48 protein-coding genes (1 of these 48 cut by a window edge) are annotated in these 57671 nt (G+C 71.7%); 31 read left to right on the top strand and 17 right to left on the bottom strand.

Going from position 1 to position 57671, the window contains the following annotated elements; translation table 11 throughout:
• From AB0J46_RS13675 to AB0J46_RS13660, 4 genes are all read right to left on the bottom strand, one after another.
• Nucleotides 1–46: the 5' end (the start) of an MBL fold metallo-hydrolase gene (locus AB0J46_RS13675; RefSeq protein ID WP_364330686.1), read on the bottom strand. Its footprint begins 980 nt before the window's first position; the window shows 46 of its 1026 coding nt (coding positions 1–46); its start codon is at nt 44–46; the stop codon falls past the left edge of the window.
• Between the two features lie 38 nt (nt 47–84).
• Nucleotides 85–1200: a steroid 3-ketoacyl-CoA thiolase gene (locus AB0J46_RS13670; RefSeq protein ID WP_364330683.1), complete on the bottom strand. Its 1116-nt coding sequence runs from the start codon at nt 1198–1200 to the stop codon at nt 85–87.
• 43 nt (nt 1201–1243) lie between these two features.
• Nucleotides 1244–2248, bottom strand: coding sequence for a sigma-70 family RNA polymerase sigma factor (locus AB0J46_RS13665; RefSeq protein WP_364330680.1), 1005 nt, complete (start codon nt 2246–2248; stop codon nt 1244–1246).
• A 67-nt stretch (nt 2249–2315) separates the two neighbouring features.
• The gene (locus tag AB0J46_RS13660) at nt 2316–2966 is read right to left on the bottom strand and encodes a TetR family transcriptional regulator (RefSeq protein WP_364330677.1); all 651 of its coding nucleotides are present in this window, start codon (nt 2964–2966) and stop codon (nt 2316–2318) included.
• A gap of 187 nt (nt 2967–3153) precedes the next feature.
• Between AB0J46_RS13660 and AB0J46_RS13655 the strand changes: the two genes are divergently transcribed.
• From AB0J46_RS13655 to AB0J46_RS13625, 7 genes are read left to right on the top strand one after another with little or no spacing between them, the layout of a single operon-like run.
• Nucleotides 3154–4758 carry an AMP-binding protein gene (locus AB0J46_RS13655; RefSeq protein ID WP_364330674.1) on the top strand — a complete coding sequence of 535 codons (1605 nt, stop codon included), beginning with the start codon at nt 3154–3156 and terminating at the stop codon, nt 4756–4758.
• Entirely contained in the window at nt 4758–5771 is a 1014-nt protein-coding gene (locus AB0J46_RS13650) for an acyl-CoA dehydrogenase family protein (protein WP_364330671.1), read from the top strand. The genes AB0J46_RS13655 and AB0J46_RS13650 overlap by 1 nt, the downstream gene beginning before the upstream one ends.
• Nucleotides 5771–6925 (top strand): acyl-CoA dehydrogenase family protein, encoded by a 1155-nt coding sequence (locus AB0J46_RS13645; protein WP_364330668.1) that lies wholly within the window; start codon nt 5771–5773, stop codon nt 6923–6925. Before AB0J46_RS13650 ends, AB0J46_RS13645 begins: the two co-directional genes overlap by 1 nt.
• Nucleotides 6922–7881: a bifunctional MaoC family dehydratase N-terminal/OB-fold nucleic acid binding domain-containing protein gene (locus tag AB0J46_RS13640; protein WP_364330665.1), complete on the top strand. Its 960-nt coding sequence runs from the start codon at nt 6922–6924 to the stop codon at nt 7879–7881. Before AB0J46_RS13645 ends, AB0J46_RS13640 begins: the two co-directional genes overlap by 4 nt.
• Nucleotides 7878–8273 carry a MaoC/PaaZ C-terminal domain-containing protein gene (locus tag AB0J46_RS13635; RefSeq protein ID WP_358288785.1) on the top strand — a complete coding sequence of 132 codons (396 nt, stop codon included), beginning with the start codon at nt 7878–7880 and terminating at the stop codon, nt 8271–8273. Before AB0J46_RS13640 ends, AB0J46_RS13635 begins: the two co-directional genes overlap by 4 nt.
• Nucleotides 8273–9439 carry a lipid-transfer protein gene (locus tag AB0J46_RS13630; protein ID WP_364330661.1) on the top strand — a complete coding sequence of 389 codons (1167 nt, stop codon included), beginning with the start codon at nt 8273–8275 and terminating at the stop codon, nt 9437–9439. Before AB0J46_RS13635 ends, AB0J46_RS13630 begins: the two co-directional genes overlap by 1 nt.
• 40 nt (nt 9440–9479) lie before the next feature.
• Complete coding sequence (locus AB0J46_RS13625; protein ID WP_364330658.1) at nt 9480–10205, top strand: DUF981 family protein; 726 nt, start codon at nt 9480–9482, stop codon at nt 10203–10205.
• A 4-nt stretch (nt 10206–10209) separates the two neighbouring features.
• Here the strand turns inward: AB0J46_RS13625 and AB0J46_RS13620 are convergent, their stop codons facing one another.
• On the bottom strand, nt 10210–11874 hold the full coding sequence (locus tag AB0J46_RS13620) for a sigma factor-like helix-turn-helix DNA-binding protein (protein ID WP_364330655.1): 1665 nt from the start codon (nt 11872–11874) through the stop codon (nt 10210–10212).
• 263 nt (nt 11875–12137) lie between these two features.
• Here AB0J46_RS13620 and AB0J46_RS13615 point away from each other — a divergent pair, with 263 nt between their 5' ends.
• Genes AB0J46_RS13615 through AB0J46_RS13590 form a run of 6 tightly spaced genes read left to right on the top strand, consistent with a single transcriptional unit; the run spans nt 12138 to nt 16582 of the window.
• A complete protein-coding gene (locus AB0J46_RS13615) occupies nt 12138–13190 on the top strand; it encodes an ABC transporter ATP-binding protein (RefSeq protein ID WP_364330652.1) in 1053 nt (350 codons plus the stop codon).
• Nucleotides 13183–13860, top strand: coding sequence for an ABC transporter permease (locus AB0J46_RS13610; protein WP_364330649.1), 678 nt, complete (start codon nt 13183–13185; stop codon nt 13858–13860). The genes AB0J46_RS13615 and AB0J46_RS13610 overlap by 8 nt, the downstream gene beginning before the upstream one ends.
• Complete coding sequence (locus AB0J46_RS13605; protein WP_352352265.1) at nt 13857–14549, top strand: ABC transporter permease subunit; 693 nt, start codon at nt 13857–13859, stop codon at nt 14547–14549. The genes AB0J46_RS13610 and AB0J46_RS13605 overlap by 4 nt, the downstream gene beginning before the upstream one ends.
• A 40-nt stretch (nt 14550–14589) precedes the next feature.
• Entirely contained in the window at nt 14590–15516 is a 927-nt protein-coding gene (locus AB0J46_RS13600) for an ABC transporter substrate-binding protein (protein ID WP_357973381.1), read from the top strand.
• A 37-nt stretch (nt 15517–15553) separates the two neighbouring features.
• Nucleotides 15554–16036, top strand: a complete 483-nt coding sequence (locus AB0J46_RS13595; RefSeq protein WP_364330645.1) for a flavin reductase family protein — start codon at nt 15554–15556, stop codon at nt 16034–16036.
• Complete coding sequence (locus AB0J46_RS13590; RefSeq protein WP_364330642.1) at nt 16037–16582, top strand: NAD(P)H-dependent oxidoreductase; 546 nt, start codon at nt 16037–16039, stop codon at nt 16580–16582. It begins immediately after the preceding gene.
• Here the strand turns inward: AB0J46_RS13590 and AB0J46_RS13585 are convergent.
• The 7 genes from AB0J46_RS13585 to AB0J46_RS13555 all read right to left on the bottom strand — a co-directional run bounded on the left by AB0J46_RS13585 (nt 16572) and on the right by AB0J46_RS13555 (nt 29387).
• Nucleotides 16572–17057: a hypothetical protein gene (locus AB0J46_RS13585; protein WP_364330639.1), complete on the bottom strand. Its 486-nt coding sequence runs from the start codon at nt 17055–17057 to the stop codon at nt 16572–16574. The genes AB0J46_RS13590 and AB0J46_RS13585 overlap by 11 nt on opposite strands.
• Before the next feature lie 19 nt (nt 17058–17076).
• Entirely contained in the window at nt 17077–18774 is a 1698-nt protein-coding gene (sppA, locus tag AB0J46_RS13580) for a signal peptide peptidase SppA (RefSeq protein ID WP_364330636.1), read from the bottom strand.
• A gap of 98 nt (nt 18775–18872) precedes the next feature.
• Nucleotides 18873–20222, bottom strand: a complete 1350-nt coding sequence (locus AB0J46_RS13575) for a S8 family serine peptidase (protein ID WP_364330956.1) — start codon at nt 20220–20222, stop codon at nt 18873–18875.
• A gap of 162 nt (nt 20223–20384) precedes the next feature.
• Nucleotides 20385–21764: a S8 family serine peptidase gene (locus AB0J46_RS13570; RefSeq protein WP_364330633.1), complete on the bottom strand. Its 1380-nt coding sequence runs from the start codon at nt 21762–21764 to the stop codon at nt 20385–20387.
• Nucleotides 21765–21927: 163 nt separating this feature from the next.
• Complete coding sequence (locus AB0J46_RS13565; RefSeq protein ID WP_364330630.1) at nt 21928–23817, bottom strand: S8 family serine peptidase; 1890 nt, start codon at nt 23815–23817, stop codon at nt 21928–21930.
• 97 nt (nt 23818–23914) lie between these two features.
• Nucleotides 23915–26110, bottom strand: coding sequence for a 1,4-alpha-glucan branching protein GlgB (glgB, locus tag AB0J46_RS13560; RefSeq protein WP_364330627.1), 2196 nt, complete (start codon nt 26108–26110; stop codon nt 23915–23917).
• A 169-nt stretch (nt 26111–26279) separates the two neighbouring features.
• Nucleotides 26280–29387: a BTAD domain-containing putative transcriptional regulator gene (locus AB0J46_RS13555; RefSeq protein ID WP_364330624.1), complete on the bottom strand. Its 3108-nt coding sequence runs from the start codon at nt 29385–29387 to the stop codon at nt 26280–26282.
• A gap of 74 nt (nt 29388–29461) precedes the next feature.
• Here AB0J46_RS13555 and AB0J46_RS13550 point away from each other — a divergent pair, with 74 nt between their 5' ends.
• Nucleotides 29462–30316, top strand: a complete 855-nt coding sequence (locus AB0J46_RS13550) for an NAD(P)-binding domain-containing protein (RefSeq protein WP_364330621.1) — start codon at nt 29462–29464, stop codon at nt 30314–30316.
• Nucleotides 30317–30348: 32 nt separating this feature from the next.
• Here AB0J46_RS13550 and AB0J46_RS13545 read toward each other — a convergent pair whose 3' ends face one another.
• The 3 genes from AB0J46_RS13545 to AB0J46_RS13535 all read right to left on the bottom strand — a co-directional run bounded on the left by AB0J46_RS13545 (nt 30349) and on the right by AB0J46_RS13535 (nt 35558).
• Nucleotides 30349–31680 carry an aminoglycoside phosphotransferase gene (locus tag AB0J46_RS13545; protein ID WP_364330618.1) on the bottom strand — a complete coding sequence of 444 codons (1332 nt, stop codon included), beginning with the start codon at nt 31678–31680 and terminating at the stop codon, nt 30349–30351.
• Nucleotides 31681–31683: 3 nt separating this feature from the next.
• A complete protein-coding gene (treS, locus tag AB0J46_RS13540; RefSeq protein WP_352322061.1) occupies nt 31684–33384 on the bottom strand; it encodes a maltose alpha-D-glucosyltransferase in 1701 nt (566 codons plus the stop codon).
• Nucleotides 33385–33455: 71 nt separating this feature from the next.
• Nucleotides 33456–35558, bottom strand: coding sequence for an alpha-1,4-glucan--maltose-1-phosphate maltosyltransferase (locus AB0J46_RS13535; RefSeq protein WP_364330614.1), 2103 nt, complete (start codon nt 35556–35558; stop codon nt 33456–33458).
• A 293-nt stretch (nt 35559–35851) separates the two neighbouring features.
• On the opposite strand from AB0J46_RS13535, the gene glgP reads away from it, so the two are divergent.
• Nucleotides 35852–38431 carry an alpha-glucan family phosphorylase gene (gene glgP / locus AB0J46_RS13530; RefSeq protein WP_364330611.1) on the top strand — a complete coding sequence of 860 codons (2580 nt, stop codon included), beginning with the start codon at nt 35852–35854 and terminating at the stop codon, nt 38429–38431.
• 50 nt (nt 38432–38481) lie between these two features.
• Entirely contained in the window at nt 38482–39378 is an 897-nt protein-coding gene (locus AB0J46_RS13525) for a MurR/RpiR family transcriptional regulator (RefSeq protein WP_364330608.1), read from the top strand.
• On the opposite strand, the gene AB0J46_RS13520 is transcribed toward AB0J46_RS13525, so the two are convergent.
• The gene (locus tag AB0J46_RS13520; RefSeq protein WP_364330605.1) at nt 39341–41251 is read right to left on the bottom strand and encodes a peptidoglycan recognition family protein; all 1911 of its coding nucleotides are present in this window, start codon (nt 41249–41251) and stop codon (nt 39341–39343) included. The genes AB0J46_RS13525 and AB0J46_RS13520 overlap by 38 nt on opposite strands.
• A 187-nt stretch (nt 41252–41438) precedes the next feature.
• Between AB0J46_RS13520 and AB0J46_RS13515 the strand changes: the two genes are divergently transcribed.
• The 3 genes from AB0J46_RS13515 to AB0J46_RS13505 all read left to right on the top strand — a co-directional run bounded on the left by AB0J46_RS13515 (nt 41439) and on the right by AB0J46_RS13505 (nt 43650).
• Entirely contained in the window at nt 41439–41642 is a 204-nt protein-coding gene (locus AB0J46_RS13515; protein ID WP_352322071.1) for a hypothetical protein, read from the top strand.
• 7 nt (nt 41643–41649) lie between these two features.
• A complete protein-coding gene (locus AB0J46_RS13510) occupies nt 41650–42342 on the top strand; it encodes a CBS domain-containing protein (RefSeq protein WP_358288738.1) in 693 nt (230 codons plus the stop codon).
• A gap of 249 nt (nt 42343–42591) precedes the next feature.
• A complete protein-coding gene (locus AB0J46_RS13505) occupies nt 42592–43650 on the top strand; it encodes a 3-deoxy-7-phosphoheptulonate synthase (RefSeq protein ID WP_364330600.1) in 1059 nt (352 codons plus the stop codon).
• A 57-nt stretch (nt 43651–43707) separates the two neighbouring features.
• On the opposite strand, the gene AB0J46_RS13500 is transcribed toward AB0J46_RS13505, so the two are convergent.
• On the bottom strand, nt 43708–43992 hold the full coding sequence (locus tag AB0J46_RS13500) for a Fe-S cluster assembly protein HesB (protein ID WP_352328823.1): 285 nt from the start codon (nt 43990–43992) through the stop codon (nt 43708–43710).
• Nucleotides 43993–44093: 101 nt separating this feature from the next.
• On the opposite strand from AB0J46_RS13500, the gene AB0J46_RS13495 reads away from it, so the two are divergent.
• The 12 genes from AB0J46_RS13495 to AB0J46_RS13440 all read left to right on the top strand — a co-directional run bounded on the left by AB0J46_RS13495 (nt 44094) and on the right by AB0J46_RS13440 (nt 57523).
• Entirely contained in the window at nt 44094–44750 is a 657-nt protein-coding gene (locus AB0J46_RS13495; protein ID WP_364330596.1) for an endonuclease, read from the top strand.
• Nucleotides 44751–44777: 27 nt separating this feature from the next.
• On the top strand, nt 44778–45551 hold the full coding sequence (locus tag AB0J46_RS13490) for an enoyl-CoA hydratase-related protein (RefSeq protein ID WP_358003064.1): 774 nt from the start codon (nt 44778–44780) through the stop codon (nt 45549–45551).
• Nucleotides 45552–45631: 80 nt separating this feature from the next.
• Nucleotides 45632–45979 carry a hypothetical protein gene (locus AB0J46_RS13485; RefSeq protein WP_352352245.1) on the top strand — a complete coding sequence of 116 codons (348 nt, stop codon included), beginning with the start codon at nt 45632–45634 and terminating at the stop codon, nt 45977–45979.
• Nucleotides 45970–47175 carry a DUF6395 domain-containing protein gene (locus AB0J46_RS13480; protein WP_364330592.1) on the top strand — a complete coding sequence of 402 codons (1206 nt, stop codon included), beginning with the start codon at nt 45970–45972 and terminating at the stop codon, nt 47173–47175. The genes AB0J46_RS13485 and AB0J46_RS13480 overlap by 10 nt, the downstream gene beginning before the upstream one ends.
• Before the next feature lie 43 nt (nt 47176–47218).
• On the top strand, nt 47219–48061 hold the full coding sequence (locus AB0J46_RS13475; protein WP_364330589.1) for a M55 family metallopeptidase: 843 nt from the start codon (nt 47219–47221) through the stop codon (nt 48059–48061).
• Nucleotides 48062–48091: 30 nt separating this feature from the next.
• On the top strand, nt 48092–49648 hold the full coding sequence (locus AB0J46_RS13470) for a flavin monoamine oxidase family protein (protein ID WP_364330586.1): 1557 nt from the start codon (nt 48092–48094) through the stop codon (nt 49646–49648).
• A gap of 64 nt (nt 49649–49712) precedes the next feature.
• Nucleotides 49713–50225 carry a YbaK/EbsC family protein gene (locus tag AB0J46_RS13465; protein WP_364330583.1) on the top strand — a complete coding sequence of 171 codons (513 nt, stop codon included), beginning with the start codon at nt 49713–49715 and terminating at the stop codon, nt 50223–50225.
• 126 nt (nt 50226–50351) lie between these two features.
• On the top strand, nt 50352–52469 hold the full coding sequence (locus AB0J46_RS13460) for a serine/threonine-protein kinase (protein WP_364330580.1): 2118 nt from the start codon (nt 50352–50354) through the stop codon (nt 52467–52469).
• 16 nt (nt 52470–52485) lie between these two features.
• Nucleotides 52486–54261, top strand: a complete 1776-nt coding sequence (locus AB0J46_RS13455) for a serine/threonine-protein kinase (protein ID WP_364330577.1) — start codon at nt 52486–52488, stop codon at nt 54259–54261.
• Nucleotides 54262–54296: 35 nt separating this feature from the next.
• Nucleotides 54297–55517 carry a serine/threonine-protein kinase gene (locus AB0J46_RS13450; protein WP_364330574.1) on the top strand — a complete coding sequence of 407 codons (1221 nt, stop codon included), beginning with the start codon at nt 54297–54299 and terminating at the stop codon, nt 55515–55517.
• A 253-nt stretch (nt 55518–55770) separates the two neighbouring features.
• Nucleotides 55771–56550, top strand: coding sequence for an electron transfer flavoprotein subunit beta/FixA family protein (locus AB0J46_RS13445; protein ID WP_352329623.1), 780 nt, complete (start codon nt 55771–55773; stop codon nt 56548–56550).
• 19 nt (nt 56551–56569) lie between these two features.
• Nucleotides 56570–57523, top strand: coding sequence for an electron transfer flavoprotein subunit alpha/FixB family protein (locus AB0J46_RS13440; RefSeq protein WP_364330571.1), 954 nt, complete (start codon nt 56570–56572; stop codon nt 57521–57523).
• Nucleotides 57524–57671: the final 148 nt, after the last annotated feature.

Raw genomic sequence — 57671 nt, 5'->3', positions numbered from 1 at the left:
CCTGCGGCCGCTGTTCCGAGTACGGCCTGCGCCTGGTCTTCCCCACCGGTTCCCCCGATCGAGCGCGTGCGTGTGAATGGTGGATCAGGTCAGGCGTTCGAGGATCGTCGCCGTGGCCAGAGCGCCGCCCGCGCACATGGTGACCAGCGCGGTGGTGGTGTCGGAGCGTTCGAGCTCGTGCAGGGCGGTGGTGATGAGCCGGGCGCCGGTGGCCCCGACGGGATGGCCGAGCGCGATGGCCCCGCCGTTGACGTTGACCCGGTCGAGGTCGGGCTCGTGCACCGCGGCCCACGAGAGCACCACGGACGCGAACGCCTCGTTCACCTCGAACCTGTCGATGTCGCCCATGGTCATCCCGGCCGCCGTCAGCACCTTCGCGGTCGCCTCCACGGGACCGTCGAGATGATAGTAGGGCTCGGCGCCGACGAGCGCCTGCGCAAGGATGCGCGCCCTGGGCCGCAGCCCCTGCCGGCGGGCCTCCTGCTCGCTCATCACCAGCACGGCGGCCGCGCCGTCGGAGATCTGCGACGACGTGCCGGCGGTGTGCAGGGCGCCCTCGGCGACCGGCTTGAGCCCGGCCAGGCTCTCGACCGTGGTCTCGCGTAACCCCTGGTCCCTGCGGACGGATCCGACGGGCACGATCTCCCGCTCGAACCGCCCGTCGGCCCACGCCTTGGCCGCCAGGCGCTGCGACCGCGCGCCGAACCAGTCGAGCCGCTCCCTGGTCAGCCCGCGCCGCCGGGCGATGCGTTCGGCCGCGGTGAACTGGTCGGGCAGGTCGATGCTCCAGTCGTCGGGACGCGGCCGCGCGGGGCGCACGTTGCTGCCGAGCGGCGCCCTGCTCATCATCTCGACCCCGCATCCGACGCCGGCCTCGATGACGCCCGCCCTGATCATCGCCGCCGCCAGGTGCACGGCCTGCTGCGAGGAGCCGCACTGGGCGTCGAGCGTGGTGACGCCCGTCTGGTAGGGGAGCCCGGCGTAGAGCCACGAGTGGCGGCCGACGTGGCCCCCCTGCTCGCCGGCCTGCGTGACGCACCCGGCGAACATCTGGCCGATCGTGGCCGGATCGACGCCGGCGCGCTGGACCAGGCCGTTCAGCGCCGCGGCCAGCACCTGCTGCGGCTTGAGCTCCGACAACCATCCCGCCCGCTTGCCGATGGGCGTGCGAACGGCCTCGACGATCACAGGTGTGCCCACAGTCGCCTCCAGAACGTTGCTCTGGCCGCGACTGTAACGCGTTCTACTTTCTGGTGGAAGCCTCGCTTCCGGCGGGGAACTCGGCACGCAGCCCGAAAGTGTCGAAAAGCCGCAGGTCAAAGAACATGGCGACGTGGTTGACGCCTTCTTCGTGCAACGCCAGCACCATGATGGCGAAGCGGCGGTAGACGTCGTGCTCGCGGAAGTAGACGGCGAACGCGGGCTGGCCGTTGGCGGCCACGGGGAGCAGCCTGAGGTCGTGCGGCCGGCTGGCGGGGCACTGCGTGGAGACGAGCTCGCCGATCGCGTCGGGGCCTTCGTACCAGCCCACGTAGGGGGGCATCTCCCAGATCGCGTCTTTGGTGAACAGCGAGACCAGCTCGTCGACGTCGTAGTTCTCGAAGGCGGCGACGTAGCGGTCGAGCAGGTGGCGCTGCTCGGCGGAGAGCGGCTCGACCTGGTCGTCGAGGCTCGGCGAGACCTCGCTGAGCTGCGCGCGGGCCCGCTGCAGGATGCTGTTGACGGCCGCCGTGGACAGGCCGACCGCCTCGGCGACCTCGGCCGCCCGCCATCTGAGCACGTCGCGCAGGATCAGCACGGCGCGCTGCCGGGGCGGCAGGTGCTGCAGCGCGGCGACGAGCGCGAGCCGGATGCTCTCGCGCGAGGTCACGATCGAGGCGGGGTCGCCGGCCGCCTCGACCCCGGCCAGCGTGTCGGGCACCGGCTCCAGCCAGGGCACCTCGCCGTCCTCGACCAGCGGCGCGGCCGCCTCGGTGCTCGGGGCGCCGAGACCGGTCGGCAGGGGGCGCCGGGTGCGGCTGTCGAGCGCGGTCAGGCAGGCGGTGGTGGCGATGCGGTAGAGCCACGTGCGCAGCGACGACCGCCCCTCGAACCCGTCGTAGCCCCGCCAGGCCCGCAGATAGGTCTCCTGCACGAGATCTTCGGCGTCGTGCACCGACCCCAGCATGCGGTAGCAGTGTGCGAACAGCTCGCGCCGCATCGGATCGGCCAGCCGGAGGAAGTCTTCGCTCGTCGGCTTGTCGCTCATGCCCCCTGTATAGCTTCCGCCACCGACAAAAAGCCGATTAGGGCATGACGGAGATGTCCGGAAGGGGTTAGATGTCGACCAGGAGGCGGTTCGCGGCGGTCTCGATGCGCCGCTGGATCTGGTCGTACGTGCGCCGCCCGCGCAACATCTCCAGCAGCTCCTGCACCCACACGCTGGCCAGCGAGCCCGCGAGGTCGAGCTGCTCCTCGCCGGCCTGGTCGATGGTCAGCCCGTCGGCGGACACCCGCAGCAGCAGCCCCGTCATGCGGTCGCCGAACGGTGTCTGGACCTCGGCCATGATCAACGACCGGATCAGCGCGTCGGCCAGCTCTGGCTCGCGCATCAGCCCCCGCGTGGCCCGCATGAGCACGTCGACGGCCCGGCTGGCCGGCGTGGACGCCCCGGGCGGCCGGCGCTCGATGCTGCTCTCCAGCAGGTCGATCTCCTCGCCCACGACCGCCACGACCAGGTCCATCTTGGACGGGAAGTAGCGGTAGAGCGTGCCCAGCGCCACGCCGGCGCGCTCGGCGACCGTGCGCATCTGCATCGCCTCGACGCCGCCGCGCGAGGCCAGCGCGGCGGCGGCCTGGACGATGCGCTTGCGGCGTTGGTGCTGGCTGCGGGTGCGGACGCTGCGACCGCCCGCCGCCGCGCGGCCCTCGGCGGCCCCCTCGGTGTCGCTGGGGGGCGCGGAGAATGACCCGGGCGAGGTACGCATAAGAACACGTTATCTGATTTCTCGGCAACGCGGCTTGTTACTCGCGAGTCACAAACAGGCCGTATCGGTGCATGTCTACGGCGTTACAGGACTATGTCGAAACATTGTGCGGAGGGCCGGTACTGGACAGATATTAGAATCTGTTCTAGTTTGCCATTCGGCTTACCTAGCGCTTGCTGGAGGCTCGATGATCGCGCAGACGCTGGCGGCCCTGCTCCTCGACCGGGCGCAGGACGACCGACCTGGGCTGATGTTCGAGGGCGCGGTGTGGTCGTGGCGCGAGCACGTCGCCCGCTGCCGGGCGGCGGGGGCCTGGCTGAGCGGGCGCGGCGCCGGTCTGCACGTGGGCGTGCTGGCGGAGAACGTCCCGGAGCTGCTTCTCGTGCTCGGCGGGGCGGCGCTCGACGGGCACGTGCTGGTCGCGCTGAACCCGACGCGCCCGGCCGACGAGCTGGTCCGCGACGCCCGCGCCACCGACGTGGACCTCCTGCTCTGGGACGCCCCCTTCGCGCCCCTCGCCGCGTCGGTCGCCGAGGCGCTTGGGGTGGAGAGCATGCCACTGTCCATGGTGTCGTCCCTGGGGGAGGGCGGCGGGCGGGCCGGTGAGGCGGCTCCTGGCGACCTGGTGATGCTGATCTTCACGTCGGGGACCTCGGGCCGGCCCAGGGCCGTCCGGATCACGCAGCGCAAGCTGGCACTGCCGGGGCTGAGCCTGGCCGCGCTGCTCACGCCCGAGGACGTCGTCTACTGCTCGATGCCGCTGTTCCACTCCGGCGCCCTGATGGCCGCCTACGCCCCGGCCGTGGCCTCGGGGGCGGCGCTGGCCGTGCGCAGGCGGTTCTCGGCCTCCGGCCTGCTGCCGGACGTGCGGCGGCACGGCTGCACCTACCTGCACTACGTCGGCAAGGCGCTCTCCTACGTCCTGGCCACCCCCGAACGCCCGGACGACGCCGACAACCCCCTCAGGATCGCCTTCGGCAACGAGGGCAGCGCGGTAGCGACCAGGCGGTTCGGCGAGCGGTTCGGCTGCCGGGTGATCGACGCCTTCGGCTCCACCGAGACGGCCATCTCCTTCAGCCCCGACCCCGGCGCCCCGCCCGGCAGCCTGGGCCGGCTGGGCGCGGGCGTGCAGATCCTCGACCCCGCCACCGGACGCCCGTGCCCGCCCGCCCGCATCGAGGGCGGCCGCCTGCTCAACCCGGACGAGGCCGTCGGCGAGCTGGTCAACACCGCCGGTCCCGGCCTGTTCGAGGGCTACTACAACGACCCGGACGCGGACGCCGAACGCGTCAGGAACGGCGCGTTCTGGTCCGGCGACCTGGCCTACGCCGACCCCGCCGGCCACGTCTTCTTCGCCGGACGCGGCACCGAACGCCTGCGCGTGGACGGCGAGAACCTGGCCGTCGCCCCCGTGGAGGCCGCCCTGCGGGAGTTCGGCGGCGTGGTGGAGGCGGCCGTCTACCCGGTGCCGGACGCGGCGGCCGGCGACCAGGTGATGGCGGCGCTGGTCATGGACGTCCCCTTCGACGCGGAGGCGTTCGCGGCGTTCCTGGCCGGGCGCACCGACCTGGGCCCCAAGTCCTTACCCCGCTATATCCGGATTTGTTCGGAACTTCCGCAGACCCCCTCCCACAAGGTCATCAAGCGGATCCTGGCCAAGGAGGCGTGGCGGACCGGCGACCCCGTCTGGTGGCGCTCCCCGTCCGGATTGCGCCCCCTGACCGGCGTGGACGTCAAGGCGATCGAGGACGAGTTCGTCGAGCACGGCAGGCACCACCTCTTGGAGAGCTGATGGATTTCAACCTGGACGAGACCCAGCAGGACCTGAAGAAGCTGACCGCCGAAGTGCTGGCCAAGCAAGGGGAGGGCGGCCCGGCGGCCAAGCAGGGAGAGGGCGGCCCGGCGGCCGAGGACGGGCTGTGGCAGGCCGGGCTCATGGGCGTGTGCGCGTCCGAGGAGGCGGGCGGCGCCGGGCTCGGCCCCGTCGAGATGGCCGTCGTGCTGCGCGAGGTGGGTGCGCGGGCGGTGGCCGTACCGGCGTTGCCCGTCCTGGTGAGCACGCTGGCCCTGGCCCGGCACGGCAGCCCCGACCAGCGACGGCGCGTCACGCGCGGCACCCTGGCCCGGCGCGAGCCCGGCCGGGCCCCGGCCGATCCGCCGACGACGGCCGCCCGCCGCGAGGGCGACGGCTGGTCGCTGACCGGGCGCAAGGTCGCGGTGCCCTACCCGGCGGACGACGTCCTGGTCACCGCGGACGAGGGGCTGTTCCTGGTGGCGTCGCCGCCCGCGAGCCCCGAGTTCGCCTCGACCGGCGAGCCGGCCGCCACGATCCTGCTGGACGGCACGCCCGCCGAGGCGGTGGCCGGGCCCGAGGCGGCCGCCGACGCCGGACGCCTGTTCACCGTGGCCGTCGCCGCGCAGGCGAGCGGCGTCCTGGCCGGGGCGCTCGACCTGACCACCGCCTACATCAGGACGAGACGGCAGTTCGGCCGGGCGCTGGCCGAGTTCCAGGCCGTGACCATGCAGATCGCCGACGTCTACATCGCCGGACGGGCCCTCGACGTGGCCATGTGGTCGGCGGCCTGGCGGCTGGCCGAGGGCCTGCCCGCCGACGAGGACGTGGCGCTGGCCGCGTTCCACGTCTGCGAGGCCGTCAAGGCGCTCTACACCTGCCAGCACCTGCACGGCGGCCTAGGGCTCGACGTCACCTACCCGCTGCACCGCCACTTCGCGCAGGCCAAGCACCTGTCCCACCTGCTCGGCGGCGCCGACGCCCAGCTCGACCTGATCGGAGCCCTCGTCTGATGCTGATCGACCTGACCCGGGAGCAGCGCGCGCTCCGCGACGAGCTGCGCGAGTACTTCCGCGGCTGCCTGACCGCCGAGGACCGCGCGAAGATCGCCGACGACCCGTTCGGCGAGGCGTACATGGAGCACTGCCGCCGGCTCGGCCGCGACGGCAAGCTCGGGCTGGGCTGGCCCAAGGAGTACGGCGGGGGCGGCTACGGCCCCCTGGAGCAGCAGATCTTCGCCAACGAGATCGCCCGCGCCGGGGTGCCGTACCCGATCATCACCGTGCAGACGGTGGGCCCGACGCTGATGCAGTACGGCACCCAGGAGCAGAAGGACCGGTTCCTGCCGCGCATCCTGGCCGGCGAGTGCCACTTCGCGATCGGCTACAGCGAGCCCGAGGCCGGCACCGACCTGGCCTCCCTGCGCACCACGGCGGTGCTGGACGGCGACCACTACGTCGTCAACGGCCAGAAGATCTTCACCAGCGGCGCGCACTACGCCCAGTACATCTGGCTGGCCGCCCGGACGAACCCCGAGGCCAAGAAGCACAAGGGCATCACGATGATGATCGCCGCCACCGACGACCCCGGCTTCTCCTGGACGCCGATCGTCACCATGGACGGCCGCCACCACACGAACTCCACCTACTACTCCGACGTGCGCGTCCCGGTGGACATGGTGGTGGGCGAGGTGGACCGAGGCTGGGACCTGATCGTCAACCAGCTCAACCACGAACGTGTCACCCTCGGCCCGGCCGGCAACCTCGGCCAGACCTACGACCGCTTCCTCGCCTGGGCCAGGCACGCCGGGCTGACCGACAATCCGGACGTACGCCGCGCCCTCGCCCGGGTGTGGGCTGCCTTCCGTACGAACGAGCTGCTCAACTGGCAGGTGGCGGCGAACATGGACCTCGGCTGGCTGGGCGCGCCCGACGCGTCGGCCACCAAGATCTACGGGTCCGAGCGCATGCAGGAGATCGGCCGGCTGGTCTGCGACGTCATGTCCCGATACGGCGACCCCTCCGACCCGGAGACGGCCGAGCTGGCCGAGCGCATGGACCACGGCGTCAAGGGCGCGGTGGTGCTGACGTTCGGCGGCGGGGTCAACGAGGTGCAGCGCGAGCTGATCGCGATGCTCGGCCTGAACCTGCCGAGGCCGCCGCGATGACCGACACGACCGCCGCGACGTCCGGCACGACAACTGACGCGATGACCACCGCGATGACCGACGCGGAGCTGCACGAGCTGGCCGGCAAGCAGATGGCGATGGGGGAGCTGCGCGGCGCCCCGGCCGCCGACCCGGTGAACGCGCCCATGATCCGCCACTGGCTGGCGGCCATGGGCGACGCCAACCCGCGCTACCTGGAGGAAGGCGTGGCGCCGCCCGCGATGGCCCAGGTCTGGACCATGCAGGGGCCGGGCTCGCAGGCCAAGGACCGCTCGCCGGTGGACGACCTGCTGGCCGCGCTCGACGCCGCGGGCTTCACCGGGGTCGTCGCGACCAACTGCGAGCAGACCTACCACCGGTACGCCAGGATCGGCGAGCTGCTGACCCCCGCCACCCGCTTCACGTCGCTGGCCGGGCCGAAGCGGACCGCACTGGGCGAGGGCTACTTCGCCACCTGGAACGTCACCTGGTACGGCGACGACGACCAGCCGGTCGCCGAGATGCTCTTCCGGGTGCTGAAGTTCCGCCCGAAGGCGCCCGCCCCGCGCGCGCGGGAGCCGTACCCGCTGCGGCCGGCGGTCAACGCGGACACCGCGTTCTTCTGGGAGGGGGCGCGGCACGGCGAGCTGCGCGTCCAGAGCTGCGCGGACTGCGGGGAGCTGCGCCATCCGCCCGGTCCGATGTGCCCGAACTGCCGCTCGGGGAACCGGTCGCACGTCGTGGTGAGCGGCCGCGGCACCCTCTACAGCTACGTCGTCCACCACCATCCGCCGGTGCCGGGGCGCGAGGTCCCGTTCGTGGTGGGCGTGGTGGAACTGCCGGAAGGAGTACGGATCGTGGGCAACGTCGTGGACTGCCCGGTCGAGAAGGTGGAGGTCGGGATGGCCCTGCGGGTGACGTACCGGTCGATGGACGACGAGCTCGTCCTGCCGATGTGGACGCCGGAGGAGCCGTGACCCCCGCCGCCGGAACGGCCCTGCCCGAGCTGGAGGTGGACCTGACGCCCACGACGGTGATCGCCACCGCCCTGGCCACCAGGGACTTCACCCCCGTGCACCACGACACCGCCAAGGCCCGCGCCCAGGGCTCGAAGGACATCTTCCTCAACATCCTCACCACCATGGGCCTGGTGGAACGTTACGTCACCGACTGGACGGGCCCGGAGGCGGTCATCACCAGCATCAACGTCAAACTGGGCGTCCCGGCGTACGCGGGGGACCGGCTGAGCTTCAGCGGCGTGATCGTCGAGCGCGACGGCGACCGGTACACCGCGCAGGTGCGCGGCAGGGTGAGCCTGGGCGACCACGCCACCGGCACCGTCACCTTCGTCCTGCCCGGGAGCGCGTGATGCCGGGCGGGCGGGCCGCGATCGCGGGCATCGGGGCCACCGAGTTCAGCAAGGACTCCGGCCGGTCGGAGCTGCGGCTGGCGGCCGAGGCCGTGCTCGCCGCCCTGGACGACGCCGGGGTGCCGCCGTCCGACGTGGACGGCATGGTCACCTACACCCAGGACGCCAACCAGGAGATCGCCGTCGCCCGGGAGACCGGCGTCGGCGACCTGACCTTCTTCTCCCGCGTCGAGTACGGCGGCGGCGCGGCCTGCGGCACGGTCGCGCACGCGGCGATGGCCGTGGCCACCGGCATGGCCAGGACGGTGGTCTGCTACCGGGCCTTCAACGAGCGCTCGGGCCGCCGCTTCGGCCAGCCGAACGCCCGGCTGACCGGGGAGCCCACCTCCCAGGGCCTGGAGATGAGCTGGCACGTGCCGTACGGGCTGATGACCCCGGCCGCGTGGGTCGCCATGTTCGCGCGGCGGTACATGCACGAGTTCGGGGCGACGTCGGAGGACTTCGGGCGGGTGGCGGTGGCCATGCGCCGGCACGCCGCCACCAACCCGGCCGCCTGGTTCCACGGGCGGCCGATCACGCTGGCGGAGCACCAGGCGTCCCGGTGGATCGTGGAGCCGCTGCACCTGCTCGACTGCTGCCAGGAGAGCGACGGCGCGGTGGCCCTGGTCGTGACGTCCGCCGAACGAGCCCAGGACCTGCGCAGGTCGCCCGCGGTGATCACGGCCGCGGCGCAGGGGGCGGGCGCGGGCCAGATGATGATGACGAGCTACTACCGGGACGACATGAGCGGCCTTCCGGAGATGTCCGTCGTCGGCCGGCAACTGTGGAAGATGTCCGGGCTGTCCCCGGCGGACATCCAGACGGCCATCCTGTACGACCACTTCACCCCGTTCGTCCTGGCCCAGCTTGAGGAGCTGGGCTTCTGCGGACGCGGCGAGGCCCCCGGCTATCTGCGGGACGGCGGCATCGAGCTGGACGGCCGCCTGCCCGTCAACCCGCACGGCGGCCAGCTGGGCGAGGCGTACATCCACGGCATGAACGGCATCGCCGAGGCCGTCCGGCAGATCAGGGGGACGGCCGCCAACCAGGTGGCCGGGGCACGGAACGTCCTGGTCACGGCGGGGACCGGCGTGCCGACGAGCGGGCTGATCCTGTCGGCGTCGTGACGATCAGTTAGTAAACGACACACAGGGTAATCATCCCTGTATGAGTGGATTCTGGGGGATCCTGGCACAGCCGGAGTTGAAGATCGACTGGGCCAGGATGCCCACCTACAACACGATCATGGCGGTCGCCGCCGGCGTCGGGTTGCTGCTCGTGGTCTCCTTCGGTCGCCGGCTGCTCAGGGGCGACCCGCTGGAGCACGTGGACGGCTGGGCGCTGGCGTTCGGCGCGGTCGGGGCCGTTCTGGCGGTCACCGGGCTGCACATGACGCTCACCTGGCCGCTGGCCGGGCAGGGATTCCCGTTCGACAACATCATCTTCGGGGAGCCCTCGCTGGCGTTCGGCGTGCTGCTGCTGGCCGCCGCACTCTACCTGTGGAAACGCTGGGGCCTGATCACCGTGGCGCCCGACCGGCGCAAGCTCGTGGCGCGCACGGCCGGGCCGATCTCGCTGTTCGTCTTCGGCATGGGGCTGGCCTGCTTCGGCATCGCGGCGGCGGGGTGGACGTACACGCTGTTCGCCGCGCCGCCGCAGGAGCCGATCTCGGGGGCCTTCGCCGGTCTGCCGCTGCTGGAGGCCACCTTCATCTCCGGCCTGTACGTGCTCGTCGGGGTGGGCGCGGTGCTGTTCCCGTTCGCGCTGCGGGCCAGGGGCGGCCCGGTCACGACCGTGACCGGGGTGTGCTGGGGGATCGCCGGGGCGGCGTTCCTGCTGTTCGGCGCGCTGAACTACTTCACCCACATCGGGCTGATCGTCAACACCATGTAGGCGCTCACGGGCCCATGAACATCGGCACGGAGAAGAACACGATCATCGCGATGGCCACGCAGATCAGGAACCCGATCAACTCCCAGGCCCAGTCGTAGTGCCGCTCCCGGCGCCGCTTGAGCGCCTTCTTCCTGGCCGCGGCCTTCTTCTTGCCCGCCGGCTGCTTGCGGGCGCCGGGCTTGGCGCCGCCTCTCCCCGGCGAGCGGGCCGGTTCGGCGCCGGGCTTGCGGCGGGACGGGCCCTGGAGGTCGCGCGCGGGATCCGGATAGCGCGCACGGTCGGCTTCCAGCTCGCGGGCGAGCTCGACGGCGAAGTCCGCCGCGCGGCTGCGCCCGGACGGCGCCGCATCGGACACGGCCGGCTCGGACACAGTCGGGTCGGACAGGGCGGAGGCGGACAGGGCGGAGGCGGCCGGGGCCGGGTCGGACAGGGCCGGGGCGTGGGGTGGCTCGGGGGCGGGCATGCGGTAGACCGGTTCGGCGGTGGCCCTGGACCTGGGGGTGAACAGCGGCGCCGCCTCCTTGACCGGCTGCTCGGCCGCCAGGGGACGCCGGGCATCGCGGGCCGGCTCCTGATGCGCCGGGACGTCCCTGATCGCGGGCATCTCCTGGGTGATGGGCTCGTCGTCCAGCACGTCCGCGGGGATGGGCGCGGCCAGGAAGAAGGGCCGCTCCCCGGGCGGGGGAACGGCTGCCCCCGCCAACCGGCCCTCGGCCGGAGCGGCGGGCGGCGCGGTGAAGTCACCCGTGCTGAACGGCCGTACGGACTCGGGCAGCGGCTGCGGGTCCTGCGCGGGCTGCGGGGGCTTGGGCAGGAACGGCCGTACGGCCGCCGCCCGCGCGGCCGGGTCCCGCAGCGGGCCCATCGAGTCCAGCGCCCCGAGCGGGTCGCGCAGCTTGGGCATCGGCGCGGTCGTCGCCTCGTGCACGGACGGCCGTCCGGCGGGCGGCGGCGTGAGCAGGTCCGCCGGGAAGATCCCGGTGCTGGTCGCCGGGTCGGCCTCGGCGAGCGGCAGCGGCCACTGCGGCGGCGCGGGCCAGAGCGGCTTGACGAACAGCGGCCCCGGCTCGGCCGGCACCGATCCGGCGAAGTGCACCCGCAGGATCGCGGGCGGCTCCGGCCAGGGCAGACGTCCCAGGACGTCCCGCAGCGGCGCGACCGCGAGCGCGCCGTACACGTCGGCGACCGGCGTCGGCGCCCGCCCGCCGGCCAGCGCGGTCAGGGCCATGTCCAGGACCTCGCGGAACCGGTGGCCCGCCCCGAAGGCGAGCTCGTCGGCGGTGTCGGGGGCGACGTCGAGCACCCAGGCCAGCTCGGCCCGGCTCAGCCCGCACACCGCGCACAGCACCAGCACCTCGCGCTGCTGCGGGCGAAGCTCGCGCAGCACGCGCTCGACCAGCGCCGAGGCCGGGTCGATGAGCGGGTCCACGACGGGCGGGGCATAGACGACGTCCCGCCGGCGGATCTGGCGGCGGGCGTAGGCGTACAGGGCGGCACGGGGCGGGGCGACGTCGGGGACGCCGGACAACACGGACGCCAGGACGTCGGACGCGGTGCCCGGATCGCCGAGCTGGTCGGCGCAGTACGCGAACAGCCCGGCGGCATGGCGGTCGTAGAGCTCTGCGATCAGTTCTGTGCGGGGGCGCTGACCGGTGAGCGGCTGGGACACGGGGCCGATCCTCTTGCTAAATGTGCGGACGCTGAGGTGAGGGGTACGCGTCTGGAGTTTGTGGAGGTAATCATGCCAACTCACCCAGGCCCGGCGCACCACTTGATCGGAAATTCCGGTAAATCTCCCTGGTCAGTGAAACGTTTAAGCCGTCCCCCGTGGGGACACAGGGGTGAGGGTCGCCGTAGTCTTGTGGGCCACCGAGATCATGCGGCGGTCGTGGCAGGGGGGCCGCGGCCCTGCCATCGAGCGAGAGGTCACGCGTGATCACATTCGACGCTGTCACCAAACGCTATCCAGACGGCACCACCGCCGTGGACGCCCTCTCCCTTGAGGCGCCCACCGGCGAGATCACCGTGCTGGTGGGCCCTTCGGGCTGCGGGAAGACGACGTCCCTCCGGATGATCAATCGCATGATCGACGCTTCCGAGGGACAGATCCTCCTCGACGGGGTGCCCGTGAGCGGCATCGACCCGCCCACGCTGCGCCGCGGCATCGGGTACGTCATCCAGCAGGCCGGCCTCTTCCCGCACCGGAAGATCGTCGACAACATCGCGACGGTCCCGTACCTGCTGGGCTGGGACAAGAACAAGGCCCGCGCGCGGGCGATGGAGCTGCTCGAACGCGTCGGCCTCGACCCGGTCTTCGCCGGCCGCTATCCCTTCCAGCTCTCCGGCGGGCAGCAGCAGCGCGTGGGCGTGGCCAGGGCGCTGGCCGCCGACCCGCCCGTGCTGCTCATGGACGAGCCGTTCAGCGCGGTCGACCCGATCGTCCGCACCAGCCTCCAGGACGAGCTGCTGCGGCTGCAGGCGGAGCTGAACAAGACCATCGTGTTCGTCACCCACGACATCGACGAGGCGATCAAGCTCGGCGACCGGGTGGCCGTGCTGCGCGTGGGCGGGCGGCTGGCCCAGCTCGCCGACCCCAAGACGCTGCTGTCGGAGCCGGCCGACGACTTCGTCCGCGAGTTCCTGGGCCACGACCGGGGGATCCGGCGGCTGCAGTTCATCTCCACGAAGGGGCTGCGGCTGCGTACCGACCTGACCGTGCGCGAACGGGCGGCCAGTGACGAGCCGTGGCTGCTGGTCGTGACCGACGACGACCGGCCCGTGGGCTGGTTCGCCGGGTCGCGGCCCGGGGAGCTGGAGCCGTACGGGACGTTCGTGCTCGGCCGCGACTCGATGCGCTCGGCCCTGGACGCGGCGCTGCTGTCGCCCTCCGGCTGCTCGGTCGCCGTGGACGAGGACGGCAGGGTCGTCGGCGTGGCCACCAGGGAGGCCCTGGACGAGGCGCTGGCGGAGGCCGCCGATGCGTGAGGGTCCGCCCAGCATCTGGGAGTGGATCGCGCGCAACTGGGACACCGGCCGCGCCGACAGCATCAGGAACCTGCTGACCGACCACCTGACCATGTCCGTGGTGCCGATCGTGGCCGCGCTGGTGCTGGCGTTGCCGCTCGGGCTGGCCTGCGTGCGCTGGCGCTGGCTCTACCAGCCCACCTCGGGCCTGATGAACGTCGTCTACGCGCTGCCGTCGCTGCCGGTGTTCATGCTGCTGATCTCGGTGACCGGGCTGTCGCAGACCACCGTGATCATCCCGCTGACCTTCTACGGCATGGCCGTGCTCATCCCGGCCGTGGTCGACGGGCTGAACTCGGTGCCCGACCACGTGCGCCAGTCGGCCGTCGCGATGGGGTTCACGCCCATGCGCCGCCTGCTGCAGGTCGAGCTGCCCATCGCCACGCCGGTGGTGCTGGCCGGGCTGCGCGTGGTCGCGGTCTCCAGCATCAGCCTGGTCAGCGTGGGTGCGCTGATCGGTCAGGGCGGGCTCGGCGGGCTGTTCACCCGGGCCTACCAGAACCCGTTCATGCCGCCGGTGGTGACCGGCATCGTGCTGATCGTCGCGCTGGCGCTGGTCGCCGACGGCCTGCTGGTCCTGGCCCAGCGCCTGCTCACCCCCTGGGTGCGCGCGCGGAAGGGGACGTCGTGAGCTGGTTGGGCTCGTTCTTCGGCTGGCTGGCCGACTTCTTCGGCACCGGGGCGAACTGGGCCGGCCCCGACGGCATCCCGGCGCGGCTGCTGGAGCACCTGGAGTTCTCGGCCCTGGCGCTGGTGCTGGCGATGCTGATCGCGGTGCCGCTGGGGCTGGCCATCGGCCACACCGGCAGGGGCGAGGTCGTGGTCGTCATCTCGGCGAACCTGGCCAGGGCACTGCCGACGCTCGGCCTGCTGGTGCTGTTCGTGCTGCTGCTCGGCACGTCCTCGATCTGGCCGGTGATCATCCCGCTGGTGCTGCTGTCGGTGCCGCCGATCCTGGTCAACACCTACGAGGGGATCAAGGGCGTCGATCCGGAGCTGCGCGACGCGGCGTACGGGATGGGGCTGCGCGGCGGGCAGGTGCTCGGCCGGGTGCTGGTCCCGGTGGCGCTGCCGCTGATCCTGCTCGGGCTCAGGCTGTCGGCGATCCAGGTGGTCTCCACCACGACGGTCGCGGCGTACACGGGGCTCGGCGGGCTCGGCCGGTTCGTGATCGACGGTTTCGCGACGAAGGATTATGCGAGCGTTGTGGGGGGTTCAGTACTGATTGTGCTGTTCGCGCTTGTCGTGCAGATCGTGTTCGCCCTCATCCAGAGGGTGACCGTTTCGCCGGGGGTGAGCCAGAGACTGAAGGTTCGATAGTCTCCGGTATTACCTGCCGCTTTAGAAGGGAAATTCACAGATGAGACGCATGATCGGCACCGCGGCGGTGCTCGTGTCGGCGACGCTGGCGCTGGCCGCCTGCGGTGGCGGGAGCGGCGGTGGGGGCAACCCGCTCGACACCACGAGCGCGGCGCCCAGCGGGTCGGCCGCGGCGGCCGGGGGCAAGGCCGTCATCGGCTCCTTCGACTTCGACGAGAGCGTGCTGCTCGCGTCGATCTACGCCCAGGCCCTTGAGGCCAAGGGTGTGCAGGTCGAGGAGAAGCCGCGCATCGGCAGCCGCGAGGCCGTCTACGACCAGGTCAAGAACGGGGGCCTGACCATCGTTCCGGAGTACAACGGCAACCTGCTGGCCTTCGTCGACCTGAAGAACACCGCCTCGACGACCGACGAGGTCAACGCGGCGCTGAAGGAGAAGCTCCCGGCCGAGCTCGAAGTGCTCGACTCCTCCCCGGCCGAGGACAAGGACAGCCTCTCGGTCACCAAGGACACCCAGACCAAGCAGTCGCTGAACACCATCGAGGACCTGGCCAAGGTCTCCAAGAACATGGTCGTCGGCGGCCCGCCCGAGTTCAAGAAGCGGTGGGAGGCGCGCTTCAAGGAGGTCTACGGGCTGGAGTTCAAGCAGTGGGAGCCGAAGGGCCCGGCCACGGCCGACGCCCTGAAGGACGGCTCGATCCAGGTCGGCAACGTGTTCACCACGGACCCCAAGATGCTGGCCAACAACCTGGTGCCGCTCCAGGACACCAAGAACATCTTCCCCGCCCAGAACGTCACGCCGCTGCTGTTCAAGTCCGGCGCGAACGACACGATCCGCACCACGCTCAACGGCATCTCGGCCAAGCTGAGCACCCAGTCCCTGCTCGACATGATGCAGAAGATCTCCGTCAACAAGGACGAGCCCGCCACGGTGGCCAAGGAATGGCTGACCTCCAACGGCCTCGCCTGACGCCCGCGGCGGGGGCCTCCGGCCGGAGGTCTCCGCTGTGAGCGAGTTCACGGAGGCGATGGCGCAACTGGCCGCGGGCGTCGCGGTGATCACCGTCCGGGACGGGCGTGACGACCTGGGCGTGACCGTGTCGGCGCTGATGTCGGTCTCGGCAGAGCCGCCGCTCGTGCTGATCAGCCTGGCCTCCCGCGGCTACCTCTGCGAGGTGCTGCTCCGGCAGGACCGGTGGGCGGCCTCGCTGCTGTCCTCCGGCCAGGCCGCGATCGCCAGCCGCTTCGCCACCGCCGGCCGTCCCAGCGCCCGCCTCCTGCTGGCGGGCACCCCCCACCACCGGGGGGCGCAGACCGAGGCGCTGGTGGTCGAGGGCGGTGTGGCGGCCCTGGAGGCCGAGACGACGCAGGTCGTCCCGGCCGGCGACCACACGCTCTTCGTCGCCCAGGTGCTCGCCGTCCCCTATGTCACCCCCGGGCTCCAGCCGCTGGTACGGCTGCGCGCCCGCTACCGGCCGATGGGATGCTGAATGCGCAGTTACCTCTTCCTCCTGGGCGGCAACCGCCGTGACGGCAACACCGAGACCCTGGCCAGGCATGCCGCCGCCGCGCTGCCGCCGGACGTCGGGCAACGCTGGCTGCACCTCGACGACCACCCGCTGCCGCCCTTCCGGGACATCCGCCACAGCGGCGACGGCGTCTACCCCGTCCCCGAGGGCGCGGAGAAGCTGCTCGCCGAGGCCACGCTCGACGCCACCGACCTGGTGATCGTCTCCCCGCTCTACTGGTACAGCGTCTCGGCCACCACCAAGCTCTACCTCGACCACTGGTCGGCCTGGATGCGCGTCCCCGGCTACGACTTCAAGGCCCGCATGGCGGGCAAGACCGTCTGGGCGGTCACCACGATCAGCGAGGAGGACGAGTCGGTGGCTGATCCGCTGATCGGCACGCTGCGCCTGTCGGCGGAGTACTTCGGGTCGTGGGGCGGCGCGCTCATCGGCTATGCCAACCGCCCCGGCGACATCCTGCGCGACACCGGCGCCCTGGAGCGGGCCGCGGCCTTCTTCAGCCCTTGACCGGGGCGAGCAGGTGCCGCTCGGCGTACCAGCCGAGCGTCGGGCCCCACACCGGGCTGAAGGCCAGCTCGATCCGGGTGACGGCGCCGGTGAGGTCGTAGCGGCGGACCGCGGAGGAGTGGTTCTTGCCCCAGCGCACGACCACGCCCTTGCCGTCGTGCGTCCACTGGAAGCCGCCCACGGTGATGAGCGCCTTCTCGATCCGGACGAACCGGGCCTCCAGCGAGGGCACGTCGATCAGCACGATCCCCGCCGAACGCGGCTCGCCGCCCGGCTCGAACACGTTGAGCAGCAGGCGGCGGCCGTCCGGCGACCAGGTGGGCCAGAGCGTCTGCAGGTACTGGCCCGCCTGCTCGGGGTCCTCCGGCACGGGCAGCTCGACCTCGCTCTCCTTGCCCGACCGGCGGTCCAGGAAGGTCACCTTCGGCGCGCCGCCCGCGTGGTGGGCCGTACTCCTCCGATCCCCGTGGATCACGGGAGCATGCAAGATCGAATTATCTGATGACGTACCAACCGGGCAAAGAGAGCGGACCGGCGGCGGGCAGGCCCAGCTCGGCCGACAGGCGGGCCAGCGGCCCCCAGGCGTCGAGCCGCATCCTGGCCAGGGCGGCGGACTTGTCCTCGCTGGACTCCGGGCCCCGCAGCCGCTCCAGCGGGTTGATCCTGGGGTAGGCGCGCACGGGGGCGTCGTCGGCGAGCCCGGCGCGCTCGCGGGCCAGGCCGAGGGCGTGCTCAAGGCCGCCCAGCTCGTCCACCAGGCCGTTGGCGTGGGCGTCCGCGCCGGTCCAGACCCGGCCTCTGGCCAGCTCATGGGCGCGCTCGCGGGTCAGGCCGCGGCTCTCGGCGACCTTGCCCACGAAGTCGTCGTAGATGCGGTCGAGCCACCCGTTCACCCGGTCCCACTGCTCGGGGGAGAAGCCGCGGGCGGTGGAGAACATGCCGGCGTTGACCCCGTCGGCGACCAGTTCAGTATTTATCCCGATTTTTTGGAGCAAGTCAGTCATGACGGGCTTGCCGCCATAAACGCCGATCGAGCCGGTCAGGGTGCCGGGCTGGGCCACGATCACGTCGGCGCCCATGGACACGAAGTATCCGCCGGACGCGGCCAGGTCGCCCATGGAGACGATCACCGGCTTCACCCGGCGGGTCAGCGTCACCTCCCGCCACACCGTGTCGGAGGCCACGTACGAGCCGCCCGGGCTGTCCACGCGGAAGACCACGGCCTTGACGTGCTCGTCCCGGCGGGCCGCGCGCAGCGCCGCGCTGATCGTGTCGGAGCCCATCGCGCCGCCCCCGCCGAGCGGGCTGCGTCCGCTGCGGCCGCTCCTGATCTGCCCGCTGCCGTGCACGAGCGCGATGCCGTCGGCCATGGGGTGCGGCAGCTTCCGCACCGCCGCGCTCCTGGCGTACCGGGAGACGAACAGCAGGTGGGCCTCGCCGCCCGTGGCCCGTCTGACCTCGTCGTACACCTCGTCGCGGTAGGCGAGGGCGTCCACCAGGCCGGTCGCCTGCGCCTCGGAGGCGGTGAAGGGGCCGCGGTCGATCAGTTCGCGCACCTTGGCGGGGTCGAGCCTGCGGCCCTCGGCGATGCCTTGAACGAGCTGCTCGGCGACCGACTCCACGATGCGGGTCATCGACTCGCGGTGGGGCTCGGTCATGTGGTCCTGGGTGAAGGTGTTGACCGCGGTCTTGTACTCGTGCCGCTGCCCGGCCTCGACCGCCACGCCCAGCTTGGTCAGCGTGCCCTTGAGGAAACGCTGCTCCATCGCCACCCCCGTGAGCCCGACGTCGCCGCTGGGCTGGAGGTAGACCCGCTCGAACGCGGTGGCCAGGTAGTAGGGCACCGTGCCGCCGCTGAACTCCCCGAACGTCTCGGCGTAGGCCACGGTCAGCTTGCCGGAGGCGCGGAAGCGGGTGACGGCCTCGCGCAGCTCCTGGACCATGGCCAGGCCCATGGGGTTGCCGCCGAGCTTGACCACCAGCGCCTTGACCCTGGAGTCCCGGCCGGCCCGCCGGAGGCCGGACAGCACGTCCGACAGACGGGTCTTGCGCATGGACAACACCGCGGCGACCGGGTCGGACGGCGGTCCTTCCGTGAGGCCCTCGGTGAGATCGAGCTCCAGGACCAGCGGGCCGGTGCGCCGCTGGCGAAGCTTGTCGACGGTTTCGAAGATCGCCCTGCCTGCGTCCATATAGCCACCCTAAGCGACACATTTCGTGTCGGGCCCGGAAGAGGTCCAGGCGGCCGCCCGGGTGGGGGCGTCCGCCTGGAACCTGGGCCTATGCCGGGTCAGCGGTGGTGGTGCAGGGCGGCGTAGACGTTGATGCGGGGGGTGGTGAGCTGGGTTCCCGCGCTGGCGTAAGTGATCGGCTTGCCGGTGCGCCGCAACGCGTCGAGGAGCTGGTCGGAGGTGGCGTGCGCGCGCTTCTGCCGCAGCAGCGCGAACGAGCCGGCGACGTGCGGGGCGGCCATCGAGGTGCCGTTCAGCGTGGCGTAGGCGTTGCCGCTGATGGCGGCGGTGATCGAGACGCCGGGTGCGAACAGGTCGAGCATGGCGCCCCGGTTGGAGAAGGAGGCCACGGCGTCCTGCTTGTCGGTGGCGCCCACGGTCACCACGTTGGAGACGCAGGCGGGCCAGGAGACGGAGGCGTCGAAGCCGTTGTTGCCCGCGGCCACGACGGTGGCCACGCCCTTGGCCTGGAGCTGGTCCACCTCGGCCTTGAAGTCGGCGCCGTCGCCCTCGTCGCAGTAGGCGTCGTACTTGCCGCCGCCCAGGCTCAGGTTGACCGCGGCGATGTCGTACTGGTCGGCCAGCACGTTCGCGTACGCCATGCCGGTCAGGACCGAGGAGTCGTAGGCGAGCACGCAGGACGCCGCGGCGCCGCAGTAGGGGGAGTTGTCGAAGCGGCTGAAGACCTGGATCGCGATGATCTTGGCCTTGGGGGCGACGCCGGGGTTCGGGAACTCCTTGGTGGTCTGGCCCGCGGTGATGCCGGCGACGTGGGTGCCGTGGTAGCACAGGCCGTACTCGGGCCGGGGGGCGTTGCGCAGGCACGCCTCGGTCTCGGAGCTGGCCGCGCCGTCGCCGATCTGGAACTGGCTGCCGTTGGGGCACAGCGGCGTCGAGCCGTCGGCCGGGTCGGTGGCGGAGAAGCACGCCTGCGCCGCGATGCGGCGGCCGAAGGCCGGGTGGTCGTTGTCGATGCCGGAGTCGATGATCGCGACGGCGGTGCCCTTGCCGGTGAAGCCCTGCCGGTGCGCCCGGTCGGCGCCGATCAGCGGCACGCTCTGCGCCAGCGAGGGCTCGTTGAGCCGGTCCTTGCGGATCGAGACGACGTCCGCCTGCTCGGCGACCTTCTCCAGCTCGGCGCGGGTGCCGCGGTAGACGAAGAAGTCGAGCTTGCCGGCCAGCTCGGCGGGCGGCGTGGCCACGACGTTCCGCCTGTCCTGCCTGACCCCTTCCGCGCCGGCCAGGGCCGACTGCACCTGGGCGGGCTGGCGGACGCGGACGATGACGCGGTGCTCGCCCGTCGAGGTGACGGCCGGGTCGATCTTGGACTCGGGATCGGCCAGGGCGGGGGTGGCGACCAGCGACGCAGCGGTGGCGGCGAGGGTGATCGCACCGGCCAGCAGAGACATGAGTCTCAACTGATCCTCCGGGGGGTCGGGGGGCGTTTGTGTAAAGAAGTGTAGATATTGGACAAGAGATGTCAGAGAGGCGCTTGTGTTCTGTTATCGCTTCTTGTCCTGGTAAGCGAAAGGGCCGGATCGTCGGATCCGGCCCTCTCCTGGGTGCTGGTGTCAGGCTTTGGGAGTGCTCGGGGCCGTGGCGCTGAACACGTCGATGCGGGCCGTGCGCACTTGGGCGCCGCCGGCGGCGTAGCCGATGCTGCGGCCCGTGGCCTGCAACCGCTGCAGGCTCTGCGCCACCGTGAAGTTCGGGTACGCCTGCCGCATCAGCGCGAACGCCCCCGCCACGTGCGGCGCGGCCATCGACGTGCCGCTCTTGTCGGCGTAGCTGTCGTCCGGCACCGAGGACCTGATGCCCACGCCCGGCGCGAGCAGGTCGAGCAGCGGGCCCCGGTTGGAGAAGTCGGCCAGCGCGTCCCGGTCGTCGGTGGCGCCCACCGCGACGGCGGAGGAGATGCAGGCGGGCGCCGAGACGCCGTCGGGGAAGCCGTTGTTGCCGGCCGCCACCACGGGCGCGACCCCGAGGGAGATCAGCGTGTCGAAGTCCGGCTTGAGGCCCGCCGCGCTCGGGTCGGCGTCGCAGTTCTCGCGGTACGGCCCGCCGCCGCCCAGGCTCAGGTTCGCCGCGGCGACGCGCCGGGCCGCGGCCACCCGCGCGACGTACTCCAGCGCCAGCTTCTGGTCTGAGGTGTAGCTGAGGAAGCAGGGCGCCTGGGTGCCGATGGCCGCGCACGTCATCGCGCTGTCGATGCGGCTGAACACCTGGATCGGCAGGATGCCGGCGGCGGGCGCGACGCCGTCGGAGGGCGCGCCGGTCGTCATCCGGCCCGCGGCGATGCCCGCGACGTGCGTGCCGTGCGAGCAGGCGTTGACGCCGTTCACGACGCACTGGGCGGTCTCGGCGTCCGCGGACCCCGGGCCGGTCTGGCTCGGCTGGTTGTTCGGGCAGAGCGAGACCGAGCCGTCACTGGCGTCGGAGGAGGAGAAGCACGCCTCGTCCACGATCCGGCCGGCGAAGAACGGGTGGTCGCGGTCGATGCCCGTGTCCAGGACGGCCACCGTGAAGCCGCTGCCCGTCCAGCCGGCCGCGTGGGCCCGGTCGGCGCCGATGATCCGGGTGCTGGTGTCCAGGACGGCCGGGCGCAGCTCGTCCTTGTAGACGGCCTGGACGCGGTCGTCCTTCCTGAGCTGGGCCAGCGTCTTGCCGTCCAGCTCGGCGACGAAGAAGTGGGACGACTGCGCCCCCTCCAGCACCCGGCTGCCCTCGGAGGCCTGTTCGAGATCCTTGGCCACGGCCTGTACGTTCTGCCCCGGCTTGAGCTGGATGATCGACCGGACCTTGCTCTTGGCCTGGACCTCCGCGACGAGGGCGGGGCTGATGACCGGGTCGCCGGTGTCGTGCGCGTCGGCGCTCAGCGCTGGCGCCGCGCAGAGCACGGCGGATGTCGTGGCCAGCGCGGCAGCGCAGGCGAGCAGGGACCGTAGCCTCACTTAGTCCTCCGAGGATCAGATCGTCCGGTGTGAGGTGTCCATCCCCTGGTGTGACAAGTGTGATGTCGGTGACCTATGTGAAAGCAGTGAAAGCTGAGCGGGTTTTTGCCATGCGGCGGGAGAAGCGGAAGGGCCGGTCGGCCCTTCCGTTGAGGAGGCTGCCTCAGAGCGACTTGAGCACGGTCTTCGTCGCCCTCTTCAGCGCCGCCTTCGACGCCGCGCCGCTCAGCCGCACCTTCTCGGCGGCGGTCAGCACGGTGGTGCCGTTCCTGCCGTGTGCCCAGTTGAGCCAGGCCGTCAGCAGCGCGCTGTCCAGCTTGTCGCGGGACGTCTTCGTGCCCTTCAGCACCCGGTACGCCTTGCCCAGCGACGATGCCTTGGTCAGCTCGGGGAACACCTTGCTGGCTTTGCCGATCAGCTTCAGGTAGCAGTTCAGCGTGTTGTCGGGGATCGTCCCGCTGCTGCGGTGGATCTCCACGGCCCACTTGCCGGCCGTCATCCTGGCGCCGGCCGTGCCGCGCGTGCAGACGGCGGCGGCCGACGGGGCGGGGGTCGGCGTGACGGTCACCGTCACCGTGACCGTGGGCAGCGGGACCGGCGTGACCGAGGACGTCGGGGCCGGCGCGGGCCGCCCGTCGTCGGGGTCGGGCTGGGGCGTCGGGCCGCTGCCGTCCGTGGGGTCGGGCTCGGGGTCGTCCGTGGGGCCGGTCGTCGGCGCCTGCGTGATCGGCGGCTGGGTGCCGGTGCCGGCCAGGGCGGCGCCCACGTCCAGGCGGGGGGTGGTGACCTGGGCGCCGTTGGCCTCGTACTGGTAGGGCCGGCCCGTGGTCTTCAGCGTGTTGATCAGGTCGGCGACGGGCGTCTGCGGCGCGGCGGCCTTCATCAGCGCCAGCGCGCCGGCGACGTGCGGCGTCGCCATCGACGTGCCGCTGTGCGTGGCCATCTGGTTGTCCGGCACCGAGGACTGGATGTCCACGCCGGGGGCGAAGAAGTCGACCAGCGAGCCCCGGTTGGAGAAGTCGGCGATGGCGTCGGCGCCGTCGTTCGCGCCGACCGCGACCGCCGAGGAGACGCACGCGGGGTAGGAGGCGCCCTCGAAGAACTCGTTCCCGGCGGCGACCACGGTCGCGATGCCCTTGGCCAGCAGGGCGTCGATCTTCGGCTTGAAGACCGCGCCCTCCTCGGTGGCGTCGCAGTCGGTCTCCGACAGCGCGCCGCCCAGGCTCAGGTTCACCGCCGCGACGGGCTGGGTGAGCGTGGCCACGTAGTCCATGGCCAGCCGCAGCGACGACTCGAAGGCCAGCAGGCACGACGACTCGCCCGTGCAGATGTCCTCGTCGTTCACCCGGCTGAACACCTGCACCGCGATGATCCCGGCGCCCGGGGCCACGCCGCCGCTGCCCGCCGCGATGCCGGCGACGTGCGTGCCGTGCTCGCACAGGTTCACGCCGCCGGACAGGCACTTGGCGGTGGTGGCGTCGGCCGCGCCCTCGCCGGTCTGCTGGGGCTGCCCGTTCGGGCACAGCGACTCCACGCCGCTCTCCACGGCCGAGAAGCACGCCTCGCCCACGAGCCTGCCCCCGAAGTACGGGTGGTCGCGGTCGATCCCGGTGTCCAGGACGACGATGTTCTGGCCCGCGCCGGTGAGGTTCTTCTCGTGGGCCTTGTCCGCGCCGATCTGGGTGATGTTGGCCCCCACCTCGGCCGGCGCGTACGTCCGGTCGCGGTGGATGGAGGTGACGCGCGGGTCCTCGGCCAGCTTGGCCAGCTCCTCGGCGGTGCCCTCCACCACCATGAACGACTGGCTCTGCGGCTGCAGCAGCACGTCGACGCTCTGGGCCGCCGCCACGCCGGCCACCGGCTCGTGCTGCGCGGCGTCGGTCAGCTCCACGATGGCGCGGGTGGTGTCGCCGTCGAGCGCGAGGCCCTCCTCCAGCTTGCTCTGGGAGGGCGCCGGCGTCGGCGTCGCCGCGGGGTCGTCGGCGAACGCCGGGACGGAGGCCGATGACAGGGCCAGCACGATCGAGCACACGATCAGGGGGCGAAATCGCACGCGTCCTCCGAGGGGGATGATCTCGGAGTTTAGGGCGATTTATCCCGCCAGCACAGAGCCCGGCCCTGTTTCTCACCGAACTTTCAGCGCACGCACCTCAGACGTTCAACGACCCCGACGGCCCCGAGGACTCCGACGAGTCGGACGGCGCCTCCTTGGTCAGCCACACCGCGCCGAGCGGCGGCACCCGCAACGTCGTGGAGAACGGCAGCCCGTGCCACGGCTCGGCCTCGGCCTCGACCCCGCCCATGTTGCCCACGCCGCTGCCCCAGTAGTCGTAGGCGTCGGTGTTGACGACCTCCGCCCAGTGGCCGCCGTAGGGCAGGCCGAGCCGGTAGCTCTCGTGCGCCCCGCCGCTGAAGTTGACCACGCAGGCCGCCGCCGACCCGTCGGCCGCGTACCGGACGAACGAGAACGTGTTCCCCGACGCGTCGTCGGCGTCGATCCAGCGGAACCCCTCCGGTCTGGCGTCCTGCTCCCACAGCGCCGGGGTCTCCTTGTAGAGCCTGTTGAGGTCGCGGACGAGCCGCTGCACGCCCTTGTGCCCGTCGAACTCCAGCACCCACCAGTCGAGCCCGCGCTCCTCCGACCACTCCGAGCCCTGGCCGAACTCGCCGCCCATGAACAGCAACTGCTTGCCCGGATGCGCCCACATGAACGCCAGCAACGCCCTGAGCTGGGCGAACCGCTGCCATTCGTCCCCCGGCATCTTGCCGAGCAGCGAGCCCTTGCCGTGCACCACCTCGTCATGGGACAGCGGCAGCACGTAGTTCTCGGAATAGGCGTAGATGAGGGAGAACGTCATCTGATGGTGGTGGTACTGGCGGAAGATCGGCTCGCGGCGCAGGTATTCGAGCGTGTCGTGCATCCAGCCCATGTTCCACTTGAACCCGAAGCCGAGCCCGCCCAGGTGCACCGGCCGCGAGACGCCCGGCCAGGCCGTCGACTCCTCGGCGACGGTCGAGATGCCCGGAGCCTCCCGGTAGCAGACGGAGTTCATCTCCTTGAGGAACTCCACCGCGTCGAGGTTCTCCCGGCCGCCGTAGACGTTGGGGGTCCACTCGCCCTCGCGGCGCGAGTAGTCGAGGTAGAGCATCGAGGCGACCGCGTCCACGCGCAGGCCGTCCACGTGGAACTCCTTCAGCCAGTAGAGCGCGTTCGCGACCAGGAAGTTCTTGACCTCCCTGCGGCCGAAGTCGAAGACGTAGGTGCCCCAGTCGGGGTGCTCGCCCCTGGCCGGGTCGGCGTGCTCGTACAGCGGGGTGCCGTCGAAGCGGGCCAGGGCCCACTCGTCCATGGGGAAGTGCGCCGGCACCCAGTCCAGCAGCACGCCGATGCCGCGCTGGTGCATGCGGTCCACGAAGTGCCGGAACTCGTCGGGCGTGCCGAACCGGGCCGTCGGCGCGTAGTAGGACGTCACCTGGTAGCCCCACGAGCCGCCGAACGGGTGCTCGGCCACCGGCAACAGCTCGACGTGCGTGAACCCCATGTCGGCCGCGTACTCGGAGAGCTGGTCGGCCAGCTCCAGGTAGGACAGCCCCGGCCGCCACGAGCCCAGGTGCACCTCGTAGACGCTCATCGGCCCGAGCTGCGCCGGCCGGTCGCGCCGCGCGGCCATCCAGTCGTCGTCGGCCCAGGCGTAGGCGGACTCGTCGATCACGGAGGCGGTCATCGGGGGCACCTCGGTGCGCCGGGCCATGGGATCGGCCTTGTCGCGCCAGAGCCCGTCGGCGCCGAGGATCTGGAACTTGTACCGCTCACCGGCCTCCAGCCCCGGGACGAACAGCTCCCACACGCCCGACCGGCCGAGCGAGCGCATCGGGTAGGCGGTGCCGTCCCAGTGGTTGAAGTCGCCGACGACCCTGATGCCGCGCGCGTTCGGCGCCCAGACGGCGAACGCGGTGCCCCGCACGTCCTGGTGCTCCATCACGCGGGCGCCCAGGACCTCCCACAGCCGCTCGTGCCGCCCCTCGCCGATGAGGTGCAGGTCCACCTCGCCCAGCGTGGGCCAATGCCGGTACGGGTCCTTGACCTCGTACGGCTCCCCACCGGCGTACCGGACGCGCAGGATGTAGTCGGGCACCTTGTCCAGCCCGGCGACCGTGGCCTCGAACACGCCGTGGGCCTGGTGTCTCATGTCGTGGGCCGTGCCGTCGTCGAGCACCACCTGCACCCGCTCGGCCAGCGGGCGCAGCGCGCGGAACACCACGCCGCCCGGGACCGGGTGTGCTCCGAGCACGGAGTGCGGATCGTGGTGCGCCCCGCCAGCGAGGCGGTCGAGCTCTGTCCTCATGGGCATGCTCCCAACCCTGCCTTATGATGACCGTCCATCTCAGGCACTGCCCGCTTTCACGGCGACAATCACCGAATGTGCAAAATCCCGGGATGATCGCAGAAGTATGCGGGATCGTCATGGATGATCCTTGGCCGTGTCGTGGCCGGATCCGCCCTGTACAAGGCGATCAGGCGCCCGATGTGTCCGGCAGCAGGTCGTCCACCGGCATGCCGGCCCCTTCGGCCAGGCCGGCCGCCAGCGCCGCCGCACCCAGGCCCGCCGTCACGACCGCCGTGATCCGGTCCACGTCGCCCCGCTCGCCCGCCGGCAGCGGCGCGCCGACGGACGCCCTGAGCGCGGCGGCCTTGCCGAGCAGCCGCGCCGCCTCCGCGTGCCGGCCGCCGAGCGCCCGCGCCCCCGCCAGCCCCTCCAGCCCGAGTGCGGTCGCGCGCGGATCGCCCACGTTGCGGGCGGCGGCCAGCCCGCGAAGCTGGAACTCCAGCGCGCCCGCCGCGTCCCCGCGCAGCTCGGCCACGAACCCCAGCTCCGCCAGGATCAGCGCCGCGCCCGGCTCGCCGGAGACGTCCAGCACCCAGTCCAGCCAGCTCAGCAGCAGCCGCTCGGCCTCGTCGAGGCGTCCCTGGCGGCGCGCGCCGAGCGCCAGCCCGATCTCGGCGAACTCCTCGGCCGGACGGTTCGACTGCGACACCGCCAGCCGCCTGGCCCGCTCGTGGTGGTCGTCGGCCGCCGCGTGGTCGCCCCGCAGCATGGCGATCCGGCCCAGGCGGGACAGCGCGTCGGAGACCGAGCTCCACAGGCCCAGCTCCTCGGCCATGCGCAGGCCCTCCGCACGCAGCTCCGCGGCGCGGTCGTAGTCGCCGATGATCTCGGCGTGGCTGCCCAGGCACTCCGCCGCCCGCAGCTCGCCCCAGCGGTCGCCGGTCCGCCGGAACAGCGCCAGGCCGCGCTCGCCGTCGCGCCGCATGCCCGCCAGGTCGCCGCGCATCCCCGCCCATCTGGCCCGGACGGTCAGGGTGGCGGCCATGCCCCACTCGTCGTCCAGTTCGGCGAACTCCGACAACGCCGTCTCGATCATTCCGGCGCTGATCGACAGATCGTCGTACCCGAACAGGGCGAAGCCGACGAACCATCGCGCCCTGGCCCGCTCCCGGGCGTCCTCGACCGCCGTGAACAGTTCCGTCACGTCCGGGCCCGGCGGCTGGCCCACCAGCAGCCGCATACCCGCCAGCCACGCCCTGGCCCGCGGGGCGCCCGGATCGTCGTCCGCCGCGATCGACAGCGCCGCCTCCAGCGCCCGTTTGCCCTCGCCCAGCCGGCCGCGCAGCACCCAGTACCAGGCCAGGGCGTTCACCAGCCGCAGCGCCTCGGCCGCCGCGCCGAGCCGCACCGCCGTCTCCAGTGCCGCGCGCAGGTTGCCGCCCTCGGCGTCGAGCCGGGCGAGCGCGCGCCGCTGCCCGTGCCCCCGCAGGTACGGCTCGGCCCGCTCGGCCAGGCCCGTGTAGTGGCGCACGTGCCGGAGCCGCACCTCCACCGGCTCGCCGGCCGCCTCCAGCCGCTCCACGCAGTACGCCGCCACCGACTCCAGCAGCCGGAACCGCGGCTCCCCGTCACCCCACGCCCGCACCACCAGCGAGCGGTCCACCAGCCTGGCCACCGTGTCCAGGACGTCCACGCCCGGCTCGGCGCAGACCTCCTCGGCCGCCTCCAGGGTGCACCCGTCGGCGTGCACGGCCAGCCGCCGCAGCACGACGCGCTCGTCCTCGCCCAGCAGCTCCCAGCTCCAGTCGATCACCGCGCGCAACGTCTGCTGCCGGGCGGGCGCGCCGCGGCGGCCGGAGGCGAGCACCCGGAACCGGTCGTCCAGCCGTTCGGCGAGCTGGCGCGGGGTGAGCGTGCGCATCCGGGTCGCGGCCAGCTCCAGGGCCAGCGGGATGCCGTCCAGGCGGGCGCAGATCTCGGCGACGTCGGCGTCCGGCTCGATGCCCGCGCGCGCGGCGAACAGCGCCGCCGCCGCCTGCGGTCCGAGCGGCGGCACGCTCCACAGCGCCTCGCCCTCGACGCGCAGCGACTCCTGGCTGGTGGCCAGGACGCGCAGCCCGGGCGCGGCCCGCAGCAGCCGTCCGGCCAGCGCGGCGACCTGCTCGACGACGTGTTCGCAGTTGTCCAGGACGAGCAGCGTCCGGGTGCCCTCCAGGACGTCGGCCAGCCGGGCGGTCAGGTCCTGCGCCGCGCCGCCCACGTCGTCGCGCAGGCCGAGCACCGCCGCGACCGCCTCGGCCACCTCGACCGCCGGGGCTCCGGCGCGCAGCCCCGCCAGCTCCACGAGCCACACGCCGCCGCCGAAGCCGGGCGGGCCGGGGGAGTCGGCCGCGGCGAGCGCGAGGCGGGTCTTGCCGACGCCGCCGGGCCCCGTCAGCGTGACCAGCCGGTTCGCGCGCAGCAGGGCGCGCACCTCCGCCACCGCCTCCTCCCGGCCCACGAGCCCGGTGAGCGGCGCCGGCAGGTTCGTCCGCCGCCGCTCCGGCCCGTCGAGCGCCGGGTCCTGCTCAAGGATCGCCTGGTGCAGCGCGACCAACTCGGGACCGGGGTCGAGCCCGAGGTCGTCGGCCAGCCGCGTCCGCAGGTCGGCGTAGCTGGCCAGCGCCTCGCCCTGCCGTCCCGCCCGGTACAGGGCCCGTACGTGCGCGGCCCGCAGGCGCTCGCGGAACGGGTGCTCGGCCACCAGGTCGGTCAGCTCGGCCGCCAGCAGCCCGTGCTCGCCCAGCCCGAGCCGCGCCTCGGCCAGCTCCTCCAGCGCCACCAGCCGCTGCTCGTCGAGCCTGGCCACGGCCGCCCTGGCGAACTCCTCGTCGGCGAACTCCGCGAAGGCGGCCCCCCGCCACAGGTCGAGGGCCTGCCGCAGCAGCCCGGCGCGGGTCCGCGGGTCGGCGCTGCGCTGCGCCTGCCCGACGAGGGCGGCGAACCGTCCGGCGTCCACGTCCTCGGGCTCGACCCGCAGCACGTATCCCGGCGCCCGGTACGCCACCAGCTCCCGGTCGCCCAGCACCCGGCGCAGCTGCGACACCTTCACCCGGAGCGCGGCCAGGGCGTTCGCCGGCGGCCTGCCGCCCCACAGGTCCTCGATCAGCCGGTCGGCGGAGACCGGCCGCCCGGCGTGGATCAGCAGGTCGGCCAGCAGTGCCCGGACCTTGACCTCCAGCACCTGGACGGGCTCGCCGCCGGGCCCCCACACGGCGAGCGACCCCAGCACCCCGAACCGCACTCCGCCCCCCATAAGCAACTCCGAATCAGACCATAACCCCCTGCGGGCAGGGTGAAGACATCCGTCAGAACCTAAGGAATCCCGAAATGTCAGAAGAAATTTCCATCATCGGTCTCGGCCTCATGGGCGCGGCACTCGCCGGCAGCCTGCTGGACGCCGGACACCGCGTCACCGTGTGGAACCGTTCGGCGGACAAGGCCGAGCCCCTGGTCGCCAGGGGCGCCACCCGCGCCGCGACGGTGGCGGAGGCGGTCGCGGCGAGCCCGCTGGTGATCGTCTGCGTGCTCGACTACCCGGCCGTGTACGAGCTGCTGGCCGACGTCCCGCTGGAGGGGCGCGTCGTGGCGAACCTGACCACCGGCCGGCCCGTCGAGGCCCGGCAGGCGGCCGAATGGGTGGCCGCACGCGGCGGCGACTACGTGGACGGCGGCATCATGGCCGTGCCTCAGATGATCGGCCGGCCCGGCGCGCTCGTGCTCTACAGCGGTTCGCAGGCGGCCTTCGACCGCTTCGAGGACGCGTTCCGCGCGATGGCCGAGCCGCGTTTCGTCGGCTCCGACCCCGGGATGGCCCCGCTCCTCGACCTGGCCATGCTCACCGGCATGTACGGCCAGATCGCCGGCTTCCTGGAGGCGACCGCGCTCGTCGACTCGGCCGGCTATCCGTTGACCGACTTCACCAGCACCCTCCTGGTCCCGTGGCTCAACGCGATGGCCGCCCTGCAACCGGAGTGGGTGAAGTCCGTCGAGTCGCGCGACTACACGACCCTGGTGTCGAACCTGGAGATCAACAGGTCCGGCCTGGAGAACCTGGTGCGCGCCTTCCGGGAGCAGCAGGTCAAGCCCGACCTCCTGCTGCCGCTGAAGGCGATCATCGACCAGCGCACCGCCCGCGGCCACGGCGCCGAGGGCCTGCCCGGCCTGGTCGAAGAGCTGCGCTGACCCTCAGGGCCGCCGGTTCCCGGCCCCGCCGGTCAGGCGGGGCGGGGGTGGAAGGCGGCCAGCGGGATGGAGACCCACGACGGGCGGTTACGGGCCTCGTAGACCACCTCGTACACCGCCTTGGACAGCTCGAACGCCCGCAGCAGCGCCGCGTCCCCGACCGTGATCATGCCGCCGCCCTCGCGGTAGCCGTCCAGGAAGGCGGTGCGGTTGCGGTCGGCCCAGGCCTCGGCCCGGGGCTGGAGCTCGGCGGCCTGCGGGTGGTCGGCCAGCAGGTGCCTGGCCGCGTAGTCGAACGAGCGCAGCATCCCGGCCACGTCCCGCAGCGGCGACGACAGGGCCCGGCGCTCGGCCAGCGGTTGCCCCGGCTCGCCCTCGAAGTCGAGCACCACCCAGTCGGTGGGCGTGCGCATCACCTGGCCCAGGTGGTAATCCCCGTGAACACGCTGCACGGGCACTTCCCTGGTGAGCAGTTCCACCTGGTGGTAGGCGTCCTCCAGAGCCGCCATGTGCCGCCGCAGCTCGGGCACCTCGGCCATGGCCCGCCCGAGCTGCCGCCGGAACCCCTCGGCCATGCGTTTGACCTCGGGAATCTCGACCACGTCAGTGGGAAACGCCGCGGCCAGCTCGTGGTGGACGCGGGCGGTGGCGACGCCCAGCCGTACGGACTCGGCCGCGAAGTCGCCGCCCGCCTCGGCGGCGGTGACCCCCGGCAGCGAGGCGTACAGGTCGCGGACGCTGGCCAGCGCGAGGTCCCAGCCGTCGTTGGCGTTGGACAGGTACTCCTGCATGAAGGCGAGCGTGGTGTCCGTGCCGTCCACGTCGGCCTCGATCCACCCGTACGGCTGGGCGATGTTCGGTGCGCTCCGGACGGCCAGGGCGCTGATGATCTCCAGCTCCGGATTGACGCCCGGGACGAGCCGGCGGAACAGCTTGCAGATGTAGGAGTCGCCGTACACGAGCGAGGTGTTCGACTGCTCGGCCCCCAGCACCAGGCTGCGCTGGGAGGTGTCGATGACGACGCCGGGCGCGTGCCGCATGCGCAGCCCGCTGCGGGTCTCGTCGCCCGCCATGCCCTCCAGCAGCCAGCTCATGGCGTCGGCGTCATGGACGGCGTCATAGAACCAGGTGTCGCCGAGGCTGCCGACGAGGGCGTGGTTGAGCCGGTCGGGCAGGTCGTGCCGCTCGCCCAGGAAGACCTGGTACCGGTCCCGCGCGCCCTCCTGCCAGACGGCCACGATCAGGTGCCGGAGCCCTGGCCTCAGCAGGACGTCCGACTCGATCGACAGATCGTCGATCGGGCGCCCCTTGCCGCCGAACCATCGTTGGCGGCCGATCCATGCGGCAAGGAGCTCCTCTATCACGCCCTACTCCTCCTGGGTGTGTGCCGGTGGGAGTGTGAACCAATAGAACCCATGCCCGGGAAGCGTCAAAAGATACGGTAGTTCGCCAATTGCCGGGAATGGGACCCCTCCCATGGTTTCCACGGGGGAGACGCCGACGAATCTGCGCAGGTCAAGCTCGACCGGTTGCGGGAAGCGCGACAGGTTGTTGACGCACAACATCCGGTCGTCGCCCAGCTCCCGGACGAACGCGAGCACGCTGGGGTTGGAGGAGTTAAGCTCGGCGAACTCGCCGAGCCCGAAGACGGGGTGACGTTTGCGGATCTCGATCATCCGCTTGGTCCAGTGGAGCAGCGAGCCCGCGTTCTTCTGGTGGGCCTCGACGTTGATCGCCTGGTAGCCGTAGATCGGGTCCATGATCACGGGCAGGTAGAGCCGCCCGGGATCGCAGTCGGAGAACCCGGCGTTGCGGTCGGGGTCCCACTGCATCGGGGTACGGACGCCGTCGCGGTCGCCGAGCCAGATGTTGTCGCCCATGCCGATCTCGTCGCCGTAGTAGAGCACGGGAGAGCCCGGCAGCGACAGGAGCAGCGCGGTGAACAGCTCGATCTGGTTGCGGTCGTTCTCCAGCAGGGGAGCCAGCCGCCGGCGGATGCCGACATTCGCCCGCATACGCGGATCTTTGGCGTACTCCGTGTACATGTAGTCGCGTTCTTCGTCGGTCACCATTTCGAGCGTCAGCTCATCATGGTTCCGCAGGAAAATCCCCCACTGGCAGTGTTCCGGAATTTTCGGCGTTTGTGCCAAAATTTCGGAAATTGGGTAGCGGGACTCTCGGCGGACCGCCATGAAAATGCGGGGCATGAGCGGGAAATGGAAGGCCATGTGGCATTCGTCCCCGCCGCCTACCGGATCGCCGAAATATTCCACCACGTCCGAAGGCCACTGATTCGCCTCGGCGAGCAGCACCCGGTCCGGGAAGAGCCGGTCGACCTCGCGCCTGATGCTCTTGAGGTATTCGTGCGTCCTGGGCAGGTTCTCGCAGTTGGTGCCCTCCTCCTCGAAGAGGTAGGGCACCGCGTCCAGGCGGAAGCCGTCGATGCCGAGGTCCAGCCAGAACCGCAGCACCTCCAGCATGGCCTCCTGCACGTCCGGGTTCTCGTAGTTGAGGTCGGGCTGGTGGTGGAAGAAGCGGTGCCAGTAGTACTGGCCGCGCACCGGGTCGTAGGTCCAGTTGGACGTCTCGGTGTCGATGAAGATGATCCGGGCGTCCTGGTACTTCTCATCGGTGTCCGACCAGACGTAGAAGTCGCCGAACGGGCCTTCCGGGTCGTGCCTGGAGGCCTGGAACCAGGGGTGGGCGTCGCTGGTGTGGTTCATGACGAGGTCGGCGATCACCCGCATGCCGCGTTTGTGCGCCTCGTCCACCAGCTTCACGAAGTCTCCCAGATCCCCGAACTCGGGCAGGATCTTCATGAAGTCGGCGATGTCGTAGCCGCCGTCACGCAGCGGCGACTCGTACAGGGGCAGCAGCCAGAGGCAGTCGACGCCCAGCCACTGCAGGTAGTCGAGCTTGCTGATCAGGCCTTTGATGTCCCCGGTCCCGTCGCCGTTGGAGTCGGCGAATCCCCTGATCAGAACCTCGTAGAAGACGGCGCGCTTGTACCAGTAAGGATCGCGCGGCTTTTCCTCGTCGAAGGTGTTGGGAATGGGTGTGGAGCTCATGGACTCCCCCAGAGGGGGCTCATGAGGAGGGCGCTTTCACACACGTTGAAGACTCCCCGCTGAATTCTGTTCTACCGTGGCGCGGCTCGTACGGTGAGAATGTGGGCAGGCTGGATGTGAGGGTCGAGACGCACATAGTTGCTCTGCCTCCAGCGGTAGGACTCGCCCGACAGCTCGTCGTCCACGACGAACTCGGCGTTCCAGTCGAGACCGATGGCGGGCAGGTCGAGATCTACCGTCGCCTCGTGGGTGTGGTGAGGATCCAGATTGACAACCGCCAGAACGACGTCGCCCAGCCCGTGCCTTCGTGTGGCCGTGTCATAGGCGCCCGGAAGCCGTTTGGAGAAGCAGACGATGTCCGGATGGTCGACCCTGTGGAACCGTAGGTTACGCAATTCCTGCAGCGCCGGATGCGCTCTTCGGAACAAATTCAGATGGGTGATGAGCGGGGCGAGGGTCCTTCCTTCGCGTTCGGCTGCCGCCCAGTCGCGTGGCTTGTACTGATATTTCTCACTATCAAGGTATTCCTCACTACCTGGGCGCACCGGAACGTTCTCGGCGAGCTCGTACCCGGAATACACCCCCCAGGTCGGCGACGTGAGAGCCGCCAGCACGGCCCTGATCCGGAACGCCGGCACGCCGCCGTGCTGCAGGTACTCGTGCAGGATGTCCGGGGTGTTGACGAACAGGTTCGGCCGCAGGAACGCGGACGTCTCGTGTGAGAGCTCGGAGAGGTAGGTCTCCACGTCGAACTTGGAGTTCTTCCACGTGTAATACGTGTACGACTGGTGGAACCCGGTCTTGGCGAGCGTCTGGAGCATCGCGGGCCGGGTGAACGCCTCGGCCAGGAACACCACGTCCGGGTCGGTCGCGTGGATGTCGGCCAGCAGGCGCTCCCAGAACGCCACCGGCTTGGTGTGCGGGTTGTCCACCCGGAAGATCCGCACGCCGTGGTCCATCCAGTGCCGCAGCACCCGCCGGACCTCGGCGAAGATGCCCTCGGGGTCCCTGTCGAAGTTGATCGGGTAGATGTCCTGGTACTTCTTCGGCGGGTTCTCGGCGTAGGCGATCGTGCCGTCCGCCCGGATGGTGAACCACTCCGGGTGCTCCTTGACCCACGGATGGTCGGGGGAGCACTGCAGGGCGAAGTCGAGCGCGACCTCCATGCCCAGGGCGCGGGTGCGGCTGACGAACTCGTCGAAGTCCTCAAGGGTGCCCAGGTCGGGATGGACGGCGTCGTGACCGCCGTCCTCCGAGCCGATGGCCCACGGCGAGCCGGGCTCGTCGGGCTCGGGGCTCAGCGTGTTGTTGCGGCCCTTGCGGAAGGTCTGGCCGATGGGATGGATCGGCGGCAGGTAGACGACGTCGAAGCCCATCTTGGCGACGGCGGGCAGCCGCTTGGCCGCGGTCTCGAAGGTGCCCGACCTGGAGACGCCGGACTCGGTGACGACCGCGCCCTCGGACCTGGGGAAGAACTCGTACCAGGAGCCGTAGAGCGCCCTGCGCCGGTCGACCCTGACCTTGTACGGCTTGGCCCTGGTCACCAGCTCACGGAACGGATGCGCCGCCAGCAGCGCGGCCGTCTCGGGGAGCTGGGCGATGGACAGCCGGGCGCGCGGGTCGAGATCCTCGTCCCGCAGCGTGGCCGCCACCGACAGCAGCGCGGCCCGGTGACCGCACGCGCTGTCGCCGTTGCCGTTGCCCTTGCTGTTGCCCATGCCGTTCCTGGAGTGCCCGTTGCCGGGGCCGCCCTGGCCGCCGGGCGCGGGACACTCGGCCGTGCGGACGGCCTTGGCGGCCCGCTCGAACAGCCGGGCCCCCTCCTCGCACATGAGGTCGGTGTCGAGCCCACGCGGGATCTTGATCTCGGCGTCGTGCAGCCAGGTCGCGATCGGATCGCTCCACGCCTCCACGCGGAACATCCAGTCGCCCTCGGCCGGCAGGCACACGTCGACGCCCCAGCGGTCGGTGCCGGGGGCCAGCTCGCGCATGGGTTTCAGGCGGCCACGCTGTCCGTCGGGCGAGGTGAGCACCACGCCCGCGGCCACGGCGTCGTGGCCCTCTCGGAAGACGGTCGCCGAGACCTGGAAGGTCTCGCCGGCGACCGCCTTGGCGGGCCACTGCCCGCAGTCGACGACGGGGGAGATGTCCGTGATGGGAATTCGTCCGATCATCGCATTCGCAGGGTTTGCGACGGCGCGCTCGGCGCCGCCGGAGGCTTTCCGTATGTGCAAGATTCCGCAACCGCGTGGGACCGCTGGATACGGCCTACCCCGGCAGTAACGATCCTTGCACGTAAATACTGGACAGCAGCGGATAGACCTCCCGAGTGTGTTCCCGGGAGAGCCAACAAAGAGGAAAGTTGCCCCAATCGTCCGGCTTCATGCTTGTTCCGGGCTGGGGTTTGAAGGGGCTTCTTGGGGGTGAAGGACTGAGAGGTCCCTCCTAGCCCGTAGGGTGCAGAAACGTGAGAGCTATCCGCCGGTTTACCGTCCGCACCGTCCTGCCCACGGAGCTGGTCGCCCTGGGCGAGCTCGTGCACAATCTCCGCTGGTCCTGGCACCCGGAGACGCTCGACCTCTTCGCCGAGGTCGACGCGGCCCTGTGGGAACAGGTCGGGCACGATCCCGTGGCCCTGCTCGGCGCCGTCACACCGGCCCGGCTCAACGAGCTGGCCGCCGACCGCCGTTTCCTCCGCCGCCTGGCCGACGCAGCTGACGACCTGCGCGAATACATGACATCGCCGCGCTGGTACCAGACGCTGCCCGACGTCGCACGCGCCATCGCCTACTTCTCCCCCGAGTACGGCATCGCCGCCGCGATGCCCCAGTACTCGGGCGGTCTCGGCATCCTCGCCGGCGACCACCTCAAGGCGGCCAGCGACCTGGGCGTGCCGATCCTCGCGGTCGGCCTGCTCTATCGCCACGGCTACTTCACCCAGTCTCTGTCGCCCGAGGGCTGGCAGCTTGAGCACTATCCGGCGCTCGACGCCGGCGGGCTGCCGCTGACCCTGCTGAAGGACGGCGACGAACCCGTCAAGATCCGTCTCGGCCTGCCCGAGGGCCGCGTCCTGCACGCCCAGGTCTGGGTGGCGCAGGTGGGCCGGGTGCCGCTGCTGCTGCTCGACTCCGACGTGGCCGACAACGACACCGCCGCCCGCGACGTCACCGACCGCCTCTACGGCGGCGGCACCGACCACCGGCTCATGCAGGAGCTGCTGCTGGGGGTGGGCGGCGTACGCGCCATCAGGGCCTACTGCCGCATCACCGGCCACGCCGAGCCCGAGGTCTTCCACACCAACGAGGGCCACGCCGGCTTCCTCGGCCTGGAGCGCATCCGCGAGCTGACCGAGTCGCGCATGTCGTTCGACGAGGCCCTGGAGGCCGTGCGCGCCGGCACGGTGTTCACCACGCACACGCCGGTGCCCGCCGGCATCGACCGTTTCCCCTGCGACCTGATCGAACGCCACTTCGGCGGCGACTCCGCCTGGCCGACCGTGCCCGTCGAGCGCATCCTGGCCCTGGGCGCCGAGGCCGAGCCCGGCCGCTTCAACATGGCCGTCATGGGCATGCGCCTGGCCCAGCGCGTCAACGGCGTCTCCGAGCTGCACGGCGCGGTCAGCCGGGAGATGTTCAAGGACCTGTGGCCCGGCTTCGACCTCGACGAGGTGCCGATCGGCTCGATCACCAACGGCGTGCACGCGCCCACGTGGGTCGGGCGCGAGTTCATGGAGCTGGCGGGCCGCGAGCTGCCCTCGCTGATCGAGCGCGCCCGCGGCTGGGAAGGCATTCAGAAGATCTCCGACCGGGAGATCTGGGAGATCCGCGGCAAGCTGCGCAGGCGGCTGGTCGAGGGCGCGCGCGAGCGGCTGCGCAGGTCGTGGCGCGAGCGTGGCGCCTCGGTCGCCGAGCTGGGCTGGATCGACGACGCGCTCGACCCCGACGTGCTGACGATCGGCTTCGCTCGGCGGGTGCCGTCGTACAAGCGGCTCACGCTCATGCTGCGCGACCCCAGGCGGCTGGCCCGGCTGCTGCTCGACCCGGACAAGCCGGTGCAGATCGTGATCGCCGGCAAGGCGCACCCGGCCGACGAGGGCGGCAAGAAGCTGATCCAGCAGATCGTCAAGTTCGCCGACCAGCACAACGTGCGCCACCGCATCGTCTTCCTGCCCGACTACGACATGACGCTCGGCCAGCTCATGGTCCAGGGCTGCGACGTGTGGCTGAACAACCCGCTGCGGCCGCTGGAGGCGTCCGGCACCTCGGGCATGAAGTCGGCGCTGAACGGCGGGCTCAACCTGTCGATCCGCGACGGCTGGTGGGACGAGTGGTACGACGGCACCAACGGCTGGGCCATCCCCACCGCCGACGGCGTCAGCGACCCCGACCGGCGCGACGAGCTGGAGGCCGGCGCCCTGTACGACCTGATCGAGCACGAGGTGTCCGACCGCTTCTACGACCGGCCGTTCGACGAGCTGCCGCGCAGGTGGATGGAGATGGTCAAGCACACCCTGGCCTCGCTCGGGCCCAAGGTGCTGGCCGGACGCATGCTCCGCGACTACGTCGTCGACCTCTACACCCCGGCCGCCAAGTCGGCCCGCGCGCTGTCGGCCGACTCCTACGCCGCGGCCAGGGCGTTCGCGGCCTGGCGGGTGCGCGTCACGCGGGCCTGGCCGGGCGTGCGGGTCGAGCACGTCGAGGCGTCCGGCGTGGGCGACGCCCCGGAGGTGGGCGCCTCGGTCGAGCTGCGGGCCACGATCGCGCTCGGCGACCTGGAGCCGGGAGACGTGCTGGTCGAGGCCGCGTACGGCAAGGTCGGGCCGCACGACGAGCTGGTCCGGCCGCGGTACGCGCGGCTGGCCCTGGAGTCGCTGGAGGACGACGGCCACGCCCACTTCACGGGCCGGGTGCCGCTCGACCGTACGGGGGCCTTCGGATACACCGTTCGGGTTGTCCCGCATCACCCGTTCGCTGCCACTCCGGCGGAACTGGGGCTGATCGCCGTCCCGGAGGAGCCGGTCGGAATGACGAACGGCACCTTGCGCTGATATATCCGGACGAGGTCGGCCCGGTGGTCGGGCGGTGCATAATCAGGACCGTGGACGACAGCGGGAACGGCCTGCGGGCTGACAATCTGGTGGCCACGGTCCGCGGTGTCCTGCCGTCCCTGACGCCTGCCGCGCAGACCGTCGCCCGGCTCATCCTGGAGGATCCGGCGACGGTCGCGCGCAGCACCATCACGGAGCTGTCGGCCGCCTCCGGCACCAGCGAGGCCACCATCGTGCGCACCGCGCGGCTGCTCGGCTTCGCCGGATACCCCCAGCTCAGGCTGGCTCTGGCGGCGGCGGCCGCGCAGCCCGACCGGCTCGTGCCCGGCGACCTGGCGCCCGACGACCCGCTGTCGGAGGTCATCCAGAAGGTGGCCAGGGCCGAGTCGGAGGCCATCAACGACACCGTCGCCCAGCTCACCAGCGAGCGCCTGGGCCTGGTCGTCGACGCGATCGTGGGGGCCAGGCGCATCGACGCCTACGGCGTGGGCGCCTCGGGATTAGTCGCCGAGGACGTCGCCCAGAAGCTGCTGCGCATCGGCCTGTCCAGCCACGCCTTCCAGGACGCCCATCTGGCCCTGACCAGCGCCGTCCTGCTGAAGGCGGGCGACGTGGCGATCGGCATCAGCACCTCGGGGGAGACCCCCGACGTGATCGAGCCGCTGCGCCGGGCGGGCGAGGCGGGGGCCACCACGGTGGCCGTCACCAACAACCCGCGCTCGACGATCGCGGAGCTGGCCGAGCACGTGCTGATCTCGGCCGGGCGCGAGACGGAGTTCCGTCCCGGCGCCCTGGCCAGCAGGATCAGCCAGCTCCTCGTCGTCGACTGCGTGTTCGTCGGCGTCGCCCAGCGCACGTTCGACTCCTCTCAGGAGGCGCTCGCGAGCACCAGGCGCGCCGTCAAGGAGTTCACCCGGAGAACGACACCTGCACGTCGTCAGCCTTGACGTACATCACGCGGTGCCCGAACTGGATCTCCAGGTACTTCGTCTTGCCCTTGACCACCGTGTGGTCCGCCAGGTTGAACGTGACCGCCCGGTAGTACTCGGTGGCGGCCGGCCCGGCCAGCGTGTACTTCTCGCCCGCCGAGAACGTGTACTGCAGCGGCGTCACCGCCTGGTACGGGATGCCGGCCGGGTACGCCTCCTGCTCCGGGTAGGCCCGCCCGAACACCGGCACGGTCGCCCTGCCCGGCTTCGGCGTGACGACGAGCCCCATCGACGGGATCGCGGTCGGGGCGCTCGCCGGGTTGTGGAACCACGCCTTCTGGCCGAGGTACCAGATCGCCGTCCAGTCGCCCTGGCGGTCGGCGACGGCGAAGCGCTGGCCGGTGCTGGCCCTGGCGCTGTGGTCGTACACGCTGTAGAGCGAGCCGCCGGTCGGGTGCTTGCCGATGTCCTTGATCAGCGGGGCGTCGTCGCGCGGTTCGGTGCGCAGCCACACGGTGCCGGCGCTGAGCGGCGGGCAGGCCGCCTCGGGGTTCTTGCGGTCGCAGCCGTAGAAGTAGGGCTTGTTGGTGGCGAAGTCCGGCTTGATCATGACCGAGCCGGCCTGCGGACCGCCGAACTGGTGCAGCGGCGCGCCCATGAGCTGGAAGTAGTGCGCCCAGTCCCAGAACGGCCCCGGGTCCTCGTGCATGCCGCGGACCGTGCTCGGGATCGTGCCGGGGACGTTGTCGTGGCCCAGGATGTGGGCGCGGTCGAGCGGCACGCCGTGCTTGAGCGCCAGGTAGCGGACGAGCCGGGCCGACGAGCGGTACATCGCCTCGGTGTACCAGGTGCTGCCCTCGGCCAGGAAGCCTTCGTGCTCGATGCCGATGGACTTGGCGTTGATGTACCAGTTGCCGGCCTGCCAGCCGACGTCCTTGGTCTTGATGTGCTGGGCGATGTGCCCGTCACTGGAACGGACCGAGTAGTGCCAGCTCGCGCCGTAGTTCGGGTCCTGGTTGAGCTTGATCGACGGGAGGAAGTAGCCCTCCATGTCGTGGATGATGATGTAGTCGACCTTCTGGCTGACCGGCCGGTTCGCCAGGTCGTAGTGGCCGTAGTCGTCCGGCGGGAGCTCCTGGTAGGCCGAGGGGATCCACTCGCAGGAGATCGAGGCCGGGCACTCGACGCCGTCGCGCCGCGCGGGCCGCAGGCCGAGCTTCTCCAGCCACTTCTCGATCTTCTCCAGGTCCGGGACCTTGGGCAGGGTGATCTTCTGCCCGTCGTCCGTGGTGCGCTCGGCGCCCTCCTGGATGGTGGCGTAGACCTCGTCGGCGAAGAACTTGGCCGCGTCGGCCTCGTCGGCGCCGGAGTACTTGGCGACGGCTCCGTACCATTCGCCGGGGTTGGCGCTCAGGGGCGCGCCGAGGCTCTTCTGGTAGTCGGCCAGCAGCGCCGCGCCGCCGCGGATGTTGGCCGCGTCGTCGGTGCGCAGCCGCTCGTGGCTCTCGCCGGTGAGCTGCGCGGCGCGTTCCATCGTGCGCAGCGAGGCGGGGATCTCCGCCGGGGCGGGGGTCGCCGTGGGCGCGAGCGGCCTGCTCTCGTCGCCGCGGGCGTCCTCCTCGCCCTCTCCGTGGTGGTTCGAGCCGGTGTACGCGGCCGCGTCGGTCAGGTGCATCGGGCCGAACCCGGCGTCGCTCGACGGCTGGCCCGCGTGGGCGTCCCAGCGCGACTCCAGGTACGAGACGCCGAGCAGCACGCTCTGGGGGACCTTGAACTCGTCGGCCGCCGCGGCGAACGCCTGCTGCCGGTCGGCGGGCTCTTCGGCGTTGGCCGAGGGCACTTGGGTTAAGGGCAACAAGGCGACGACGGCGATCGCCAGCGCTCTGCGCATGAACCGCTCCTTGACTGGGGGGCGTGGTGCGCGTTCAGCGTCTCAACATTTTCCTTCTCTGGCGAGAACTTTGCGAAGATATTTTTCATCCCTTAACAGGCCGCCGGGCCGGCTCCGGCGGCCCGTCCCCGAGGACTACCAGGTGACGGGCTGGGTAGGCGGGCCTCGGAGGAGAGGGGGAGTTGTCATGCCTCGACCCGGAAGTCACTCCTACGACAACGAGCGCCGCCGGCTGCGCAAGCAACTGGACCGGCAGGGGATGAGCGAGCAGGAGCTCAAGAAGCGCGTGGCCAGGAAACTCCAGTCGGACCCGGACAAGAGCCCGCGCAAGGTGGGCGGCGACCGCGCCGAAGGACCCAAGTCCGAACGGCCCCGCCGGGGGGAGCGCTGAGGCCCTGATGATCGGCATCATCGACCGCGTCGGCGTCCAGGACCTGCTCGCGACGCGCGACGCCCAGCTCGCCGAGGTGCTGCCCGAGCGCGAGTACGCCTGGGCGCACCTGCCCGGCGCCGTGCACCTGCCGCTCGGCTCGCTCGACCGGCTGGCCGACGACCTGCTGGACCGGTCACGTCCGGTCGTCGTCTACTGCCACGACTGGCTCTGCGACCTGAGCCCGCGCGCCGCCCACCGGCTGGCCCGGCTGGGCTTCGCCGACGTGCACGACTACGGCCTGGGCAAGATGGACTGGTTGTCGGCCGACCTGCCGTACGAGGGGGAGGCCGTCCTGGTGGGCTCGGGCGCCCGGCGCGACCCGGTCACGGCCGACCTGGAGGACCCGCTGGAGGAGCTCAGCGAGCGCATCGTCGCCGACCCGGCCGGGCTCGCGGTCGTGGTGGACCGGGACGAGGTGGTGCAGGGCGTCATCGGGTCGCGCGAGCTCAAGGGCGCCGACCTGACCGGCACCGCCGAGGCCGCCATGAACACCGGCGTCACCACCGTACGGCCCAGCGAGCAGCTCGACGCCCTGGCCACCCGCATGGAGGGCGCGAACGTCGACCACGTCGTCGTCACCCGCGCCGACGGCACCCTGGTCGGCCTCTACGGGCTCGGCGACCTGCGCGAACCCGGCTGGGAATCCGATCTCGGATAGCGGACGGGATTTGGAGCCGTCACCCGGCGTCTGCTAGCGTCAACAGCATGTCAGTGATCAGCCGATTTTGGCGCTATGTGCCGGCTCCGGGTGGAGCCGAAGGTCACATGCGCTGACTTACTGATCACCCGGAGCCCAAAGGCAGAGACGTCCCGTCTCTGCCTTTCGTCGTTCAGGCGGACGGCTCCGGGGGCCACGGATGTGGGCCGTACCGCCTTCGAACTCCCATCGAAAGCGGAGGACCAGCCCATGACCACGACCAGCGACCTGCGCATCACCTCGTTCGAACCCCTGCCCACGCCCCGCGAGCTCATCGGTGAACAGCCGCTCGGCCCGGAGCGGGAGGCGCTGGTGGCGGCGAGCAGGAACGCCGTGCGCGACGTGCTCGCCGGCGACGACGACCGCCTGCTGCTCATCGTCGGCCCGTGCTCGGTGCACGACCCGGAGGCCGCGCTCGACTACGCCCGCCGCCTGGCCGCCGCCACCCGCGACCTCGGCGACGCCCTGTGCGTGGTCATGCGGGTGTACTTCGAGAAGCCGCGTACCACCATCGGCTGGAAGGGCCTGATCAACGACCCGGACATCGACGGCGGCCACGACGTCCAGCGCGGGCTGCGCCTGGCCAGGACGGTGCTGCTCGACGTGCTCGACACCGGGCTGCCGGTGGGCTGCGAGTTCCTTGAGCCCACCAGCCCGCAGTACATCGCCGACGCCGTCACCTGGGGCGCGATCGGCGCGCGCACGCCCGAGAGCCAGGTGCACCGCCAGCTCACCTCCGGCCTGTCCATGCCGGTCGGCTTCAAGAACGCCACCGACGGCGACGTGCAGGTGGCCATCGACGGCGTGAACGCCGCCGCGCACCCGCAGGTGTTCTTCGGCATCGACGACGAGGGCCGGGCCGCGGTCGTCTCGACCACCGGCAACCCCGACTGCCACGTCATCCTGCGCGGCGGGCGCACCGGCCCCAACTACGACCCCCAGTCCATCGGCGACGCGCTGGCGCTGCTGGCCAAGGCCGGGCTGCCGGAGCGGCTGATCATCGACGCCAGCCACGGCAACAGCGGCAAGGACCACGTGCGGCAGGCGGCCGTGGTGCGCGAGGTGGCCGGACGCCTGGCGGCGGGCGAGCAGGGCATCGCGGGGCTGATGGTGGAGAGCTTCCTGGTGCCGGGGCGGCAGGAGCCCGGCCCGGCCGAGGGCCTGACGTACGGGCAGAGCATCACCGACGCCTGCGTGGGCTGGGAGGAGACCGAGCGCCTGCTGGCCGAGCTGGCCGACGCCGTGCGCGCCGGCCGCGCCGCCGGCTGACGGCCGCCCGGCGGCCCCGAGGTGACGGGCGGGCCGCCGGAGGCCCGGCAGGGCCGGTCAGGTGCGGCGGTCCAGCCGGAACGTCGGATGCCCCGGCGTGCCCGGCTGGGCGTCCAGCGACTTGTCGTCGAGGATGGGCGCGGCGTCCTCGGCCACGAAGACGCGCACGTCCCCCTGCTCGATGACCTGGTCCCCGGCGTACGGCGTGCTCGCCAGCGACACCTCCAAGGCGCCCGCCTCGTCCGGCTTGGCGGCGATCCGCAGGCCGGCGTGCGCGGGCACGTCCTCGCCGACCATCAGGTCACGGATCGCGACCACGGCGTTGTCAGTCAGAGTCAGCACGATGCGCTCCTTCTCGCTGGAGACCCCCCGCCTCCCCCGCGACCAGGGCGGCAAACGCGCCGGGCCGGGATGAGCGCCCGCCATGGGGGTAGCGGAGCGTCATGGCTGACAAGGACAAGGGAGTGCTGGACGCCCTGCTCGAACAGTGCGGCCAGACGTTCGCCGCGGAGGCGGGCATCCGGCTCGCCGACCGGCCGCGGCCGCTGTACCAGCTCCTCGTGCTGGCCACGCTGCTCAGCGCGCGCATCTCGTCCGGGGTGGCGGTGGCGGCGGCGCGCGAGCTGTTCGCCGCCGGGTACCGCACGCCGCGGGACATGGCGCGGGCGAGCTGGCAGGACCGCGTGGACGCGCTCGGCCGCGGCCACTACCGGCGTTACGACGAACGCACCTCGACCATGCTCGGCAGGGGCGCCGAGCTGCTGCTCGACCGCTGGAAGGGCGACCTGCGCAGGTTGCGAGACGAGGCCGGGGGCGACCCCGGGCGCATCGGCGAGCTGTTGCGGGAGTTCCCCGGCATCGGCCCGACCGGCGCCGACATCTTCCTGCGCGAGGTCCAGGGCGTGTGGCCGCAGGTCGCGCCGCACCTGGACGGCCGGGTCCTGGACGGCGCGGCCCGGCTCGGCCTGCCCCGCCAGGAACGCGGCCTGGCCCGCCTGGCCGGCTCCGGTGACGAGCTGGCCCGCCTGTCGGCGGCGCTGGTCCGCGTGTCGACCAGCAAGAAGGCCGCCGACGAGGTGAGGACGGCCGCAGCGGGGTGAGGGGGGACGCTCTGTTAGGTTCGGCTCATGGGTGAGTTTGTGAGCGTCGAGGTGGCCGACCAGATCGCCACGATCCGTCTTGACCGTCCGAAGATGAACGCGCTCAACGTTCAGACGCAGCGGGAGCTCGTCGAGGCGGCGCTTCAGGTCGATGCCGACGACCAGGTGCAGGCGGTGATCCTCTACGGCGGCGAGCGGGTCTTCGCCGCCGGCGTGGACGTCAAGGAGATGGCCGACATGTCCTATGCCGACATGTCCACCCACTCCCGCACGCTGCAGGCGTGCTTCACCACGGTGGCCCGCATCGGCAAGCCGGTCATCGCCGCCGTCACCGGCTACGCCCTGGGCGGCGGCTGCGAGCTGGCCCTGTGCGCCGACTTCCGGGTGGCGGGCGAGTCGGCCCGGCTCGGCCAGCCGGAGATCCTGCTCGGGCTCATCCCGGGCGCGGGCGGCACGCAGCGCCTGCCCCGGCTCGTCGGCCCGTCCCGCGCCAAGGATCTGATCTTCACCGGCCGGCACGTCCCCGCCGCCGAGGCCCTGGCCATCGGGCTGGTCGACCGGGTGGTGCCGGACGAGCAGGTCTACACGGCGGCCCTGGAATGGGCGGCCACGTTCGTCGGCGGCCCGGCCGTGGCGCTGCGCGCCGCCAAGCAGGCCGTCGACCAGGGCGCCGAGGTCGACCTCGACTCCGGCCTGGAGATCGAGCGCCTGCACTTCTCCGGCCTGTTCGCCACCGACGACGCCAGGATCGGCATGCGGGCCTTCGCGGAGAAGGCCAAGGCCAAGTTCACCGGACGGTGACCGCCCGGCCGCCATACGAATGCGACCCTTTGGAGTAGGCCGTCCAAGGGGAAGCGGGTTTGCCAGTATGGTGGCGTTTCATGATGCGCGTCCCGGTCCCCGCCCGGCTGCGTAAAGCCGTGCGTTCGTGGTTCGACTCCCGTTACATCTCCGTCGCCGACCACCGGCAGGACATCCGGGACGCGCTCTGGGAGGTCCAGACCCTGCGCAGGGAGATGGCCACCCTGCAGGGCGAGGTCGAGCGGCTGCGGAACGCCCGCCCGCCGGCCGGGCCGGTGATCGACAAGGCCCGGGTCGACGACACGTACCGGCTGGCGCAGGAGACCGCGCAGGCCCTCGACGGCGTGCTCCAGAACGAGGTGCTCGTCTGGCAGGCCATCGACGACCTGCGGGCCCGCGTCCCCGAGGGGGGCCGGCCGTGCGCGTGACCTGGTCCGGCACCGAGCTGACCTTCCGTCTCGACCCCGAGGACGAGATCACCGGCAGGGCGGCCGACGACCATCCCGTCAAGCTGGCCACCAACTCCTGCTCGATCGGCGGCGTGCCCGCCGACGCCCACCCCGACCTGTTCGCCGTGGCCGCCTGGACGATCGTGGCGCCCTGGACCAGGCGGCGGATCACGTTCGACCGGGCCGTCTCCGCCGAGGTGGCCGCGGCCCTGCACGACGGGTGGGGCATCGAGGCCGGGCCGGTCGGGGCCGAGCCGCGCCGGGCCGGGGACCGGCTCGCCCTCTCCTACAGCGGCGGCGCGGACTCCGTGGCCGCGGCGGCCATCCATCTCTCGGCGCCGTTCGTGCACTTCCGGCGGGTGCCGCATCCGCGGGTGCCCAACCGGTGGCCGCACTACCGCTCCGACGTGCTGGCCAAGCTGGCCGAGCGGACCGGCCGCGAGCTCACCACCGTCACCTCCGACCTGGAGTTCACCCTCGCCGAGCCACGTCCGGGCTATCCGGAGCACCACGCCGTCGCGGCGGGGGCGCTGCTGCTGGCCGACCGGATGAACCTCGGTGGCCTGGGCTTCGGCTATGAACTCGGTTCACGCTGGCTCGGCGGTGACCGTTACTTGTTGCGGTTCACGCCTGACAACCCCATGTGGGCGCCGCACGGCGCGTGGGGCCGGTTGTTCGCCGCCGCGGGCGTGCACATCGTGCTCCCGGTCGGCGGGGTGAGCGAGGCCGTCACCATGCGGCTGGCCCTGAACTCCGAGCTCAAGGACCAGGTGCGCTGGTGCCTGCGCGGCACCGACGGCCCCTGCCGGACCTGCGGCAAGTGCCTGTACAAGGAGCTCATCCAGGCCGCCGTCGAGCGCCGTCCCCTGGACACGCCCCTCACCGCCGACCGTCCCGTGGCCCGCAAGTGGCTGCGGCCGCCCCCCTTCGGGGGCCAGGAGATGATCGAGTACGGCCTCGCCCGGATCCCCGGCGTCGAACGGTCCCTGTTCGCCAAGGCCCTCGACCACTTCGAGGCCACCGAGGAGTCCACGAGCTGGCTCGACCACTGCTACCCGCCGGCGATCGAGGAGATCCCCGAGCCGTGGCGGGCGGAGGCGGCCGCCTTCCTGACCTCCCAGGTCGGCCTCATGACCGAGGCAGAGGTACGGCGGGTGGAGACGTGGGGCGCGTGACCGTCCGCGGGACGGATCCGGCGAAGTGCGAGGAGTTGACTGCGTGAAGGTTTACCTGTCGGTGGACATGGAGGGCGTGACGGGGCTGACCGACCCCGAGGAGATGCACGCCGGCAAACGCGGCTACGACCGCGGCTGCGAGCTGATGACCGCCGACGCCAACGCCGCCGTCGAGGGCGCGTTCGCCGCGGGGGCCGGCTCGGTGCTGGTCAACGACGCCCACGGGTCCACCAAGAACCTGCGGATCGACCTCCTGGACCCGCGGGCGACCCTGATCCGGGGGCCGGGCAAGGCCCAGCGCATGGCCCAGGGGCTCGACGGCACGTTCCAGGCCGCGTGCTTCGTGGGCTACCACGCCAGGGCCGGCGTCCAGCACGGCGTGCTCAACCACACGTGGATGGGCAAGGAGATCCAGAACGTCTACCTCAACGGCGAGCTGTGCGGCGAGACCCGGCTGGTCGCGGCGTGCGCGGGCTTCCACGGCGTGCCCGTCGTGCTGGTGACCGGGGACGAGGCCGTCGGCGAGGAGGCGCGCGAGCTGCTCGGCGACGTCGAGACGGTCGCGGTGAAGAAGGGGATCGACAAGTTCTCGGCCGAGTTGCTGCCGCCGAGCGTCGCCCAGGCGAGGATCCGTGAGGCCGCCGCTCGCGCGCTGTCCCGGTTGAGCGACTTCACGCCTTATCGGGTGGAGGCGCCGTACACGCTGGGGGTGGAGTGGAACTCGACCGCCATCGCGGCGGCGGTGGCACTGGTGCCCGGCGTGAAGACGGCCGGCTCGCGGCACACCGAGTTCACCACCGACGACTTCCGCCAGATCATGGCGCTGCTCGGGATCTTCGCCACCATCGGCGGTCAGGTGGCCTGCGGCAGCGGGCCGTACGGCTGAGATGTCGGTAACTGCTGACTCAGGGAGCGGGTGACGGTGGAAGGCGCGGCGCTGACCCGGCGGGGGCTGCTCGTCGGGATCGGAGCGGTGGGTGGCGCGGGCGCCATGTACGCCGCCATGGGCGCGCTCGGGCTCGCCCCCTCGGAGCAGGACAAGGAGTTCGCCGCGCCGCGTCCCGGCGACTTCTCCCTGCGCGGCAAGGGCGCGGCCAAGGTGGTGATCCTCGGCGCGGGCGTGGCGGGGCTGACCGCCGCGTACGAGCTGGGCAAGGCCGGCTACGACTGCACCCTGCTCGAAGCCAGGGGCAGGGCCGGCGGCCGGAACCTGACGCTGCGCGGCGGCGACCGCCTGACCGAGCTGAACGGCCCGGCCCAGGACGTCAAGCTGGGCGAGGGCGTCTATTTCAACGCCGGGCCCGGCCGCATCGCCCCCTGGATGGTCACCCTCGACTACTGCAGGGAGCTGGGCGTCCCGATCGAGACGTTCGTCAACAACAACGCCGCGGCGTACGTCCACACCAACGGTAAGACCGTGCGGGCCCGCACGGCGCGCGCCGACATGTACGGATATATCGCGGAGTTGCTGGCCAAGGCCACAAATATCGGCGCGCTCGACAAGGCGATCACCGCCGACGACCGGCAGCGCCTGCTGGAGTTCCTCCGCCGGTTCGGCGACCTGGGCCCCAAGCTCGACTACGAGGGCTCGCCCCGGCGCGGCTTCACCAAGTACCCGGCGCTCGACGGCGGCACCCCCATCCCGCCTCCCGGCACCCTCCACGACGTGCTGGCCGCCGCCACCGGCCGCGCCATCACCAACGACTTCGGCTACGACATGGCCACCCCCATGTTCCAGCCGGTCGGCGGCATGGACGCGATCGTCACCAAGCTGACCGAGGCCGTGGGGGCCGACCGCATCAGGACCGGCGCCAAGGTCACCAGGATCACGACCCTGGACGACGGCGTCGAGGTGACGTACGACGGCGGCAGCGTCAAGGCCGACTACTGCATCGCCACCCTCCCCCCGCACCTCCTCGCCAAGATCCCGCACAACCTCGGAGCGCAGGTCACCAGCGCCCTGAGCACCCCCGTCCCGGTCGCCGCCGGCAAGATCGGCCTGGAGTACGGCAGGCGCTGGTGGGAGCTGGAGGACCGCATCTACGGCGGCGTCACCGAGACCGACCTGGACATCACTCACATCTGGTACCCCTCCCACGGCTACCACTCCGAACGCGGCCTGATCGTCGGCTATTACAACACCGAGCAGAACGCCGAGCTGTACGGCTCCCTCACCCCCGAGGACAGAAGGCGGAAGGCCCTCACCCAGGGCAGGAAGATCCACGGCGACAAGTACCGCCAGAACCTGCTGTCCAGCGTCTCGATCGCCTGGCACCGCCAGGAGCACATCCAGGGAGGCTGGATGTACTGGCCGTCCTTTGATTCGTCCTTCACTCTTCTGCAACGCCCCGCCGGAAGGGTCTACTTCGCGGGTGACTGGCTCACCCACTTGATCGCCTGGCAGGCAGGCGCCATGGAGTCGGCCCGCAGCGCCGTCACCCTGCTGCACCGGCGGGTGCTGCAGTCCGCGTGACGTCGCACGCCACTTCCTCGACCGGCATAGGGTCGGTCAAGGAAGAGCGATCGAGGAGACGAGGATGACGTTGCACTGGGTGCCCGCGACCGGCCGCGCCGACCTGCTGGCCGATCCGGTGGCGTTCGCCGTGCCGGGCGTCGAGGGCGCCGAGGTGACGGAGATCGACCCCGACCTGGCCGACACGGCCGCGTTCTGCGAGCGCTACGGCGTACGGCTCGACGAGTCGGCCAACTGCGTGGTCGTGGCCGCCAAGCGCGGCGGCGAGACGCGGTACGCCGCCTGCATGGTGCTCGCGACGATGCGCGTCGACGTCAACGGCGTGGTGCGCAGACACCTCGACGCCCGCAAGGCGAGCTTCGCGCCGATGGCCGACGCGGTCGAGCTGACCGGCATGGAGTACGGCGGCATCACCCCGCTCGGGTTGCCCGGCGACTGGCCCGTCCTGGTCGACGTGCACGTCGCCGAACATCCCAGAGTGGTGATCGGCAGCGGCCTGCGCAGGTCGAAGCTCGCCGTGCCGGGCGCCGCGCTGGCCGGGCTGAAGGGCGCCGAGGTCCTGTCCCTGACGACCTGAAGGCCCCGAAGTCGAACTGAAGCCAATTCGAGACCGTTGGATGGGAAACCGATGAGGCCGTATCGGACGTTGTACGAGTGGGAATGTGGCCTCATGGTTCATCTCGTGGGCGGGGATTAAGCCGATATGGTGCTTCATGCCATGAACGATGACCGACTAGGCCCTTACCGGCTGCTCAGGCGGCTCGGTGAAGGCGGGATGGGCGTTGTCCACCTCGCTGTCGACCCCCAGGGGCGACAGGTGGCGGTCAAGGTCCTGCGCGGAGAGGTCGCCGGTGACGAGGTCGCCAGGCGACGGCTTTCGCGTGAGGTCGAGACCATGCGCCGGGTCCGCAGTAAATTCATCGCAGAAGTGGTCGATGCGGATGTAACCGGTCATCGTCCCTACATCGTCACGCGTTACGTGCCCGGCCGTCCTCTCGACGAGATCGTCAAGGACGACGGGCCGCTCGACCTGCCCGCGCTGGTCCGGCTCGCCCACGGGGTGGCCTCCGCGCTGGCCGTGGTCCACTCCGTCGGCGTGATCCACCGCGACCTCAAGCCGGGCAACGTGCTGATCCTCGACGGCGAGCCCGTCCTGATCGACTTCGGCATCGCCCAGGCGGTCGACGCGACCAGGCTGACCCAGACCGGCATGTTCATCGGCACGCCCGGCTACCTCGCGCCCGAGATCATCGAGGGCCAGGAGGCCGGCCCCGAGGTCGACATCCACGCCTGGGCGGGCACGCTGCTCTACGCCGCCACCGGCCAGCCGCCCTTCGGCAAGGGCACGCTGGAGATGATCTTCTACAACATCACCGCCGGCAAGGCCGACATCAGCGGCGTGCCGGCCGAGCTGCAGCCGCTGCTCAAGGCGGGCTTCCAGCGCAACCCGGCCAAGCGGCCCAAGGCCGCCGACCTGGCCGAGCAGACGGCCCGGATGTTGCCGAGGCCGCCGCACGGCGTGCCCGACGAGATCTCCACCGTCCCCCGGCCCGACGCGCCCGACGACTACCCGACCAGACGGCCGCCGTTCGTGGGGGAGAAGCCGTCCTACGACGTCTCCACGCCGCCGATGACGCCGCGCCGGCTGATCGACGGCCAGGAGCAGCCGGTCGCGCCGCCCGCCGACCCGCACTTCGTCTCGCTGCTGCCCAACCAGGCGGCCGGGCTGCCCAGCCAGGCGGCTCCGCTGCCCGGTGCCGGGCTGCCCGACCAGGGCGCGGCGCCGGCGGACCAGGGCGCGGGCGACCCGTGGCCGACCCGCCGGGTCTCGCCGGAGGAACTGCGCCAGATCCAGCGCGAGGCCGGGCCCAGCCAGCTCTGGCCGCAGCAGCAACCCCCGCTCCACCCCCAGCCGCAGTCACAGCCCCAGCCGCTGCCGCAGGTCAACCCGCACGAGGCCGACGTGCCCACCCGGCGCGTACGCCCGGACTCGGCGGAGTTCGGCCGGCTCAGCTCCGGCCCCCAGCCGGTCGACCACGGCCGGCTCGGGTCCGGCGCGCAGCCGGTGGACCACGGCCGGTTCAACTCCGGCCAGGAAGCGGCCAACTACGGCCCGGTGCCCGTGCAGCCGCCGCCCTACATCCCGGCGCAGCAGCAGTACCCGCCCCAAGACCCGCAGGCCGCTCGCGAGCCGTACCACCAGGGCGGGCGTCCGGCGCAGCCGCTGCAGCGCTCGAAGGCGTACGGGGTGGCGAGCGCCATGCTGCTGATCCTCATGATCGTGGCGGCGGTGACGGCTCCCGTCCTGGTGGCGGTGGTGGCGATCCCGATCGCCGTGCTGCTGCGCGCCGCCGACCTCGCCCAGCCGGCGCTCAGCGGCCGCAGGCCCGCCGGGTCCGCCGCCCTCGACGTGCTCAGGGTCTTCGCCCATCCGCAGGCGCTGGCCAAGTCCGTGGGCATCACGGTCGCGCTCGTCCTGTACGCCCTGATCCTCGGCCTGCCGGTGACGCTGCTGCTCAGCGTGGTGGTCAAGATGAACTCGGCCAACGCCCTCGCGTGGGGGGCCGCGGTCGCGCTCTGGACCCTCTGCGCGGGGCCGGGCGTCGAGGGCCCGGGGCGGCAGATGCGCAGAACGCTCTCATCGCTCGTACCCTCTAGAACAGCGGCCATGGCGATGGCGGGAGTGCTGGCGGCGGGCGCCGCGCTCTCGCTGATCCTCGCCTACGGCACGTTCGGGGACACGCCAAGGGGGAGTGTATGGAGTCCACTGGACGTCACACCCGTGACAGAGCAACTCAGCAGCCTGAAGGGCGGCGGCTGAGCCGAGGAAGGTGGCGATGAGCATCCAAGCGCCGGAACGCCTCGGCCCCTACCGCATCGTCAGGAAGATCGGCGAGGGCGGCATGGGGGTCGTCCACCTGGGTCTCGACGGTGAGGGCCGCGAGGTCGCCATCAAGGTGCTCCACCCGCACGTGGCCGCCGACCTCAAGGCCCGCGACCGGCTCACGCGCGAGGTCGAGACGATGCGCCGGGTGCGCAGCCCGTACGTCGCCGAGGTCATCGACGCCGAGCTGGTGGGGGGCCAGCCCTACGTCGTGACCCGCTTCGCCCCGGGGCGCACGCTGGAGGAGACCGTGCTGACCGAGGGCGCCCTGGAGGCGCGGCAGGTCATCAGGCTGGCCCAGGGGCTGTGCCAGGCGCTGGTCGCCATCCACGCGGCCGACGTGATCCACCGCGACTTCAAGCCGTCCAACGTCATGCTGGTCGACGGCGAGCCGCTGGTCATCGACTTCGGCATCGCCCACCTGGTGAACGCGACCCGGCTGACCCAGACCGGCATGTTCGTCGGCACGCCGGGCTACCTGGCGCCCGAGATCATCCGCGACTCCGACATCACCCAGGCGGCCGACGTGCACGCGCTGGCCTCGACGGTGTTCTTCGCCGCCACGGGCGCGCCGCCGTTCGGCACCGGGACGTTCGAGGCGGTCTGCTTCAACATCATGGAGGGGCGGGCCCAGCTCGACCGGGCGCCCGCGTGGCTGCGCGGCTGGTTGTCGCGCGCGCTGCGGGTCGATCCCGCCGCCCGGCCGGGCGCGCAGGAGCTGCTGCGGATGGCCAGGGAGCTCGACCCGTCGGTGACGACGTTCAACGAGATCGAGGGGCCGACCGGCACCAAGCGCATCGGCAGCGGCACGCGCGCCATGGACACGTTCTCCGACCTGCTGCCGCCGGTCGAGTACCGCAAGGCCGCGCCGCCGCCCCCGCCGCCGCCCCCGCCGCCGCCCGCGCGGCGGGAGGAGCGGCCGCCGCCCTACGTGCCCGCGCCGACCTCGGCGCGCCCGGTGCCGCGCACCGACCAGCGGGTGGCCGGCTACCCGGCGCCGCCGCCGCAACCGCGCCCCTACACGCCGCCGCCCCAGCCGCGCGGCCACGTGCCGCCGGCGGAGCGGAAGAGGTACCTGTTCGGCGCCCAGGTGACCGGGTTGCTGCTGCTGGTCACGCTGGTGGCGCTGACCGTCATGATGCCCGTCGTCATGGGGGCGGTGGCCGTCGCGCTCGCGGTGGTGCTGCGCGTGGGCGAATACCTCTTCGGCGACATGGTCAAGCGGCGCCAGATCCGCGGCAGCAGCTCGGCCGACCCGCTGCTCGCGCTGGTCGGCACGCCGTGGGCGCTGGTCAAGGCCGCGCTGGTGACGCTGGTGCACGTGCCGCTCGCGCTGCTGTTCGGCGCGTGCGTGTGGGGGGCGCTCCACTGGGCCGGCGGCATGGGCACCAACCAGGCCGCCGCCTTCGCGGCCGGCGCGTTCGCCGGGGGCCTGTTCGTGCTGCCGGGCGGCGGCGCGCCGCGCAAGGCCGTGACCCGTACGCTCACCGGCGTGCTGCGCAGCCCCGGCGCCGCGCTGGTCGCGGTCGTCGCGGTGGGCACGGCGGCGCTGTTCGCGGCGATGTTCGCGCTCGGCCAGGACCCGGTCTGGACGCCATGGCGGGCCCCGCAGAGCGTGATCGACGACCTGGCGAGCGACGCCAGGCAGAGCACCATCGGGCTGATCACCGGCCTGATCGAAAGTCTGCTCGACGGGCTGGGGTTGGGCTTCCTGACTCCGTGGTCGTGAGTGTCCCCCTCGGCCCGGCGGGGGAGAGATGAGGTATGAGCGAGCGCCTCGGCCCTTATGAGCTTCTCTCCAGGCTCGGCGCGGGCGGCTTCGGCGAGGTCCATCTGGCGCTCGACGCCCAGGGGCGCACGGTCGCGGTCAAGGTGCTGCATCCGCACGTCGCGGCCGACGCCCTCGCGCTGGGCAGGCTCGACCGCGAGGTGGAGACGATGCGCCGGGTCGGCGGGCCGCACGTCGCCGAGGTGCTCGACGCCTCGCTGGAGGGCCCCAGACCCTACCTGGTGACCCGCTACGTCCAGGGCCGCCCGCTCAGCGCCGTGCCGGTGCCCGTCGCCGAGCTGGGCTCTCTGGCCTCGGGGCTGGCCGACGCGCTGCTGGCCATGCACGAGTCCGGGGTGGTCCACCGCGACCTCAAGCCGGCCAACGTGATGATGAGCGAGGACGGCCCGGTCGTCATCGACTTCGGCATCGCCAGCGCGCTCGACTCGTTGTCGGTCACCGCGTCCGGCGCCGTGGTCGGCACGCCCGGCTACCTGGCCCCGGAGATCCTCGAAGGCGGCAGCGCGGGCGCCGAGGCCGACGTGTTCTCCTTCGGCGCGACGCTCGCCTACGCCGCGACCGGGCGGCAGCCGTACGGGCAGGGGCCGGCCTCGGCGGTGGCCTACCGGGTCGTGCACCACCCGCCCGACCTGGAGGGCGTGCCGGACTGGCTGGCGCCGCTGTTACGCGACTGCCTGTCCACCGACCCCGCCGCGCGGCCCACGGCCGCGCAGATCTGCGCCCGGCTGGGCGTCGCCCCCGTCCCGCACGTACGGCAGACCGGCCCCCGTCCCTCGGCCCCGGTGGCGCGTCCCCGGCCGGCCGACGACATGAGCACGAGAGAGTGGCGGCCGGGCGACGGCCGTCGCAGGTCGGTCGAGGAGTCCAGGGCGCGGCACCGGGAGAAGGTGCGCAGGCGGTGGCTGATCGGCTCGGGCCTGTTCGTGTCGCTGCTGGCGGCGGCCGCCCGCGAGCCGCTGCCCGAGGTGGCGCTGTTCCTGCTGGCCGCCTACGTGCTGGCGGTGGTGAGCGACGCGGGGGTGGCGCTGCTCTCGCGCGGGCCGTACCGGCGCGGCCGGATGGTGGCCGACCTGGTGAGCGTGGCGGGGGCGGTGGGGCTGTGCTTCGGGCTCGCCGCGGTGTTCAGCACGTTCACCCTGGCCCTGTTCGCGGGTACGGCCCTGGTGGTGGGCATCGTGTTCCTGTTGTCCGCCTGATTTCCCCTGGGGGGCGATCGGAACGTACCGAATAAAGTTCGGTATGGTGGGAAGGGTAGGGGCTTGACGCGGGAACCGCTGGTTTGCGCGTAAGCTACCCACGGGTAACATGACCGCGGGAGCCAGGGCACGACTCTGACCCACCCCGTGTCAGGAGCCCGTCGGGAACCTGGCAGTCTGGTCAGCATTGCATTCGGCGCCTATCGCAGCGACGCGGTGGGCGCACGCGAACACGGGAGGTCGGCCACCGGCCATGAACATCGTCGTCTGCGTGAAGCAGGTCCCCGATACGGCGACCGAGCGCAAGCTGCGGTCCGATGACAACACGCTCGATCGTGACGCCGTCGACGGCGTGGTCAACGAGCTTGACGAGTACGCGGTCGAGGAGGCGCTGAAGCTCAAGGAGGCGCATGGTGGCGAGGTCACCGTGCTCACCATGGGCCCGGGCAAGGCCACCGAGACCATCCGCAAGGCCCTGGCGATGGGCGCCGACAAGGCGGTCCACCTGAGCGACGACGCGCTGCACGGCTCCGACGCGCTGTCCACCTCGTACGCGATGGCCCAGGTGCTCAAGAAGATCGGGTTCGACCTGGTCGTCCTGGGCTCGGAGTCGACCGACGCCCGCACCGGCGTGCTGGCCGCGATGCTGGCCGAGCGCCTGGGCACGGCCCAGCTCACCCTGGCCAACAAGGTCGAGATCGAGGGCTCCTCGATCAGTGTCCAGCGCATCACCGACTACGGCTTCGACAAGGTCCAGGCCTCGCTGCCGGCCGTCGTGTCCGTGGTCGAGAAGATCAACGAGCCGCGTTACCCGTCCTTCAAGGGCATCATGGCGGCCAAGAAGAAGCCGGTCGAGACGCTGGCCATCGCCGACGCCGAGATCGACGCCGCCCAGGTGGGCCTGGGCGCGGCCTGGTCCGAGGTGGTCGACTTCGCCGCCGCGCCGCCGCGCGCCGCCGGCACGATCGTCAAGGACGAGGGCGACGGAGGCTCGAAGGCCGCCGACTTCCTCGCCTCCAAGAAGTTCATCTGAGAACGGGGGTTTTACTGATATGTCGGAGATTCTCGTTCTCGTGGAGCAGGTCGACGGCGAGGTCAAGAAGGTCACGCTCGAACTGCTGACCCTGGCCCGCTCGCTCGGCACGCCCGCCGCCGTCTGGGCCGGCCCCGGCCTCGGCGACGCCGCCAAGGCCAAACTGGCCGAGTACGGCGCCGAGACGATCTACAACGCCGGCTCCGCCGACATCGTCGACCACGTGGTGGCGCCCAAGGCCGAGCTGCTGGCCCAGCTCGTCGCCGAGAAGTCGCCCGCCGCGGTGCTCGTGGCCGCCACGGCCGAGGGCAAGGAGGTCGCCGGTCGGCTGGCCGTCAAGACCGACTCCGGCGTCATCACCGACGCCGTGGGCCTGTCCGAGGGCTTCGTGGCCGACCAGTCGATCTTCGGTGGCGGCGTCAACGTGCACTCCAAGGTGCGCAGGGGCACCCCGATCGTCGCCGTACGCCCGAACTCGACGGCCCCGCAGGCCGCCGCGGGCGCCGGCGCCGTCGAGGAGGTGTCGGTCGCGCTGAGCGAGGCGGCCAAGGCCGCCCGCATCGTCGAGCGCGTCAAGCAGGAGAAGGGCGCCAGGCCCGAGCTGACCGAGGCCGCGATCGTGGTCTCCGGCGGCCGGGGCGTGGGCTCCGCCGAGAACTTCTCCGTCATCGAGGGCCTGGCCGACACGCTGGGCGCGGCCGTCGGTGCCTCGCGCGCCGCCACGGACGCCGGCTGGTACCCCCACCAGTTCCAGGTGGGCCAGACGGGCAAGACGGTCTCGCCGCAGCTCTACATCGCGGCCGGGATCTCCGGCGCCATCCAGCACCGGGCCGGCATGCAGACCGCGAAGACCATCATCGCGATCAACAAGGACCCCGAGGCGCCGATCTTCGAGCTCGCCGACTACGGGGTCGTGGGAGACCTGCACCAGGTCGTCCCGCAGCTCACCGAAGAGATCAGCAAGCGCAAGTAGCGTCAGGGATCATCGGCGCGCACAGCGCCGGTCGGAGGCGGGGCCCCAGAAAGTGGGGGGCCCGCACGGCCGGCGCAAGCGCGTGCCCCGCGCGCGCCCCCCGCGCCGCCCCCCCGACCGGCGCCACACCCCCCGCCACCCCCCCCCC

Source organism: Nonomuraea sp. NPDC049758, assembly GCF_040674635.1.
GTDB lineage: Bacteria > Actinomycetota > Actinomycetes > Streptosporangiales > Streptosporangiaceae > Nonomuraea.
Note: the sequence above shows the minus strand (reverse complement) of the source record. Positions and strands in the feature narration are given on the sequence as shown.

Coding starts and splice junctions, on each gene's coding strand:
- AB0J46_RS13660 (WP_364330677.1), bottom strand. CDS start 2,966: ATGCGTACCTCGCCCGGGTCATTCTCCGCGCCCCCCAGCGACACCGAG.
- AB0J46_RS13495 (WP_364330596.1), top strand. CDS start 44,094: ATGGCTGACAAGGACAAGGGAGTGCTGGACGCCCTGCTCGAACAGTGC.
- AB0J46_RS13590 (WP_364330642.1), top strand. CDS start 16,037: ATGCGCAGTTACCTCTTCCTCCTGGGCGGCAACCGCCGTGACGGCAAC.
- AB0J46_RS13650 (WP_364330671.1), top strand. CDS start 4,758: ATGGATTTCAACCTGGACGAGACCCAGCAGGACCTGAAGAAGCTGACC.
- AB0J46_RS13505 (WP_364330600.1), top strand. CDS start 42,592: ATGACCACGACCAGCGACCTGCGCATCACCTCGTTCGAACCCCTGCCC.
- AB0J46_RS13665 (WP_364330680.1), bottom strand. CDS start 2,248: ATGAGCGACAAGCCGACGAGCGAAGACTTCCTCCGGCTGGCCGATCCG.
- sppA (WP_364330636.1), bottom strand. CDS start 18,774: ATGGACGCAGGCAGGGCGATCTTCGAAACCGTCGACAAGCTTCGCCAG.
- AB0J46_RS13445 (WP_352329623.1), top strand. CDS start 55,771: ATGAACATCGTCGTCTGCGTGAAGCAGGTCCCCGATACGGCGACCGAG.
- AB0J46_RS13625 (WP_364330658.1), top strand. CDS start 9,480: ATGAGTGGATTCTGGGGGATCCTGGCACAGCCGGAGTTGAAGATCGAC.
- AB0J46_RS13630 (WP_364330661.1), top strand. CDS start 8,273: ATGCCGGGCGGGCGGGCCGCGATCGCGGGCATCGGGGCCACCGAGTTC.
- AB0J46_RS13520 (WP_364330605.1), bottom strand. CDS start 41,251: ATGCGCAGAGCGCTGGCGATCGCCGTCGTCGCCTTGTTGCCCTTAACC.
- AB0J46_RS13555 (WP_364330624.1), bottom strand. CDS start 29,387: ATGGGGGGCGGAGTGCGGTTCGGGGTGCTGGGGTCGCTCGCCGTGTGG.
- AB0J46_RS13645 (WP_364330668.1), top strand. CDS start 5,771: ATGCTGATCGACCTGACCCGGGAGCAGCGCGCGCTCCGCGACGAGCTG.
- AB0J46_RS13550 (WP_364330621.1), top strand. CDS start 29,462: ATGTCAGAAGAAATTTCCATCATCGGTCTCGGCCTCATGGGCGCGGCA.
- AB0J46_RS13510 (WP_358288738.1), top strand. CDS start 41,650: ATGATCGGCATCATCGACCGCGTCGGCGTCCAGGACCTGCTCGCGACG.
- AB0J46_RS13485 (WP_352352245.1), top strand. CDS start 45,632: ATGATGCGCGTCCCGGTCCCCGCCCGGCTGCGTAAAGCCGTGCGTTCG.
- AB0J46_RS13600 (WP_357973381.1), top strand. CDS start 14,590: ATGAGACGCATGATCGGCACCGCGGCGGTGCTCGTGTCGGCGACGCTG.
- glgB (WP_364330627.1), bottom strand. CDS start 26,110: ATGAGGACAGAGCTCGACCGCCTCGCTGGCGGGGCGCACCACGATCCG.
- AB0J46_RS13450 (WP_364330574.1), top strand. CDS start 54,297: ATGAGCGAGCGCCTCGGCCCTTATGAGCTTCTCTCCAGGCTCGGCGCG.
- AB0J46_RS13575 (WP_364330956.1), bottom strand. CDS start 20,222: ATGTCTCTGCTGGCCGGTGCGATCACCCTCGCCGCCACCGCTGCGTCG.
- AB0J46_RS13490 (WP_358003064.1), top strand. CDS start 44,778: ATGGGTGAGTTTGTGAGCGTCGAGGTGGCCGACCAGATCGCCACGATC.
- AB0J46_RS13610 (WP_364330649.1), top strand. CDS start 13,183: ATGCGTGAGGGTCCGCCCAGCATCTGGGAGTGGATCGCGCGCAACTGG.
- AB0J46_RS13460 (WP_364330580.1), top strand. CDS start 50,352: ATGGTGCTTCATGCCATGAACGATGACCGACTAGGCCCTTACCGGCTG.
- AB0J46_RS13440 (WP_364330571.1), top strand. CDS start 56,570: ATGTCGGAGATTCTCGTTCTCGTGGAGCAGGTCGACGGCGAGGTCAAG.
- AB0J46_RS13515 (WP_352322071.1), top strand. CDS start 41,439: ATGCCTCGACCCGGAAGTCACTCCTACGACAACGAGCGCCGCCGGCTG.
- AB0J46_RS13535 (WP_364330614.1), bottom strand. CDS start 35,558: ATGATCGGACGAATTCCCATCACGGACATCTCCCCCGTCGTCGACTGC.
- AB0J46_RS13655 (WP_364330674.1), top strand. CDS start 3,154: ATGATCGCGCAGACGCTGGCGGCCCTGCTCCTCGACCGGGCGCAGGAC.
- treS (WP_352322061.1), bottom strand. CDS start 33,384: ATGAGCTCCACACCCATTCCCAACACCTTCGACGAGGAAAAGCCGCGC.
- AB0J46_RS13640 (WP_364330665.1), top strand. CDS start 6,922: ATGACCGACACGACCGCCGCGACGTCCGGCACGACAACTGACGCGATG.
- AB0J46_RS13455 (WP_364330577.1), top strand. CDS start 52,486: ATGAGCATCCAAGCGCCGGAACGCCTCGGCCCCTACCGCATCGTCAGG.
- AB0J46_RS13465 (WP_364330583.1), top strand. CDS start 49,713: ATGACGTTGCACTGGGTGCCCGCGACCGGCCGCGCCGACCTGCTGGCC.